We start from the raw sequence: 55,826 nt of genomic DNA on the forward strand, positions 1-55,826 counted from the left end.
CCACAGACCCGTCCGCCCCGGACTCGTCCCCTTCGATCTCGGCGTCGGCCTCGAACTCAGCGGCACCCTCCGGCTCGGGCTCCGGCTCGGGCTCCGGCTCGGCCGCGGTGTCCCGGTCGAAGCGGGCCAGGGCCGTCAGGGCCCGCCGGTACAGCCCGGCGCCCTCGGACGAGAACACCGGCTGCACCGCCGGCTCGGCCGGCGCGGAAGGCTCGGCGGATTCGGTGGCCTCGGGTGTCCGGGAAGGCGGAAGCTCGGCGCTCCGCCCGGGCGGCAGTGCGCGCGACGACGAGGGCGCGGGCTCCGGCTCGGGGGCCGCCGCCTCGATCTCCAGCAGCCGCCGCCCCTCCAGGGCGCTCGCGCGCTCGGTCTCCGCGGTGGCGTACCGGCGCAGCAGGGCCGCGTGCTCGTTGCGCAGGCCCGCCAGCTCCGCCCGCTTGGCGCGCAGCCGCTGCTCCAGCTTCGCGCGCAGCTCGCGGGACTCGTCCAGATCGGTCTCCAGTTCGGCGACCCGCTCCTCGTACCGCCATTCGTCGCCGACACGCGCGCGCGTGAGTTCGGCGACCTGCTTGCCCGCCTGCGCGTCCCAGCGGCGCATCACGACCGCGCCCACGACCGCCGTCGCCGCGGCGGCGGCGGCCAGCGCGCGCAGCACCGTGGCCTCGGAGAACGCCCAGGGACCCAGCGCGCAGACGACGGAGACGCCGGCGATCGCCGAAGGAGGCAACAGCCGGTGCAGAGGAGGGGAATGGCGGTGGCGTCCACGTGGCATGGCCAGAAACTTACCGCGCGTAGGCGAATCGCGGACCCCCGCCCCGTAAAAACACAGCCACACCGCGTGCTTCACGGGGCGTCAGGGGGTACGCCGGCTCAGCGGTCGGTGAGCCGCCCGCTGATCCACTGGAGCGTCGGCGGGATCTCGCGCCGCCAGGTGTTGAAGTTGTGCCCGCCGCTGTCGAGGATGATCGAGGAGATCCGGGTCAGGTTCGTGGCCTGCACACGCTCTATGAACCTCGTCGTGTCCTTGTAGTTGTGCTCGCCGACCTTGCTGCTGGTGACGAGCAGCGAGGTGTCCGGAGCGGCCTCGTGCTGGAGGAGCCAGAACAGGTCGGCGCGGTTCTGCAGCTTCTTGTCGCCCTGGAAGAGGTCACCGGTGGTGGGGTCGATGGGCGCCTTGTAGTACGGCGACAGGCCCGCGCCGGCGGTGTACACGTCGGGGTGGTGCATGGCGAGCTTGAGGGCGCAGTAGCCGCCCGTGGAGTCGCCGATGACACCCCAGCTGCCGGGCCGTTTGCCGGCCCGGTAGTGGCTGAGGACGGCGTCCGGCAGATCTTTGGCAAAAAACGTTTCCGCCTGCGGCCCGCCCGGCACGTCCACGCACTCGGTGTCCCGTGGCGGCGCCACCGTCGGCCGCATCATCACCAGGATCATCGGCTGCATCCGACCGTCCTTGGCCAGCTGCTGCGCGGTGCTCGGGTAGTTCAGCTTGTCCACCAGCGACTTCGCGGTGCCCGGGTAGCCGGTCAGAACGACCGCCGCCGGGAACGTGCGCGTGCGGTACTGCGGCTGGAAGTACTCCGGCGGCAGGTACACGTAGGCCGGCGTGGCGATGTGGGTCGTACGGCCGACGATGTCCACCTTCTGGACCTGCCCGCCCGTCTCCGGTCGCGTGGCGCGCACACCCGGCACCTCGGAGGTGGAGACCACCTGGAGCGGGCCGCCGGTGCTGCCGTTGACCGAGTGGTCGACGACGACTCCCTGGTCGGTCTCCGTGCCGAACAGGTCCGCCCAGCTCGCGTAGAAACCGAAGGCCTGGTTCGCTGCGAGGCCCACGGAGGCGAAGAGCGCCAACTGGGTGGACAGCAGCAGACCGACCCGCCCGCTGACGGCCCGCCAGCTCTGCCGGGCCAGGCGCGGCCACAGCCACACCGTGCCGATGAACAGCAGGGCGGCGATCAGAATCGCCAGCACCAGCATTTTGTTGCTCGTGAGACCCATGGGCTGTTTCCTGCCTGCGCTCTCCGCCCGTGCCGGGCCCACGCATCGTCGCGCAGGCTTGCCCGGGGCTTTCCTTGGCCTTTGACCCGACTTTCCGTAGGGGAGTGAACCTCTCTCCCCGAGACACCGTCCTAGAGGGCGCAATGTCGCCGGATGCCCGATCGGGCCCGGGTTCAAGGTCTCTCGCAGAACTACGGGATGCGATGTCTGTCAGGATAGATGGGGAAATGTCGGGCGGGGTTCCGAGCCGATCAAGCCGGGCGCGGCGCATACTGCGCGGCCCGCGTCCCGAGGCCGTTCCCGCTCTGGTCAGCAGGGCCGCCGCGCTCGTGGGCGTCCTTGACATCGCCGCGGGCGTGTTCCCGCGCTTCCGTCACAGCCGTATGCACGCCATCGCCGAGGTGCTGCCGGGCTCGTTCGGGCCGTTCGCGGCGGCGCTCTCGCTCAGCGCGGGCGTGCTGCTGCTGCTCCTCGCGCACGGGCTCAAGCGGCGCAAGCGCCGGGCGTGGCGCGCGGCGGTCGCGCTGCTTCCGGTGGGCGCGGCGGCGCAGTTCGCGTACCGGCACTCGCTCATCGGCGTGCTCATCGCGGTCGCTCTGCTGGTGCCGCTGCTGCGCCACCGGAACCAGTTCGCCGCCCTGCCCGATCCGCGCAGCAGGTGGCGCGCGCTCGCCAACTTCATCCTCATGAGCGCCGGTTCCCTCCTCCTCGGCCTCGTCATCGTCAACGTTCACCCGAACCGGACGATCGGCGACCCGAGCCTGGCCGACCGGCTCACGCACGTCATCTACGGCCTGTTCGGCTTCGAGGGCCCGGTCGACTACCAGGGCAACACCTCCTGGACCGTCGCCTTCTCCCTCGGCGCCCTCGGCTGGATCACCGCGGTCACCACCGTCTACCTCGCCTTCCGCCCCGAGCACCCGGCCGCCCGCCTCACCGAGGAGGACGAGGTCAAGCTGCGGGCCCTGCTGGAGAAGCACGGCAGGCGCGACTCGCTCGGCCACTTCGCGCTGCGCCGCGACAAGGCGGTCGTGTTCTCGCCGAGCGGCAAGGCCGCGGTCACCTACCGGGTCGTGTCCGGCGTGATGCTCGCCAGCGGCGACCCCATCGGGGACGTCGAGGCCTGGCCCGGCGCCATCGAGCGCTTCATGGACGAGGCCAGGGCCCACTCCTGGACGCCCGCGGTCATGGGCTGCTCGGAGACGGGCGGCGAGGTGTGGACCCGCGAGACCGGCCTGGACGCCCTGGAACTGGGCGACGAGGCGGTGGTCGACGTGGCGGATTTCTCGCTCGCCGGACGCGCGATGCGCAATGTGCGCCAGATGGTCAAGCGCATCGAGCGGGCCGGCTACGAAACCCGGGTACGGCGCATCCGTGACCTCGGCGAGGCCGAGCTGGAGCGGATCCGCATGGCGGCGGAGGACTGGCGGGGCACGGACACCGAGCGCGGCTTCTCCATGGCGCTCGGCCGCATCGGCGACACGGCCGACGGCGACTGCCTGATCGCCACCGCCCACAAGGCGGACGACGAGCCGGGCGAGTACGGCGACCTGAAGGCGATCCTCCACTTCGTGCCCTGGGGCAAGGACGGCGCGTCGCTGGACCTGATGCGCCGGGACCGCAGCGCCGACCCGGGCATGAACGAGCTGCTGATCGTCGCCGCCCTGCAGGCCGCCCCGAAGTTCGGCATCACCCGGGTCTCGCTGAACTTCGCGATGTTCCGCTCCGCCCTCGCGCGCGGGGAGAAGATCGGCGCCGGTCCGGTGCTGCGCGCCTGGCGCGGGCTGCTGGTGTTCCTCTCCCGCTGGTTCCAGATCGAGTCGCTGTACAAGTTCAACGCCAAGTTCCAGCCGCGCTGGGAGCCGCGGTTCGTCGTCTACCGCGCCTCCGCCGACCTGCCCCGTATCGGCTTCGCCGCCATGCAGGCGGAGGGCTTCGTCAACCTCGCCCTGCCGCTGCCGCGCTTCCTGCGCCGGCGCCGGACGGCCGCCCAGCGCCCGTGCGCGCACGCGGTGGCCGAACGGGACGTCCGAGCGGCATGAGCCGCCGCCTGAGGGGCTTGAGCCGCCGTCCGGGCGGCCCGAGCCCCGGACACGCCGAGTGGTACGGCCCGGGGACCGGCCCGGGCGGAAGCCCCGCCCCCTCCGGCCCGGGGGCCTCCGCCCGGGCCGCCGGGCGTTCCGGGCCCCGCCCTGGGCCTACGCTGAACGTATGAACAACCTCAGCGGGCGCGGCCGAGTGGCCGGCCTTCCGGCATGGGACCGGTGCGCGGTCATGGGGGTCGTCAACGTGACCCCCGACTCCTTCTCCGACGGCGGCCGCTGGTTCGACACGACCGTCGCCGTCAAGCACGGCCTGGCCCTGGTCGCCGAGGGCGCGGACCTGGTCGACGTCGGCGGCGAGTCCACCCGGCCCGGTGCCACGCGCGTGGACGAGGCCGAGGAGCTGCGCCGGGTCATCCCCGTGGTGCGCGGTCTCGCCTCCGAGGGTGTCGTCGTCTCCGTGGACACCATGCGCGCCTCCGTCGCCGAACAGTCCCTCGCGGCCGGCGCCGCCCTCGTCAACGACGTCAGCGGCGGCCTCGCCGATCCCGCGATGATCCCGGTGGTGGCCGACGCGGGCGCCCCCTTCGTCGTCATGCACTGGCGCGGCTTCCTCCAGGGCGGCAACGTCAAGGGTGTCTACGAGGACGTCGTCACCGAGGTCGTGGACGAGCTGCACGCGCGCGTGGAGGCCGTTCTGGCCGGCGGCATCGCCCCCGACCGCATCGTCGTCGACCCCGGCCTCGGCTTCTCCAAGGAGGCCGAGCACGACCTCGTCCTCCTCGCCCACCTCGACCGGCTGCGCGCCCTCGGCCACCCCCTGCTGGTCGCCGCGTCCCGCAAGCGGTTCCTCGGCCGGGTCCTCGCCGGGCCGGAGGGGGCGCCCCCGCCGGCCCGGGAGCGCGACGCGGCCACGGCCGCCGTCTCCGCACTCGCGGCGCACGCCGGCGCATGGGCGGTGCGCGTGCACGAGGTACGCGCCACGGCGGACGCGGTACGGGTGTCACGGGCCGTGGAGGGAGCGCGCGCGGCAGGCGTGGCGCCGGGCGCGGAAGGAGACCGGTGAGCGCCCCTCATACCGACGTCGAGCAGGTGGAAGCTGCCAACACCGCCTTCTACGAGGCACTCGAACGCGGCGACTTCGAGGAGGTCTCCTCCCTCTGGCTGACCCCCGCCGACCTGGGCGTGGACGAGGAGTACCACGACCCGGCGGACACCGGCGTGATCTCCTGCGTGCACCCCGGCTGGCCGGTGCTCACCGGCCGTGGCGAGGTCCTCAGGTCGTACGCGCTGATCATGGCCAACACGGACTACATCCAGTTCTTCCTCACCGATGTGCATGTCTCCGTGACCGGCGACACCGCGCTCGTGACCTGCACGGAGAACATCCTCAGCGGCGGTCCCGCCCCGGAGGAGGGCGCGGAACTGGGGCCGCTGGTCGGGCAGCTCGTCGTCGCCACGAACGTGTTCCGGCGCACACCCTCCGGCTGGAAGCTCTGGTCGCACCACGCCTCCCCCGTCCTGGCCGAGAGCGACGACGACAGCGACGACGACAACGGTGTGAACGGCGTGGACACGGACGGCGGTCCCCTCGCCTGAACCGGAGGAGTGGTTGGAATCACCTACCCCCGGGTAGGAGCGGCTACCAGTCCATGACAGTGCCGGGTTCCCCAGGGGAAACGCCCGGTGAACCCTCCAGGTACCGGCGCGGGCCCGCGCCCCCGCAGCCGGGCTTTGTCGGTGCCCGCAGGTAGATTCGTCTGAGGCCGGTGTGCCGCCCGCACGCGGCAGGGGCCGGTCGTTCCCGACGATTGCAGGAGTGATTCGCGTGGATCGTGTCGCGCTGCGCGGCCTCAAGGCCCGCGGGCACCACGGTGTGTTCCCCAAGGAGCGCGAGGAGGGCCAGACCTTCATCGTGGACCTCGTCCTCGGCCTGGACACCCGGCCGGCCGCGGCCGACGACGACCTGGCGAAGACGGTGCACTACGGCATCGTGGCCGAGGAGGTCGTCGCCGTGGTCGAAGGCGAGCCGGTCAATCTCATCGAGACCCTCGCCGGGCGCATCGCCGAGACCTGCCTGAAGCACGAAGGGGTCCAGGAGGTCGAGGTCTGCGTCCACAAGCCGGACGCGCCGATCACCGTCCCCTTCGACGACGTGACCGTCACCATCACCCGGAGCCGAGTATGACCCGACCTTTCCGCCAGGGTCACAGCGACCCGACCGTCCAGCCGGTGCCCGCCTCGGTCGTCGAACAGGTGGACGCCGCCGACACGACACTCAGCAACCCGAAATGGGCCGTGATCTCCATCGGCTCCAACCTAGGCAACCGCCTGGAGACCCTCCAGGGTGCCGTCGACGCCCTGGAGGACACCCCGGGCGTGCGCGTGAAGGCCGTCTCCCCGGTGTACGAGACCGAGCCGTGGGGCGTGGCGCCCGGCAGCCAGCCGTCGTACTTCAACGCGGTCGTGGTCCTCCGGACGACCCTGCCCCCGTCGTCCCTGCTGGAGCGGGCGCACGCCGTCGAGGAGGCCTTCCACCGCGTCCGGGACGAGCGCTGGGGCCCGCGCACGCTGGACGTCGACATCGTCGCCTACGCCGGCGTCACCTCGGACGACCCGCAGCTCACCCTGCCCCATCCGCGCGCCCACGAGCGTGCCTTCGTGCTCGCGCCCTGGCACGACGTGGACCCGCAGGCGCAGCTCCCCGGCCGGGGCGCGGTGGCCGAGCTGCTGTCGGCCGTCACCCGTGAGGGTGTGGCGCACCGCGGGGACCTGGAACTCCGGCTGCCCGAGTAGTCGTTAAGGTCGAGACGGGTCAAGACCAAGACGACCACCGTCCGGGACGGTCCGGGGGAACTGAAGGGACACCGTGAGAGAGCTGCGCATCAGGGTGCTGGCGGGCGTGTTCGTCGTGGCCGGCGTCCTGTCCTGGGCGGGCGCCCGCCTCTGGAACTCGATCGGGACCCTCCCCAGCGTCCCCCTGGCCGCCCCCATCGTCCTCGCGCTGATCGCGGTGGTCCTGCTCTCGACGGCGCTGTCGCTGCGTGCCCGCCTCAAGGCCCAGCGCGAGCGCGAGACCGGCGCCAAGGGCGTCGACCCGCTGATGGCCGCCCGGGCGGTCGTCTTCGGCCAGGCCAGCGCCCTGGTCGCGGCCCTCGTCGCCGGCATGTACGGCGGCACGGGCGTCTTCCTGCTGGAGCTGCTGGACTTCCCGGCCCGCCGGGACCAGGCGATCTACGCCGGTTTCTCGGTCCTGGCCGGCCTCGGCGTGATAGCGGCGGCCCTGTTCCTGGAGCGGGTCTGCAAGCTCCCGGAGGACGACGACCAGAACCACCCGGGAGCGGAGCCGGCGGCCTGACCGCCGGCCCCGCTCACCGGCGCGGTCAGCGCGCCATGATGAGGCTCATCGCCTCGTTCCGCGTCGCCGCGTCCCGCAGCTGACCGCGCACGGCGGACGTTATGGTCTTCGCGCCCGGCTTGCGGATACCCCGCATGGACATGCACATGTGCTCGCACTCGACGACCACGATGACGCCCCGCGGCTCCAGGATCTCCATCAGGGAGTCCGCGATCTGCGTGGTGAGGCGCTCCTGCACCTGCGGCCGGCGGGCGTAGACGTCCACCAGGCGGGCCAGCTTGGACAGGCCGGTGATCTTGCCGGTCACGGACGGGATGTAGCCGACGTGGGCGACGCCCCGGAACGGCACCAGATGGTGCTCACAGGTCGAGTACACCTCGATGTCCTTCACGAGGACCATCTCGTCGTGTCCCAGGTCGAACGTCGTCGTCAGGACGTCCTCGGGCCGCTGCCACAGGCCTGCGAAGATCTCCTTGTACGCCCGCGCGACCCGCGCCGGCGTCTCCCGCAGGCCCTCACGGTCCGGGTCCTCGCCGACCGCGATCAGCAGCTCCCGTACGGCGTTCTCGGCACGCTTCTCGTCGAACTCGCCGATGGAGCCCTCGCCGTCCAGCGTCACCGGGTCGGTCATCTGTCCCTCGTTCCTGTGCCGTGCACGCGCGTTTCGGCACGCGTTCTGTCCGCGGACATACGAAATTGCCGCGCCCCCCAGGCTAGAACCTGAGGGGCGCGGCAGTCATTCCGGCCTCGGTGGCCGAAACACGGTCAGCTCTCGGGCCGGTCCTCGGGGGCCGACTCCGTCACCGGGGCGGACTCCACCGCCGTCGACTTGGCCGTGCTGATCGCCGCCGTCGCGCCGTTCGCACCGTTGGTCAGTGCCAGCTCCTTCGGGGAGAGCACCGGCGGGCGGGTGGACGGGGTGCGGCGGGAGGAGCCGGTCCAGGCGGGCCGCGGCGGGCGCTTGACGATCGGGGCGAAGATCTCGGCGATCTCCTCCTTGCCCAGGGTCTCCTTCTCCAGCAGCTGGAGAACGAGCTGGTCGAGCACATCGCGGTTCTCGACCAGGATCTCCCAGGCCTCGTTGTGCGCGGTCTCGATGAGCTTCTTGACCTCTTCGTCGACCAGCGCGGCGACCTCTTCCGAGTAGTCGCGCTGGTGAGCCATCTCACGGCCGAGGAAGGGCTCGCTGTTGTCGCCGCCGAACTTGATCGCGCCGAGACGCTCGGTCATGCCGTACTGCGTGACCATCGCGCGGGCCAGGTTGGTGGCCTTCTCGATGTCGTTCGCGGCACCGGTGGTCGGGTCGTGGAAGACCAGTTCCTCGGCCGCCCGGCCGCCCAGCATGTAGGCGAGCTGGTCGAGCATCTCGTTGCGCGTGGTCGAGTACTTGTCCTCGTCCGGCAGGACCATCGTGTAGCCGAGGGCACGGCCACGGGACAGGATCGTGATCTTGTGGACCGGGTCGGAGTTCGGCGAAGCCGCCGCGACCAGGGCGTGACCGCCCTCGTGGTACGCGGTGATCTTCTTCTCCTTGTCCGACATGATCCGGGTCCGCTTCTGCGGGCCCGCGACCACGCGGTCGATCGCCTCGTCCAGCGCCTTGTTGTCGATCAGCTTCTGGTCGCCACGGGCGGTGAGCAGCGCGGCCTCGTTCAGCACGTTGGCGAGGTCGGCACCGGTCATGCCCGGGGTGCGGCGGGCCACGGCGGACAGGTCGACGTCGGGCGCGACCGGCTTGCCCTTCTGGTGGACCTTGAGGATCTCCATGCGGCCCTGCAGGTCCGGCGGGTCGACCGCGATCTGCCGGTCGAAGCGACCGGGGCGCAGCAGCGCCGGGTCGAGGATGTCCGGGCGGTTCGTGGCGGCGATCAGGATCACGCCACCCTTGACGTCGAAGCCGTCCATCTCCACGAGCAGCTGGTTCAGCGTCTGCTCGCGCTCGTCGTGACCACCGCCGAGGCCGGCGCCGCGGTGGCGGCCGACCGCGTCGATCTCGTCAACGAAGACGATCGCCGGGGCGTTCGCCTTGGCCTGCTCGAACAGGTCACGGACCCGGGAGGCACCGACACCGACGAACATCTCGACGAAGTCGGAACCGGAGATCGAGTAGAAGGGGACGCCCGCCTCGCCGGCGACGGCGCGCGCGAGCAGGGTCTTGCCGGTACCCGGGCGGCCGTAGAGCAGCACGCCCTTGGGGATCTTGGCGCCGACGGCCTGGAACTTGGCCGGCTCCTGGAGGAACTCCTTGATCTCCTGGAGTTCCTCGACGGCCTCGTCACAGCCGGCGACGTCGGAGAACGTCGTCTTCGGGGTGTCCTTGGTGATGAGCTTCGCCTTGGACTTGCCGAAGTTCATGACCCGGGAGCCGCCGCCCTGCATCTGATTCATCAGGAACAGGAAGACGACCACGATCAGGACGAAGGGCAGCAGGGAGAGCAGGACGCCGACGAACGGGTTCTGCTTGGACGGCGAGACCGTGTAGCCGTCCGTGATCTGCTTTTCCTGGTACTTGGTCTGCAGCGTGCCGGCGAGCTGCACACCCTGGTCGCCGATGTAGCTCGCCTGGATCTTGGAGCTGCCCTCGACCTTGTAGCCGTCCTTGAGCGTGACCTTGATGCTCTGCTCGTCACCGGTGGTGAGCTTGGCCGACTCGACCTTGTTGTCGTTGATCGCCGCCACGACCTGGCCGGTGTCCACCGTCTTGTAGCCGCCGGACGAGCCGACGACCTGCATCAACACGACCACGGCAAGGACGGCCAGCACGATCCACATGACCGGCCCACGGAAGTATCGCTTCACGTCCATCCATACGGAGCGGTGCCGCCCCGTCCCTCCTGCCATAGTGAGTTTGATAAGACAGTTCTTCTGACGGTACCCCAGCATTGTTGCGCGAAGCCGCACGGAGCCGATTCGACGGCTGGGAAACCCGTCTCTGCATGCTTCAACGGCGTGGAACCCGCTGGGGTTCCCGATCGTCCTACCGGGCTTGGGCCGACTGGCTCAGCCGCCGTAGACGTGAGGCGCGAGCGTACCGACGAACGGCAGGTTGCGGTACTTCTCCGCGTAGTCGAGGCCGTAGCCGACGACGAACTCGTTCGGGATGTCGAAGCCGACCCACTCCACGTCGATGGCGACCTTCGCGGCGTCCGGCTTGCGCAGCAGCGTGCACACCTTCAGGGAGGCGGGCTCCCGGGAGCCGAGGTTGTTGATCAGCCAGGACAGGGTCAGGCCGGAGTCGATGATGTCCTCGACGATCAGGACGTGCCTGCCCTTGATGTCGGTGTCGAGGTCCTTGAGGATCCGCACGACACCGGAGGACTGGGTGCCCGCGCCGTACGAGGACACGGCCATCCAGTCCATGGTGAGAGGGGTGGACAGCGCCCGGGCCAGGTCCGCCATGACCATCACCGCGCCCTTGAGGACGCCGACGATCAGCAGGTCCTTGCCCGCGTACTCCGCGTCGATCTTCGCGGCCAGCTCGGCCAGCTTCGCGTCGATCTCTTCCTTGGTGATGAGCACCTGCTGGAGGTCGGCACCCATGTCTTTCGCGTCCACCCGCATCACTTTCGGTCGTCCCGCACTTACGGCCGCGTGCGCGGCCTCCGACTGCCCGGCCCGCCGGAGGGTCACTCCGGGAGGGGTCGGAAATCAGCCTTGCCGAATCACCAGTCTGCCACCCTGCCGCCGGGCGACGACTCTGCCGGGGAGATTGATGGCTCCCTGGCCGCGCCAGGCGGTGATCAGGCGGTCGACTTCCTCGATGTGACGGGCGAACAGTGCACCGGCCGGGGCACCGGCCTCGATGGCCGCGCGGCGCAGGATCCGGCGGCGTACGGCGGGCGGGAGGGCGTACAGCTTGGCGCACTCCAGCAGGCCGGTGGCGTCCCGTACGGAGGCCTCGGCCTGGCTGGCCCAGGCGTCCAGGGCGTCGGCGTCGTCGCGGGAGAGCTGGGCGGTGCGGGCGAGCGCCTCGACGACGCCCTTGCCGAGGGCCTTCTCCAGGGCGGGCAGGCCCTCGTGGCGGAGCCGGGAGCGGGTGTAGGCCGGGTCCGCGTTGTGAGGATCGTCCCAGACCGGGAGCGACTGGACCATGCAGGCCTTGCGGGCGGTCTGCCGGTCCAGGTGCAGGAAGGGCCGCCGGTAACGGCCGCCGGCCCCCGAGACCGCGGCCATGCCCGACAGGGAGCGGATGCCGGAACCGCGGGCGAGCCCCAGCAGGACGGTTTCGGCCTGGTCGTCGCGGGTGTGGCCGAGCAGGACCGCGGCGGCGCCGTGGCGTTCGGCGAGGGCGTCCAGGGCGGCGTAGCGGGCGTCGCGGGCGGCGGCTTCGGGGCCGCCCTCGCGGCCGACGATCACGGCGACGGACTCGACCGGATCGAGGCCGAGTTCACGCAGCCGCAGGACGACCTCGTCGGCGCGGAGGTCGGAGCCGGTCTGGAGGCCGTGGTCGACGGTGACCCCGCCGGCGCGGATGCCGAGTTTGGGGGCCTCGAAGGCGAGGGCGGAGGCGAGCGCCATGGAGTCGGCACCGCCGGAACACGCGACGAGGACGAGCGGGGAGGGGGGCCGCTCGGCCGTCCGGCCCGCGTGCACGCGGATGGCCTGGTGGTCGTTCAGGATGTCGTGGAGGACGCGGCGGACCGCCAGGCGTATCGCCGCGACCGCAGGATGGGGACCCATGTCCGGTTCCCTTCATGAAGTTTTCGGGGGGTGAGCCCGAGACGGTCACTCAGAGTGTGTAGATGGTGACAGAAGCGGGCCGTTCCCCGAGCATTGCACGCCTACGCATGGCTCACGCTCCCTCGGACGGGTGATTGAAGGGGCGTTCGCCTGCCGTCGGCCGGATTCGTTTCACGACTCCCTCGTGCCGTTCACGACTCGGTCCTGCGATGCACCCGCGCGACCCAGTCCGCCGGTTTGGCGATCTCCGCCTTGGTGGGCAGGGTGTTGGGCGAGGTCCACACCCGGTTGAAACCGTCGACGCCGACCTGCTCGACGACCGACCGCACGAACCGCTCGCCGTCCCGGTACTGCCTCAGTTTGGCATCCAGACCCAGCAGCTTGCGCAGGGCGAGGTCCAGGCGGGAGGCGCCCTTCGCACGGCGCTGCTGGAACTTCTCGCGGATCTCCGCGACGGTCGGTACGACGCTCGGGCCGACGCCGTCCATCACGAAGTCGGCGTGGCCCTCCAGCAGGGACATCACGGCGGTGAGCCGGCCGAGGATCTCCCGCTGGGCGGGGGTCTGCACCAGCTCCACGAAGGAGCGTCCGCCGTCCTCCTCCTCGCCCTCGGGACGGCCGCCGGCCAGGGACTGGGCGGCCTCCCGGATGCGCTCCAGGAAGGTCATCGGGTCGACGTCGGTCTCCGCCAAGAACGACTGGATTTCGCCCTCCAGGTGGTCACGCAGCCAGGGCACGGCGGTGAACTGCGTGCGGTGCGTCTCCTCGTGCAGGCACACCCACAGGCGGAAGTCGTGCGGCTCGACGTCGAGTTCGCGCTCGACGTGGACGATGTTGGGCGCGACGAGCAGCAGCCGGCCGCCGCCACTCGGTGAACCAGGGGGGCCGCCTGCCGGGAGGTCGCGGGCGGCGGGGGCGAAGGTCTCGTACTGGCCGAGGACCCGGGAGGACAGGAACGACAGGAGCATGCCGAGTTCCACGCCGGTGACCTTGCCGCCGACGGCGCCTAGGACCGCGCTGCCCGGGTTGCTGCCGCGGCGTTCCTGCATCTTCTCCAGGAGCGGCCTGAGGATCTCCCGGAAGCCGGCGACGTTGGCGCGGACCCAGCCGGGGCGGTCGACGACGAGGACGGGGGTGTCGTGGGTCTCCTCGGTGCCCATACGAGTGAAGCCCCGGACGTGTCCCTCCGAGGCTTTCGCGTGCCGGCGCAGCTCCGCGACGACGGTCCTGGCCTCGTCGCGGCTGACATCGGGGCCGGGGCGTACGAGCCGTGTCGCGGTCGCCACCGCGAGGTTCCAGTCGACCATCCCGGGAGATGCGGTGCCACCGAAGCTCGTCATGTTGTCAACCGTACGTGACCGTTCCCACTTGGGGCAGGCCATGGGAGGTCGGCTCGGGGCGGGGGTGTCAGGTGGGCACCCACGGCGGCGGGCGGCTACCGGCAGCCGCATCCCGCCAGCGCCGTCGCCGCCGTGTCCAGGGCCGACTGGGCCTCCAGGGCGTTCGCCGTGTCCGAGGCCAGGAAGGCGAAGGCCAGGAGGTGGCCGTCCTTGTCCACGACCGTCCCGGCCAGGGTGTTCACCCCGGTCAGGGTGCCCGTCTTGGCGCGTACGACGCCGGACGCGCCGTCGGTGTAGCGGCTGCTGAGCGTGCCGGTGAAGCCCGCCACGGGGAGGCCGGTGAGGACGGGGCGCAGGCCGGGGCGGTCCGGGTCGCCCGCCTCGGCCAGGAGGGCGGTGAGCAGGTCGGCCGTCAGCCGGTCGGCGCGGTCGAGGCCGCTGCCGTCGTGGAAGGCGGCGCCGGACATCGGCAGGCCGAGCTTGCGCAGGTGCGTGGCGATCGCCTCGGCGCCGCCCGCGAAGCTCGCGGGCCGGCCGCTGGCCAGGGCCGTGTGGCGGGCCAGGGCCTCGGCGATGTCGTTGTCGCTGTTGGTCAGCATCCGCTCGACCAGGGCCGACAGCGGGGGCGAGGAGACGGTGGCGAGGGTCTGCGCGCGCGTGCTGGCCTTGGAGGGGCCGGGGGCCGTGGTGGTGATGCCGGCGTCCTTCAGGAAGCCCGCGAACCTGGCCGCCGCGTCCGCCGCCGGGTCGGCCACGCGGGGCGCCGGGCCGCTGGCGGAGTCGTCGGCGCGGCCCTCGTCGACGGTCAGGGCGCTGACCGGGGCGAGGTTGTCGTTGACGCCGATGGGGTGCAGGGCGGGGCCGGTGAAGAGGGTGGTGTCGTAGGACAGGGTGATCTTGTGGATGCCGCGCTTGCCCAGGGCTGTCGCGGTGTCCTGCGCCAGGGCCCGCAGGCCGGCCCAGCCGCCCGTCCTCGCGTGCGCGGTCAGGGTGGGGTCGCCGCCGCCGACCAGGACGAGTTCGCGGGTGTCGGGATCGAGGGCGGTGCGGGTGGTGAGCCGGTGGTCGGGGCCGAGGGCGGACAGGGCGGCGACGGCGGTGGCGATCTTGGTGGTGGACGCGGGGGTGAGGGCCTTGCCGGCGTCGGTGCCGTACAGCCGTTCGCCGGTCGCGACGTCGATGACGGCCGCCGCGTGGCTGCCGCCCAGCTCGGGGACGTCCAGAAGGGGCTCCAGGACGTCCGAGAGCGCCTTTCCGTCCGGGCCGGCCTTCTTGGTGCCCACGGCGCCCGTGACGCCGCCCAGGCCCGTCAGGACGGGCGGGGCGCTCGGCGCGGGCCGGGACGCCACCACGGCTGTGCCCGAGCCGCCGTGATCTGCGCCACCTGGCCGCTCCAGAGCGGCGGCCCGGTCCCGCTCGGCCGTACGCTGACCGTTGGCGTCCCAGGGGCCGGCCGCGGTCACCACGCCGGCGGCCAGCGCCAGGCCGGCGGTGGCGGCGCCCGCGGTGTACCGCCAGGTGCCGACGGTCCGCGTACGGGGGAGACGGGGGAGGTGCACAGGGCCGACTCGCACGGCCTTCGCCAGTCGCGCGATCCGCGGCCCCGCTGCCGTCACGGCGCTCGCCAGACGCGGTCGTACGGCGTTCGCGATCCGCACCACCTGCGGTCTCGCGGCTCGCCAAGGCCTCAGCTCTGGCACGACCACCAGCCCCTTTCGCGATCACACACCTGCGTGAGGGACACTTAACCACCAGAACTATGTGCTGATCATGGAGGAGCCACCGGTGGAGTTCGACGTCACGATCGAGATCCCGAAGGGTTCGCGGAACAAGTACGAGGTGGACCACGAGACCGGTCGGATCCGCCTGGACCGTCGCCTCTTCACCTCGACCGCCTACCCGACCGACTACGGCTTCGTCGAGAACACCCTCGGCGAGGACGGCGACCCGCTGGACGCGCTGGTCATCCTGGACGAGCCGACCTTCCCGGGCTGCCTCATCAAGTGCCGCGCGATCGGCATGTTCCGGATGACGGACGAGGCCGGCGGCGACGACAAGCTGCTGTGCGTCCCGGCCACCGACCCGCGTGTGGAGCACCTGCGCGACATCCACCACGTGTCGGAGTTCGACCGCCTGGAGATCCAGCACTTCTTCGAGGTGTACAAGGACCTGGAGCCCGGCAAGTCGGTCGAGGGTGCCAACTGGGTGGGCCGCACGGACGCCGAGGCGGAGATCGAGCGGTCGTACAAGCGCTTCGAGGAGCAGGGCGGCCACTGAGCCTCCCTTCCCGCGAACGGGCCGCACGCGCACGCGTGCGGCCCGTTTCGCTGTACCCGCACGCATGCGGACGGCCGCGGCACGTGTGCGCATACTGATGCCTACGGAAGGTGTCGTTCAGGGAGCGGTGCGAGGTGACGGAGGCGGAGGACCGCAAGCCCCGGTCGGACGAGGCGCGGTACGACCCGGAGATCACGTCCGAGTTCGCCGTTCCCGAGGGTCTCGACGTTCCCAAGGGCGGCGGCGAGCCGGAGACGACCTCCGAGTTCGCGGTGCCGGAGGGGCTCCACACGCCGCAGCCGCCGGCTGCCGAGCCGGAGGTGTCGGCGTTCAGCACGCCGAGAACCTACAGCGCGAAGGACGCCCCGGCCGCGTTCACGCCGGCCGCCGGGGTGCCGCTGGTCAGCCTGGTCAAGGACGCACCCTGGCAGGACCGGATGCGCGCGATGCTGCGCATGCCGGTGACCGAGCGGCCGGCGCCGGAGCCGGTGCAGCGCGAGGAGGAGGGCGGTCCGGCCGTCCCGCGCGTGCTGGACCTGACCCTGCGTATCGGCGAGCTGCTGCTGGCCGGCGGTGAGGGCGCGGAGGACGTGGAGGCCGCGATGTTCGCGGTGTGCCGGTCCTACGGCCTGGACCGGTGCGAGCCGAACGTCACCTTCACGCTGCTGTCGATCTCGCACCAGCCGTCCCTGGTGGAGGACCCGGTGACGGCCTCCCGGACGGTACGGCGGCGGGGCACCGACTACACCCGGCTGGCGGCCGTGTTCCGGCTCGTGGACGACCTCACCGACCCGGAGACCCATGTCTCCCTGGAGGAGGCCTACCGGCGCCTGGCGGAGATCCGCCGCAACCGGCACCCCTACCCCGGCTGGGCACTGACCCTGGCCAGCGGGCTGCTCGCGGGTGCGGCCTCGGTGCTGGTCGGCGGTGATCTGCTCGTGTTCGTGGCGGCGGCGCTGGGCGCGATGCTCGGCGACCGGCTGGCCTGGCTGTGCGCGGGGCGCGGGCTGCCCGAGTTCTACCAGTTCATGGTGGCCGCGATGCCGCCCGCGGCGATCGGGGTGGCGCTGACGCTGGCGCACGTGGACGTGAAGGGGTCCGCCGTGGTCACCGGTGGACTGTTCGCGCTGCTGCCCGGGCGGGCGCTGGTGGCGGGGGTGCAGGACGGGCTGACGGGCTTCTACATCACCGCCTCCGCCCGTCTGCTGGAGGTCATGTACTTCTTCGTCGGCATCGTCGCCGGGGTGCTGGTCGTCCTGTACTTCGGCGTGAAGGCGGGCGGCACTCTGAACCCGGACGTGGCGCTGGGCAACTCCGAGAGGCCGCTGATCCAGATCGCGGCCTCGATGCTGCTGTCGCTGACCTTCGCGGTCCTGCTCCAGCAGGAACGATCCACCGTGCTCTGGGTGACCCTCAACGGAGGTGTCGCCTGGTCGGTGTACGGCGCGATGCACTATGTGGGCGACATCTCGCCGGTGGCCTCCACGGCCGTGGCCGCGGGCCTCGTGGGCCTGTTCGGGCAGCTGCTGTCCCGCTACCGCTTCGCGTCCGCGCTGCCGTACACGACGGCGGCGATCGGGCCGCTGCTGCCCGGCTCGGCGACCTACTTCGGGCTGCTCGGCATGGCGCAGAACGAGGTGGACAAGGGGCTGGTGTCGCTGGCGAACGCGGCGTCGCTGGCCATGGCCATCGCCATCGGGGTCAACCTCGGGTCGGAGATCTCGCGGATGTTCCTGCGGGTCGGCTCCGCCGGGAAGCGCCGGGCGGCCAAGCGGACCAGGGGATTCTGAGCTACTGCTGGTTGCGGTAGTCGTACGGGTACTGGTTCTGGTCGTACTGCTGCTGCGGGTACTCCTGCTGGGGGTACTGCTCCTGCGGGTACTGCTCCTGCGGGTACTGCTCCTGCGGGTACTGCTGCTGGCCGTAGTACTGGTCGCCGTGGTTGTTGTCGTACCCCTGCTGTCCCTGCTGGCCCTGGTTCCAGTACTGCTGCTGCTCGTACTGGTGGCCGTACGGCTGCTCCGGCTCGATGCGGCGGAGCTGGGTCGTCGCGTCGTCCATGACGGGCTGCTGCTGGTACTGGGGCTGGGGCTGCTGCGGAGCCGCCGGCGGCGCGGCCTGCGCCGCCTTCTTGTTCTTGCCGCGGGCCCGCAGGAACTCGATCATGATCGGGATCACCGAGATGAGGACGATCAGGATGAGGATCGCCTCGATGTTCTTCTTGACGAAGGCGACGTTGCCGAGCCAGGAGCCGAGCAGGGTGACGCCCGCACCCCACAGGACGCCGCCGACGACGTTGAAGATCAGGAACGAGCGGTACCTCATGCCGCTGACGCCGGCGATGATCGGCGTGAACGTGCGCACGACGGGCACGAAGCGGGCCAGGACCAGGGACTTCGGGCCGTACTTCTCGAAGAACTCGTGCGCCTTGGTGACGTTCTCCTGTTTGAACAGGCGCGAGTCCGGGCGGTTGAAGAGCGAGGGGCCGACCTTCTTGCCGAACATGTAGCCCGCCTGGTCGCCCAGGACCGCGGCGAGGCAGATCAGGGGGACCGCGCCCCACAGCGGGAAGCCGAACTGGCCGGACGTGATCAGCAGACCGACGGTGAACAGCAGCGCGTCGCCCGGCAGGAAGAAGCCGATGAGCAGGCCGGACTCGGCGAAGACGATGAGGAGCAGGCCCCAGATGCCGTAGGTGTCGAGCAGGTAATTGGGATCCAGCCAGCTCGGGCCGAGGGCGAGTGTCATCACGGGTCCGGGCTCCTGAGGGGTGAAGGCGGCTACGGCGGCTGAACGTCGATGTGCTGCCGCACAAAGCTATCAACGTGATGTGACCGCCCCAGGTTCCACCGGTGGCTCCGGGATGCGCTGTGCGAGGACTGGGAGAAGGCTGTGACTCATGGGACTCGATGACTACGGCGGCGGCCAGGGCCCCCAGCCCGACGTGCTGGTCGTCACGACCAACGACGTGCCCGGCCACCGGGTGCAGCAGGTGATCGGCGAGGTCTTCGGGCTGACCGTCCGCTCGCGGCACCTGGGCAGCCAGATCGGCGCGGGACTGAAGTCGATGATCGGCGGCGAGCTGAAGGGCCTCACCAAGACGCTCGTGCAGACCCGCGGCCAGGCCATGGAGCGCCTGGTGGACCAGGCACGCGCCCGTGGGGCCAACGCGGTGCTGGCGTTCCGGTTCGACGTGACGGAGGCCGCGGACGTAGGTACCGAGGTGTGCGCGTACGGCACGGCGGTGGTCCTGGCCCGGGAGTGACCCCGGGCCGGGACGTCAGGACGCGGTGTGCCGGGCCGTGTTCGCCACGATGGCGTCCCGCATGTACACGGCCAGACCCGGCCGGATCGCCTCGTACGTCGCGGTGAAGCGCTCGTCGGCGACGTACATCTCACCGAGGCACTGGTGCAGCTCGTGCGCGCAGTCGTAGTACGCGCGCGTGATGAACAGCCGGTGCTCCTCGGCGACGTCCATGGCCGCCTCGGAGCCGGCGGGCACGCCCTCGGTGAGCAGGTCTGCCATGCGGAGATGGATGGCGCCCATCTCGTCGTTGATCCGCTTCCAGTCGTCCTTGGTGTACGAGGCGGTCCGCTGCTGCGACTGCCGGTAGGCCTCGGTGTCGGCCCAGCGCTCCCGCACCTCGTCGGCGTACTGGTCCGGGTCGTGGTCGCCGAAGACCTCGAACTTCTCCTCCGGCGTCAGATTGATCCCCATCTTTCGTGCCTCCATGGCGTGCTCCACGGCCGCCGCCATCTTCTGCAGCTTCTCGATCCGGGCGGTCAGCACGGCGTGCTGGCGGCGCAGGTGGGTGCGCGGGTCCGCGTCCGGGTCGTCGAGCAGGACGGCGACCTCGTCGAGCGGGAAGCCCAGCTCCCGGTAGAACAGGATCTGCTGGAGCCGGTCGAGGTCGGCGTCGCCGTAGCGCCGGTGTCCGGCGTGGGTGCGCTCGCTGGGCACGAGCAGGCCGATCTCGTCGTAGTGGTGCAGGGTGCGCACCGTGACGCCGGCGAACCCCGCGACCTGTCCCACGGAGTAGCTCACTTTCCGCTCCTTGTCGTCGGTACGCGTCCACGCTGAGGCCTCACGCCACGTGAGGTGCAAGCCGGATTTCCTTCGGGATGTTGTGCACCTTTTGTCCGCTTATGGTGAGCCCGTGGCCCAGGAGACGACGCAGCCGGCGCCCCCGAGCGCTCCGACCGCCCCGGCACGGGCTCTGCTGCCGTTCATCCTGCCCGCCGTCGTCGTGGGCGTGGTCGCGAGCCTGGTCTTCACGGGGGTGAGCACGGCCGCCGAGCAGCTCCAGCGCGTGCTGTGGGGGCCGCTGCCGGACGCGCTCGGCGTGGGCCGTTACTCCGTGCTGTGGATGTTCGTCATGCTCGTGGCGAGCGGGCTCGCCGTCGGGCTGGTGGTCTGGAAGGTCCCCGGGCACGCCGGCCCCGACCCGGCCACCCTCGGTCTCGACGCCCCGGTCCTGCCGCCGGCCGTGCTGCCGGGCCTGGTGCTGGCCACCGGGCTGATGCTGGCCGGCGGCCCGAGCCTCGGCCCGGAGAACCCGGTCATCGCCGTGAACGTGGGCCTCGCGGCCTGGCTCGGCGGGCGCTTCCTGCCCCGGACGCCGGGCACCCTGTGGCCGGTGCTGGCGGAGTCGGCGACGATCGGGGCGCTGTTCGGAACGCCGGTCGCGGCGGCGCTGGTCGTCTCGGAGGCGCTGGCCGGCCGGCCGATGCGGGGGCGGCTGTGGGACAACCTGTTCGCGCCGCTGACCGCGGGTGCGTGCGGGGCCATGACGACCGCCCTGGTGGACCGTCCGACCTTCGACCTGGGCCTGCCGCCCGTGGGCCATCCGCACGCGAGGGACCTGCCGGCGGCGCTCGTGATCGCCTCGGTGGCCGCGCTGCTCGGCATGTGCGCGGTCCGCGCCTTCCCGTACGTCCACGCGGGCTTCCGGCGGCTGCGGCACCCGATGCTGATGCTTCCGGCCGGCGGGGTCGTCCTGGGCGCCCTGGCGGCCCTGGGCGGCCATCTGACGCTGTTCAAGGGGCTGTCGGAGATCGGGGAGCTGGCCCGCGATCCCGAGGGCTGGTCGGCGGGGCGGTTCGCCACGATGACGGTGGTGAAACTGGCCGCGCTGCTGGTCGCCGCCTCCTGCGGCTTCCGTGGCGGCCGGATCTTCCCCGCGGTCTTCGTCGGCACCGCCCTGGGCCTGACCGCCCATGCCCTCGTGCCGGCCGTGCATCCCTCGCTGGGCGTGGCCACGGCCGTCCTGGGCATGCTCCTCGCGATCACCCGGCAGGGCTGGGTGAGCCTGTTCACCGCCGCCGTCCTCGTCGCCTCGCCCGGCATCCTCGCCCTGCTGTGCGTGGCCTCGCTGCCCGCCTGGCTGCTGGTCACGGGCCGCCCGCAGATGCAGCTGCGCGCGGACGGCACCCCGGTCCGCTGAATCCCTCTCCCTTGGAGGCACCCCCATGGCCCTGCACAAAGGCCCGAAGAAGCACGAGGAACGGACGGTGTCGGTCAACCCGTTCTTCGGGGAGGCCAACCCGGTCGGCGGCATGGCCGAGGCCCCGCCCACGCACCGGCTCCCGGACGCCCCGCTGGCCCCCTCCACGGCGTACCAGCTGGTGCACGACGAGCTGATGCTGGACGGCAACTCCCGGCTGAACCTGGCCACCTTCGTCACCACGTGGATGGAGCCGCAGGCCGGGGTGCTGATGGCGGAGTGCCGGGACAAGAACATGATCGACAAGGACGAGTACCCGCGCACGGCCGAGCTGGAGCGGCGCTGCGTGGCGATGCTCGCCGACCTGTGGAACGCGCCGGACCCGTCGGCTGTGGTGGGCTGCTCCACGACCGGCTCCAGCGAGGCCTGCATGCTCGCCGGGATGGCCCTCAAGCGGCGCTGGGCGAAGCGGAACGCGGACCGGTACCCGGGCGCGCGGCCCAATCTGGTCATGGGCATCAACGTCCAGGTGTGCTGGGAGAAGTTCTGCACCTTCTGGGAGGTGGAGGCCCGGCTGGTCCCGATGGAGGGCGACCGCTTCCACCTGGACCCGCGGGCCGCCGCCGAGCTGTGCGACGAGAACACCATCGGGGTGGTCGGCATCCTGGGCTCCACCTTCGACGGCTCCTACGAGCCGATCGCCGACCTGTGCGCGGCCCTGGACGCCCTCCAGGAGCGCACCGGGCTCGACGTCCCGGTGCACGTCGACGGCGCGTCCGGCGGGATGGTGGCGCCCTTCCTGGACGAGGACCTGGTGTGGGACTTCCGCCTCCCGCGCGTGGCGTCGATCAACACCTCGGGCCACAAGTACGGGCTGGTCTACCCGGGCGTCGGCTGGGCCCTGTGGCGGAACGCGGAGGCGCTGCCCGAGGAGCTGGTCTTCCGGGTCAACTACCTGGGCGGGGACATGCCGACCTTCGCCCTGAACTTCTCCCGGCCCGGCGCCCAGGTGGTGGCGCAGTACTACACGTTCCTGCGGCTGGGCCGGGAGGGCTACCGGGCGGTGCAGCAGTCCACCCGGGACGTGGCGACCTCGCTCGCCGAACGGATCGCGGCGCTCGGCGACTTCCGGCTGCTCACGCGCGGGGACGAGCTGCCCGTGATCGCGCTGACCACGGCCGAGGACGTCACGTCGTACGACGTCTTCGACGTCTCCCGGCGGCTGCGCGAGGGCGGCTGGCTGGTGCCCGCCTACACCTTCCCGGCGAACCGCGAGGACCTGTCCGTGCTGCGGATCGTGTGCCGCAACGGCTTCTCGCACGACCTGGCCGACCTGTTCGTGGCCGACCTGACCCGGCTGCTGCCAGAACTGCGCCGGCAGCCGCACCCGCTGACCCGCGACAAGGAGGCGGCCACCGGGTTCCACCACTAGGTCCTGTCGGACGCCGGGACGATCCGAACGACAGGACCTAGCCGCCCGCGTCCTCGGCGAGCAGGCCGGCGAACGGATCGCCCTCGCCGGCGAAGGTGTAGGCGCCCTTCTCGATGCGCTCGACCAGGCCCCGGGTCCACTCGGCCTCGGAGTCCGCCGTGTGGATCCACATGTTCATGATCTCGCCGATGTGGCCCAGCTGTTCAGGACCGTCCTCGGGGATGTAGTGCTCGGTCACCGAGGACCGCCACGCCCCGATCCTCCGGGTCCGCTCCTGCAGCAGGGCCACCGCCTCCGCCCTCGGCAGGTCCACCATGAAGCCGATGGCCGCCGTCTTCACGTCGCCCCGCTGGTCGTAGGTGACCAGCGCGTCCCGCAGCAGGGTGAAGTACTCCTCGGTGCCCTTCTCGGTGAGTTCGTACTCGGTGCGCGGCGGGCCGCCGGCCGTGGACGGCGCGATCTCGTGCGCGTGCAGCAGTCCCTGCCGGGCCATCTGCTTCAGGGCGTGGTAGATGGAGCCCGGCTTGGCGTGGGACCACTCGTGCGCGCCCCAGTACTCCAGGTCGCTCCGGACCTGGTAGCCGTGGGCCCGCCCGTGCTGGCGGACCGCGCCCAGCACGAGAAGACGGATCGCTGACATGCGGTCCAGGTTATTGCCGTGGGGCTAGACCCTGCCGTCAAACGCCCGCCTGCTCCAGTGCCACCAGGTCGTACGCGGTCTTCCCGTCCAGGGACTCGCGGAGGATGTCGGCGTGGCCGGCGTGCCGGGCCGTCTCGCGGATCAGGTGCAGACACAGCCAGCGCAGCGAGACGCGGCCCTCCGGCGGGAACCAGGGGTCGGGCGGCAGCGGGAAGGTGTCGTCCAGGCTGGGCGCGGAGAGGATGAACTTCTCCGTCTCGGCGGCCACCTCCTCCCAGTACGCCAGTTGCGCGGCGACCGTCTCGTCGCCGATCAGCTGGAAGGTCTCGTGCCAGTTCGACTCGTCACGGTATACGGCGGGCGGCTCCTGCTTGGCGCGGGCGATCCAGCCCTGCTCCCCCTCGCAGACGTGCTTGAGCAGGCCGCCGAGAGACAGTTCGCCGACGCCGGGCCGGGTACGGGCCTGCTCCTCGGTCAGCCCGAGCAGCGCCCGGCGGATCCCGCCGCGCTGCTCCTCGATGAACGCGAGCAGCGCTCCCCGCTCGTCGCCCTTCATCTCCGCCGGAACATGCATGACCATGACGTGCTGCCTTTCGTCCGTGCCCGTTCACCGGGGCCGCTTGCGCCCCGACACGGAAAACGCTACGGGCCATTGAGGACAGTTACTGTCCTCAATGGCCCGACACCACGAAGAACCAGCCGGACGAGGTGCCGGCTAGAACGGGAAGCCGCTGCGGCCGTGCTGCACGGAGATCCACTTGATCGTGGTGAACGCCTCCAGCGTCGTCTCGCCGTTGAGGCGGCCCAGGCCGGAGTGCTTCTCGCCGCCGAAGGGCACGATCGGCTCGTCGTGCACGGTGCCGTCGTTCACGTGGAACATGCCGGTGTCGATCCGCTTGGCGAACGCCACGCCCCGCTCGATGTCACCGGTGTGGACGGCGCCGCTGAGGCCGTAGGGGGTGTCGTTGACGATCCGGACCGCCTCCTCCTCGCCGTCGAACGGGACGAGGAAGACGACCGGGCCGAAGACCTCCTGCTGGAGCAGCGCCGAGTCGGCGGGGACGCCGGTCAGCACGGTGGGCTCGACCAGGTTGTCGGTCGTGCCGCCGTGCACCAGCGCGGTGGCGCCCTCGGCGAGCGCCTGCTCGACGGCGCCGGAGATCGCGTTCGCCTGAGCCGAGTTGATCACGGGGCCGATCACGGTCTCCGGGTCGCGCGGGTCGCCGACCTTCAGGGTCCGGACCTTGGCGACGAACTTCTCGGTGAACTCGTCGGCGACGGAGGCGTCCACGAGAACGCGGTTGGCGGCCATGCAGACCTGGCCCTGGTGCACGAACCGGCTGAAGACGGCCGCGTCCACCGCGTAGTCGATGTCGGCGTCGTCCAGGACCACCAGCGCGCTGTTGCCGCCGAGTTCGAGGACCGCGCGCTTGAAGTTCCTGGCGCAGACGGTGGCGACGTGCCGGCCGATCTTGTCGGAGCCGGTGAAGGAGATGACCTTCGGGACCGGGTGCTCGATGAACGCGTCGCCGATCTCGGCGATGTCGGTGACGACGACGTTGAGCAGGCCGCCGGGCAGCCCGGCCTCCTCGAAGATCTTCGCGATCAGGGTGCCGCCGGCGATCGGGGTGTTCTGGTGCGGCTTGAGGACCACTCCGTTGCCGAGCGCGAGGGCCGGGGCGACCGACTTCAGCGACAGCAGGAAGGGGAAGTTGAAGGGGCTGATCACGCCCACGACACCGACCGGTACCCGGTAGACGCGGTTCTCCTTGCCCTCGGCCGGGGAGGGCAGGATCTTGCCCTCGGGGCGCAGCGCGAGGTGGATCGACTCGCGCAGGAACTCCTTGGCGAGGTGCAGCTCGAAACCGGCCTTCACGCGCGTGCCGCCGAGTTCCGCGATGATCAGGTCCGCTATCTCCTGCTCGCGGTCCTCTATCAGCCTGAGCGCCCGCTCGAAGACCGCGCGCCGGGTGTAGGGGTTGGTCTCGGCCCACTTCTTCTGGGCGCGGGCGGCGGCCCGGTACGCCTGGTCCACCTCGTCGACCGTGGCCACCGTGATCGAGGCCAGCTTCTCGTCGTCGTAGGGGTTGAAGTCGATGACGTCCCAGGAGCCGGTGCCCGGGCGCCATTCGCCGTCGATGTACTGCTGGGCCAGGTCGGTGAAGTAGGACGACATGTGATCCCTCAATCGCTAGCGGACACCAGATCTACGCCACGTCTGATCGGACGTCATGGTACTTCCGATACAAGGGAGTTGGCCCAGGAGATCGGGTCAGGAGAGCTGCACGAGGCCGCGGAGCAGGTCCCGGCTCTCGTCCGGGCCCGGGCTGTCCTGCTGCAGTTCCTTCAGGGCCTGCTCGTACTGGGCGACGTCCTCGCGCTTGTCCAGGTAGAGGGCGCTGGTCAGCTGCTCCAGGTAGACCACGTCGGACAGGTCGGACTCGGGGAAGCTGAGGATGGTGAAGGCGCCGCTCTCGCCCGCGTGCCCGCCGAAGCTGAACGGCATGACCTGGAGCCGCACGTTGGGCAGCTCGGAGATGTCGATCAGGTGCTGGAGCTGGCCGCGCATCACCTCGCGGTCCCCGTAGGGGCGGCGCAGGGCGGCCTCGTCCAGGACGATGTGGAACTCGGGGGCGTTGTCGGAGAGCAGGTACTTCTGCCGCTCCAGGCGCAGGGCGACCCGGCGCTCGACGTCGGCGACGCTCGCACCCCTCATGCCGCGCCGGACCACCGCGCGGGCGTACTCCTCGGTCTGCAGCAGGCCGTGCACGAACTGCACCTCGTAGACGCGGATCAGCGAGGCGGCACCCTCCAGGCCCACGTAGGTGGGGAACCAGCTGGGCAGGACGTCGGTGTAGCTGTGCCACCAGCCCGCCACGTTGGCCTCCCGGGCGAGGGAGAGCAGCGACTCGCGCTCCGCCTCGTCGCTGATGCCGTAGAGGGTCAGCAGGTCTTCCACGTCTCTCGTCTTGAAGCTCACCCGGCCCAGCTCCATCCGGCTGATCTTCGACTCGGAGGCGCGGATCGAGTACCCCGCCGCCTCGCGCGTGATCCCCCGCGCTTCACGCAGTCGCCTGAGTTGCGAGCCGAGCAGCATCCGCCGCACCACCGATCCGGGCTCTCCCGCGCTCACGTTCGCCGCCTCCCCAACCGTCTTCAGGGCCCGAAGTCTGCCACTAAAACGCTTCGCGCAGTACTCGTCCGGTTACGGAAACGGAAAGAGCTCGGCCGTTTCTGCCGGGTCGGGACCGGGAAGAGGTCCGGACCTCTGACGGGACCGTGATGAAGATGGCAGAAAAAATGGCCAAGAAGCGGTACGGGCAGTGCCATTTCGGTCGCGTGCACGTGCATCTGCCCTTGCATCTGCTCTGCGCATCCGAAACCATGGTGCCGCGCCACCGCTGCATCGCAACGACCGCGAATTCCCGGGAGTGCCTCGCATGGGGACGAATGGATCGACCATGCTCAAGCCGTTACGGCAGGGCCTTCCGCCGTTGGATCCCGCGGCCGTGTCCGACGCCGCCTCCTGCGCCCTCCCCGCCCGTTACGAGGCGGTGCGCGAGGCCCGGCACTTCACCCGTCGCACGCTGGACCAGTGGGACGTCGGCGACCGCTTCGACGACATATGCCTCGTCGTCTCCGAACTCGTCACCAACGCCCTGCGCCACGCGGTGCCGGCCGACCAGGTCTGCGCCGACGAGCGCAACCCGTCCGTGCGGCTGCACCTGATGCGCTGGACCGGGCGGCTGGTGTGCGCGGTGCGCGACCCGAGCCACGAGACCCCGGTCCCACGGGACTCGGACGACTTCTCCGCCGAGTCGGGGCGCGGCCTGTTCCTGGTCGACTCGTTCGCCGACAGCTGGGGCTGGCACCCGCTCGCGGGCACGCTCGACGGCAAGGTGGTCTGGGCGCTGTTCCGGCTCCACACGGCCGGCTGATCGGGTACGGCGCCGACGGACGCCCGGCGTCTACGCGCGTACACACGACGCACACCTCCGGGCCCCCGCCGGACATCGTTGCCACCGCCCGTGGCGGCCGTACCCCGGCGGTCAGCTCGCGATCAGGTGGTCGAACTCGCCGTCCTTGACGCCGAGGAGCATCGCCTCGATCTCCGCACGCGTGTAGACGAGCGCCGGCCCGTCCGGGAAGCGGGAGTTGCGGACGGCGACCTCGCCGCCCGGCAACCGCGCGAACTCCACGCAGGAACCCTGCGAGTTGCTGTGCCTGCTCTTCTGCCAGGCCACTCCGTCCAGCTGCGTGGCAGCCATGCCGTTGTACACGTCGTACCCCCCGTACACGCTGTCAGCGTCGCGGTCCACAGGTCGCTCCCCGGTGGTGCACTGGCTGGTGTGGCCATGGATGCTGTGGTCAACTGACCCGGATCATAACTCTTTCACGTGCAACTGCATGCGCAGATGCACGTGCACGAGGGGTGGTTCCGCGGTTACAGCTTTGACGACTGCTTTACCCGAGCTGTTACCCGATCAGCTCCAGCACCTGCCCCAGAGCAGGCAGGACATGCCCCCGCCAGCCCCCGCCCATGATCTTGCGCGCCATCATCTGAGCCGGGTCGTCCGGATCGAATCCCTCGTGCACTAGGAAGAGACGCGTACCGCGCCCTTCCTGTTCCAGGGTCCAGGTGATGGTCCAGTCCGCGGGGTTGGCCGGATCGGCGTCCGTCCACCGGAGGGACAGCATCCGCTCGGTGTCGTAGGCGAGCACGCGCACCTCTACGACACCGGAGAAGCCCGTGCCCGGACGCGGGACGGAGGTCATCCGGTACCGGTGGCCGACCTGGAGCCGAAAGTTCTCGGCGCCCGGCATCTGCCAGCGGGCGAGCAGCTCGGGGTCGGTCAGGGCGCGCCAGACCTTGGCGGGCGGGTGCGGGAAGAACTGGTCGACGTGGATCGTGGTGAGGTCGTCCGCGTCACTCTCGGGCGCTGGGTTCATGACTGGTCATCGTCGGGCATCCGGTCGAGCAGATCGCCGAGGCCCTTCAGCCGCTCGCGCCAGAACCGCTCGTACGGATGGAGCCAGTCCTGGACCTCGGCGAGGGGGGCCGCCTCCAGGCGGTAGATGCGCTGACGTCCGGAGCGCTGCTCGGAGACGAGGCCGGCCTCCCGGAGCACCTTGAGGTGTTCCGAGAGGCTCGGGCGGCGCATGTCGAAGTGGTCGGCCAGGGCCTGGACCGCCTGCGGCCCGCGCTCGCGCAGCAGCCGCAGCACCTCGCGGCGCGTGGCGTTGGCGAGCGCGGCGAAGACACGGTCCTCGGCGGCGGTACCCGTCCCGTTCATGGAGCGGTCGGATTCATGGGGCGGTCAGAAGCCTTCCTTCTCCGTCAGCAGCATCAGACCGTTGCCGTCGGGGTCCGTGAAGGAGGCCATCCGCCCCCAGGGGAGGTCGTCCGGTCCCTGCACCGCCGCACCGGCCGCGGCGAGCCGGGCGCAGTCCGCGTCGACGTCGGTCGTCACCAACATGATCCCCCGGGCCGAACCGGGCTCGAAACCGCCCATGCCGGGCCCGGAGAGGGTGAAGACGGTCTGGGCGCCTTCGGGGGCCACCTGGAGCCAGCGCCCCTGGGGCATGTCCCGGTCGGCGGTCACCTTCAGTCCGAGGACGTCCGTGTAGAAGCGCAGGGCGCGGTCCTGGTCGGAGACGGGAAGCGTGACGAACGAGGCGTGTGTGATGGTCATGCCCCGGAGAATAGGTAGGCGATCCCCTACGCGTCAACCGTAGGAGATCGCCTACCTATACGTGTTCACCTGCTGGAGTACGGCAGCAGGGCCATCTCCCGGGCGTTCTTGATGGCCCTGGCCAGCAGTCGCTGCTGCTGCGCGGTGACCCGGGTGACCCGGCGACTGCGGATCTTGCCGCGGTCCGAGACGAACTTCCTCAGCAGGTCGGTGTCCTTGTAGTCGACGTAGGTGATGCCGGCCTGGTCCAGGGGGTTGGGCCGGCTCCTGGCGGGCTTGCGGTCGCTCGTGCGGGGCATGGTGGGGTCAGACCTCCAGCAGGGTGTCGAAGGCGGGCGGGAGCTTTTGCCAGGAGTCCCGCCCGGCGGCGTACTCGGCGTCGGTGAGCAGGCAGGACTCCAGCAGGTGCACGAGTCCGTCGCGGTCGAGGCCGGGCGAGGTGAAGACGAGGTGGCTGCAGCGGTCGCCGTGCTCCGGATGCCAGTCCAGCGCGGCGGCGGCGCGGCGCACCGGCGGGACCAGCTCCCAGGCCGCGTCCGGCAGCGCGGCGAGCCAGGGGCCCGCGCTCTCCACGCACAGCGCCCCGCCGGCCGCGTCCCAGTGCAGCAGCGTGTCCGTCTTGTCGGCGAGCCAGAACCGGCCCCGGCTGCGCGCGGCGGCGCAGGTCAGGTCCTCCAGCGCGGCGTAGAGCCGCTCGGGGTGGAAGGGCCGGCGGCGGTGCCAGACCAGGGTGGAGACGCCGTGGTCGTCGGCCTCCTGGGGCAGGAGGGCGCAGGCCGGGTGCTGGGCGGCCGCCGCGGCCTCCACGTCGAAGCCGGCGAACGCGGCCTCGGCCAGCGGCCCGCGGGCGCCGGAGGTGGGGGCGCCCGCCGGGTCACCGTGGCCGATCGGGACCCGGCGGGCCGTCGGGTGGAGCTGCGCGAGCAGCTCGCGGTCCTCGTCGTCGGCATCCGGGGAGTCGGCGACGGCGAGCACGGGGGCGTACTCCAGCTGCCGGGCGAAGGTGTCGGCGACCGTGCGCTGGTCGGTGGCCGCCGCGGCGAGCCCGGCCTCGGCGAGGTCGTCGCCGTTGCCGAGGTACGGCAGCACCAGTGCCGGGTCGACGGCGGTGATCACGGACGTGACGGTGAGCCCGCCCGCCGCGATCACCTCGGCCATCGCCTTGGGCTCGACCGAGTCCCACAGCTCGACGATCGCGAGCCGGGTCGTGCCGTCGTCGGCGAGCCGGCGCAGCTCGGGCACCAGGTCCTCGCGCAGGGCGCAGCAGGCGCAGTCGCCGACCAGGGGCGTCTCGCCCGTGGACACGAGTCCGTCGCGGTCGCGGACGGTCCGTACGACCGTGCCGGCGGCGGCCGTCGCGAGGTCGTGGTGGAGTACGACACTCCTGGGTACGTCGGCGAGCAGCCGGGCCACCGTCGCCCTGCGGGCGTCGGCGTGCAGCCCGCCGACGATCACGACGGAGAGCATCAGCCCCTCTTCCCGTACCGGCGCTCGAAGCGCTCCACACGGCCGGCGGTGTCCAGCACGCGCGCGGTGCCGGTGTAGAAGGGGTGGCTGACGTTCGAGATCTCGACGTCCACGACCGGGTAGGTGTTGCCGTCCTCCCACTCGATCGTCTTCTCGCTCGTCATGGTCGAGCGGGTGAGGAAGGCGTGGTTCGCGGCGCGGTCCCGGAAGACGACGGGGCCGTAGGCGGGGTGGATTCCGTTGCGCATGGCGGCGGTCAGCGCTCCTCTCGGAAGTCGACATGGCGGCCGGCGACCGGGTCGTACTTGCGCAGCGTCATACGGTCCGGGTCGTTGCGGCGGTTCTTGCGGGTCACGTAGGTGAAGCCGGTCCCGGCGGTGGACCGGAGCCTGATGACCGGGCGGAGTTCGTTGCGTGCCATGCTGCTACCTTACTGAAAATGAATTCCATTTGCTTCGATGTCTGAGGAGAGCTACGTCACCATGTCCGCGCACTGCATGCTCACCGGGGCCCGGCCGGGCTTCGGCAACCGCATCTCCCACTCCCACCGGCGCACCTCCCGCCGCTTCGACCCGAACATCCAGACCAAGCGCTACTGGCTGCCGAGCGAGGGCCGGCACGTCCGGCTGCGGCTGAGCGCGAAGGCGGTCAGGACGGTGGACGTGATCGGCGTGGAGGCGGCCGTGTCGCGCATCCGCGCCCGTGGAGTGAAGGTCTGAGGATCCGATGGCGAAGAAGAGCAAGATCGCGAAGAACGAGCGGCGCAAGGAGATCGTCGCCCGGTACGCCGAGCGCCGCGCGGAGCTGAAGGAGATCATCCGGCGGCCCGCCACCACCGAGGCCGAACGGCTCGCCGCGCAGCGGGAACTGCGCCGGCAGCCACGGGACGCCAGCGCCACGCGCGTCCGCAACCGCGACCAGGTCGACGGCCGCCCGCGCGGCTATCTGCGCACTTTCGGCCTGTCCCGGGTGAGCCTGCGGGAACAGGCCCACCGCGGATTCCTGCCCGGCGTCCGGAAGTCTTCCTGGTAACTGCTGTTGACTTGCTCTCCCTCCTGGAGGAGGGAGACTGCGGCCTGCCCGTCTGATGCTGTGCCATTACGCGGCACGGGCATCGGGCGGGCTTCCGTGGCTTCCTGCTTCGTCGCGCTGTGCCAGAACGGGTTCTGGTCCTACCGGCGCTCCACAGGCTGTCACCGCCAGTCCGGCGGCCGATTTCACGTTCTTCGCGGCGTTGTGGTCCCGGTCGTGGACGGTGCCGCAGGCCGTGCAGGTCCATTCACGCACGTGCAGGGGTTTGGGGCCGCTGCGATGACCGCAGGCGGAGCAGACCTGGCTGGTGGGCTCAAACCTGCCGACCTTCACAAAAGTCCGTCCGTACCGCTTCGCCTTGTACTCCAGCATGCCTACGAACTGTGACCAGCCCGCGTCGTGGACGCTCTTGGCCAGTCGGGTGCGCGCCAGGCCCTTGACCGCGAGGTCCTCCACGGCGACCGCTTGGTTCTCACGGATCAGCCTGGTGGACAACTGGTGGTGGAACTCCCGGCGCGCGTCGGCCACCTTCGCGTGAGCGCGGGCAACCTTCAGGCGGGCCCTTTCACGGTTATTCGATCCCTTCTGCTTACGGGACAGCTCCCGCTGTGCCTTCTTCAGCTTCTTCTCCGCGCGGCGCAGAAACCGCGGGGAGTCGATCTTCGTGCCGTCGGACAGCGCTGCGAAGTGGGCCAGTCCGAGGTCGATACCCGTACTCGCTTCCGTATGCGGCATCCGCTGCAGATCCGCTGCCGGGTCGGTGTCGATGACAAAGCTGGCGAAGTACCGGCCCGCCGCGTCCTTGATAACCGTGACCGAGGATGGGACAGCGGGCAGGACTCGGGACCACTTCACCCGCACCTCACCGATCTTCGGCAGGTGCAACCGACCGCCGGGCGTGACGGACCAGCGGGCATTCGCGGTGAACCGGATCGACTGTCTGCGGTCCTTGCGGGACTTGAAACGCGGGGCGCCCAGCTTGGGGCCCTTGCGCTGCCCTTCGAGCGAGGCGAAGAAGTTGCGATACGCCGTCTCGGCGTCACGCAGGGACTGCTGCAGCACCACCGCGGAGACCTCGCCCAGCCAGGACCGCTCGGCGGTCTGCTTGGCCTGGGTGATCAGCACGCGGGACAGCTCGGCAATCTTCGGGAACGGCCTGCCCGCCGCGCGGGCGTCCTCACGGGCGCGCACCGCGTCGTTGAACACAACGCGGGCACACCCGAACGCCCGAGCCAGCGCTACGCGTTGCCCCGGCGTCGGGTACAGGCGGAAGCCGTACCGAAGCTGCATGCCGATCAAGCTACGAACTTGGTTGTGGCCGAGATGTAGAACGTCAGAACTGATCGAGATGCGTTTTCGTGATGCTCATCCACCCGGTCTTGTGACCAAGTTCCGGCGCAGGGTGTCCACGGACTGACCGAGTTCAACGGTGAGGGCAACCACGACGCCCCGCGTCGCAACCGCCGGATTGGCTTCACCACCGGCCCGAAGGCCGATGCACTGCGAATGAATCCCGGTAGTTTGTGCTGCGGGCCAGCCGGCGAGGGCGGTCGGCCGCTACCGCGGAGGGAGCTTTTTCGGTGACTACTGCGAGGGTGCGGGGCGCGGTCTTGGCCGCAGGACTGGCGGGCGCGCTGGCGCTGACGGCGTGCAGTGAGGGCTCCGGGAACGGCGGTTCCAGGGACAAGGAAGGATCGTCGGCCTCGTCGTCTTCGTCGTCCGGTACGGCCTCCCCGGGCGTGACCGGCGTGTCCGCCAAGCTCCAGGGCAGCTGGATCACCACCGCCGACGGCACGATCGTGGCGCTGGTGATCAACGGGAAGCAGGCCGGGATCTTCGCGACCGGCGGGAGCATGTGCAGCGGGACCGCGGGCACCGAGGGCGGCATGCAGATGATCCATCTGACCTGCGCCGACGGCGGCAAGGACCGGGCCACCGGCATGGTCGACTCGGTCGACGGCACGACGCTGAAGGTGACCTGGTCGGGCAGGACCGGCCAGGAGACGTACACCAAGGCGGAGGGCGGGAAGCTGCCGACGGGGCTGCCGACGGTCCCCGTGAAGCAGTGAGGACACCCCTGAAGTGGTGAAGGACCTCTGACGTGGTGAAAGCACCTCTGACCTGGTGAAGGCCCACTTGAAGCGGTGAATCGGGCCGGGGCGCGTGATCCCGTCCCGGGCTCAGGGGCCATGATGCGGGGAGACCGTCACGACCTCGATGGGAACCTGCTCATGCGCGCCATTCCGCTCACCGTCACCGCCCTCGCCGCCGCCCTCCTGCTGACCGCCTGCAACGACAGCGGCGGGGGCAAGAACGGGAAGAGCAGCTCCGCCTGTGCGATCGGCGGGGTCTCGGTGCAGATCGGCTCGGCGAGCGTGGCCCCGGCCGCCGGGGACACCGGCGAGATCCCGGTCAGCATCACCAACCAGAGCGCCCCCTGCACCCTGGACCGCTTCCCGGGCGTCTCGCTGAACGCCGACGGCACCGAGGCCACCGTGCCCGTGCTCAAGGGCGCGAAGGCGCAGCAGCTGAAGCTGGCCAAGGGCGACTCCGCGAGCTTCTCCCTCAGCTATGTGCGCGGCAGGGACGGCGACAAGAACGCCCTGGCGGCGAAGACCGTGAAGATCACCCTGCCCGGCTCGGACACCAGCCGGAGCTTCCCGTGGTCGTACGGCCCGGTCGCCGGCAAGGCCGACGGGAGCGGACCGGACGCGTCCGTGAGCGCCTTCCAGCAGGTCGGCGACTGACTCCCGGTCAGGCCGCGGCCGGCGACGCTCACTCCAGCCGGGGGCGGGCCCTGACCTGCGCCCGGTCCGCCGCGCGTGCGCCCTCGGTCCAGCCCGCCGCGTCGCTCACACCGCGCAGCCGGGTCGTGGTGGTCTCCGGGAACATGCGTTCCAGCCGGCCGGTGACGGCTATCGCGCGCGTGGCCAGCACCGGCAGCAGGTCCTGGGTCACCTGGGTCTCGGCGGCAGCGGCGAGCCGGTCGCCCACGCGGTGCGCGTATGCCGCGAGGAACGACTGCCGGAAGGTCTTGGTGCGTTTGCGTCCGCCGGCTCTCTGGGCGGCCTCGGCCTTGGTCATCGCGTGCGTGGCCTGCACCAGCAGCGAGGTGTAGAGCAGCTCGACCGCCTCCAGGTCCGCCTCGAAGCCGACGACCGTGGAGAAGGCGAGCGGTTCGTTCCACACCGCGCGGCAGTGGTTCGCCGTGGCCACCGCGTCCAGCAGGACCGCCTTGGCCTGTTCGTACGGCGGCTCGACCCCGATGCGGCAGGCGCCGGGCGCGTCCGGCGCGGGTGCCTCGGCGGCGAGCAGCGCCTCGTCGACGCTGTGCCGGGCCATCAGCTCCTGCGCCTTGGCGCTGAGTGCCTCGGCCTCCTCCGGATACCCGGTCGCCTCGGCCTTGGCGAGCAGCGCGCGGATGCGGGTGAGCATGCGGGAGGCGGCCGGGCCGGGGGTGCGGCGGTGCTCCTCCTCCAGGGGCTCCAGGGCGGGCAGGCGCAGCAGCAGGCGGTACAGCTCCAGGACGGTCGTGGCGTGCGAGAAGCGGTCGGTGGTGCGGTCGGGGTCGGCGGGCAGGTCCGCCAGCTGGTCGGCCCAGCGGCGCCCGCGCGGACGGTCCCGCCCGGCCTGCGCCCGGATCAGCGCGGCGGCGAGGCGGACGTGCGCGTCCTCCAGCTCGCTCCGGACCAGCCGTACGACATCGGCGGGCTGCCAGCCGCGCTGCCAGGCCGTCGCCACGAAGTCCTCGCCGCGTCGCGCGAGTTCGGCGTCGGCCATGGGCTCGGCGGCGAGCAGGGACGCGCCCGTGTCGAGGCCGGTGTCGGTGTCGCCGTAGAGAGCGGCCCCGAAGGCCCGCTCGACGGTACTGGCAGTGCTGGTCACACAAACGATCGTGCCACGCGCCACCGACAACGGGCGGAGACTGTCCACAGGCTGTGGACAGTGAGGGCGGTATGCCGGGCGCCGTTCGCGAGCCGGGGCGTCTCGGTCTCACTCCCCGGAATTGCGCTCCGCGCGCGTGGGTGGGCGCCAAGCATGGCGGCATGATGGACATGTCTCTCTACGCGGCGTTCCTCGTCGCCGCGTTCGCGCTCTGCATCACCCCCGGTCCCGACATGATGTTCATCGTGGCGGTGGGCGGCCGGGGCGGCCCGCTGACCGGGGTGACGGCCGCCGCCGGGGTGGCCTGCGCGATGTTCGTGCACGCCGTCGCCGCGGCGCTCGGGCTGTCCGCGCTGTTCCTGACCCTGCCCGTGCTCTACCACGTGCTGCGCTGGGCCGGCGCGGCCTATCTGCTGTTCCTCGCGGTCAGGGCGTTCCGCGGCGACGGCGAGCCGGCCGGGACCGGGCCGGCGCCGGCGAAGGGGCGCCGGCGGGCCTTCTGGCGCGGAGCCGTCACCAACCTCCTCAACCCGAAGGTGATCCTCTTCAACGTCTCCTTCCTGCCCCAGTTCGTGAACCCCGACCTCGGGCACGTCCGGGAGCAGTTCCTGGTGCTGGGCTGCACGATCACGGCGATGGGTCTCCTGGTGGACGGCTCGGTCGGGCTGCTGTCCGGCAAGCTCGCCTCGCTGCTGCGGCGCAGCCGGCGCGTGGCGCGGGGCCTGGACTACTTCAGCGGGACGGTGTTCGCCGGGCTCGCGGTACGGCTCGCGGCCACGCCCGAGTAGGGCGGAGCATCAAGAGGAAGGTGGCGTCAACTATCGGTTGACACCCTCTGGGGTGCAACCTACGGTTGACATCATGGCGACCAACCCGAACATCACGGCATCCGTACGCCTCGACGACCTCATCGAGGCCATCAAGAAGGGCCACCCCGAGCCCCTCGACCAGCTCCAGGACGCGGTGATCGCCGCCGATCACCTCGGTGACGTGGCCGACCACCTGATCGGCCACTTCGTCGACCAGGCCCGTCGCTCGGGCGCGTCCTGGACCGACATCGGCCGGAGCATGGGCGTGACCCGGCAGGCGGCGCAGAAGCGGTTCGTGCCCAAGGAGTCCGCCGACCTCGACCCCAGCCAGGGCTTCAGCCGCTACACCCCGCGCGCCCGGAACGTGGTCATGGCGGCGCACAACGAGGCGGTGGCCGCCCGCAACGCCGAGGGCCGCCCCGAGCACCTGGTCCTCGGCCTGCTGGCCGAGCCCGACGGTCTGGCCGCGAAGGCGATCACCGCGCAGAACGTCCTCCTGGACGCCGTACGCCAGGCCGCGACCGCCGCGCTGCCGCCCGCCGCGGACGACGTCCCCGACCTCGTCCCCTACGGCCCCGAGGCCAAGAAGGTCCTGGAGCTCACCTTCCGCGAGGCCCTCCGGCTCGGCCACAACTACATCGGCACCGAGCACCTGCTGCTGGCCCTGCTGGAGCACGAGAACGGCCAGGGCGTGCTCAGCGGCCTCGGCCTCACCAAGGCGGCCACCGAGGAGCACCTCGGCAAGATGCTGGCGCTGCTGCTGGAGCGGACGGCCGAAGCGGGCGGCGAGCAGGGGTAACGCCGCAGGCCAGGGCGATTGTCAGTGGCCCCTGCCACACTCGCAGTCATGACCGACCGGTGGGCGCTCGCACCGGCCGAGGACGGTGGCGTGGACGTCGCCCCCCTCGGCCCGGACGGGCTGCCCGCCGGGCCGGTGCGGCGGGAGAGCGATCTCGCCGAGGCGGTGCGGAGCCGCCCGGAGGTGACACGCTGGGTGTGGCGGTCGACCCCCGAGGTCTACCCGAGTCTGCTCGCCGCGGGGGTGCGAGTGGAGCGGTGCTACGACATCGAGGACGCCGAGACACTCCTGCTGGGCCACGAGGGCCGGTACGGCGAGCCACGCTCGGCCGCCGCCGCCCTGGCCCGCCTCCGCGGCGGCCCCGTCCCGCCCGACCCGCCGCAGCGCGCGGCCGAACGGGGCGCCCAGTCACCGCTGTTCGAGCCCGCCGGCGTCCGCCTGGCCCTGCCGGACCTGCTCGCGGTCTACGCCGACCAGCTGCGGCGGCACGAGAAGACCGCCCACCCCGACCGGATGCGGCTGCTGACCGCCGCCGAGTCGGCCGGGATGCTGGTGGCCGCCGAGATGAACCAGGCGGGTCTGCCGTGGAGCGCCGACGTCCACCGCGAGCTGCTGCACGACCTGCTCGGCGAGCGGTACGCGGGCGGTGGCGAGCCGCGCCGCCTCGCCGAGCTGGCCGACGAGGTGTCCGCGGCCTTCGGGCGCCGGGTGCGGCCGGATCTGCCCGCCGATGTGGTCAAGGCCTTCGCGCAGGCCGGGATCAAGGTGAAGTCCACCCGCCGCTGGGAGATCCAGTCCGTGGACCACCCGGCGATCGAGCCCCTGCTGGAGTACAAGAAGCTGTACCGCATCTGGGTGGCGCACGGCTGGTCCTGGCTGCAGGACTGGGTCCGCGACGGCCGGTTCCGCCCCGAGTTCCTCGCCGGCGGCACGGTCACCGGGCGCTGGGTGACCAACGGCGGGGGCGGCCTGCAGATCCCCAAGGTGATCCGGCGGGCCGTGGTCGCCGACCCCGGCTGGCGGCTGGTGGTCGCCGACGCCGACCAGATGGAGCCGCGCGTGCTGGCCGCGATCTCCCGCGACCCCGGCCTGATGGAGGTGGCCGGCCGCACGAGCGACCTCTACCAGGCCGTCTCCGACCGCGCCTTCTCCGGCGACCGGGACCAGGCCAAGATCGCCGTGCTCGGCGCGGTCTACGGCCAGACCTCCGGCGACGGCCTGAAGAACCTCGCCGCGCTCCGCCGCCGCTTCCCGAAGGCCGTCGCCTACGTCGACGACGCGGCCCGCGCGGGCGAGGAGGGCCGGCTGGTGCGCACCTGGCTGGGCCGCACCTGCCCGCCGGCCGCAGGAGCGGGCGAGGGCGCGGAGGAGGCGGGCATCCCGGTGGCCGGCGAGGAGGAGCCGGAGCCCCAGACCGGCTGGGTCCCCGGGTACGCCTCGACCAACTCCCGCGCGCGGGGCCGCTTCACACGGAACTTCGTCGTCCAGGGCAGCGCCGCCGACTGGGCCCTGCTGCTGCTCGCCGCGCTGCGCCGGGCCTGCGCGGACCTCAAGGCCGAGCTGGTGTTCTTCCAGCACGACGAGGTGATCGTGCACTGCCCCGCCGAGGAGGCCGACGCCGTCGTCCGGGCCGTCCACGAGTCCGCCGCCCTCGCCGGCCGGCTGACCTTCGGGGAGACACCGGTGCGGTTCCCGTTCACGACGGCGGTGGTGGAGTGCTATGCCGACGCCAAGTGAGCTGTTCCGCGGGGCCTGGTCAGCCCTCAAGAAGCTCCCGCAGCTCCGCCAGCACCGCCTGCGCGTCGGTGCCGTCCAGGGCCGCGCGGGCCGCGCGCCACGCGTCGTACGCCTCCGCCCGCCGCCCCTGCTCGCGCAGCAGGAGGCCCTGCTGGTGCAGGGCCAGTCCGCCCATGTAGCGGTCGGCGCGGGCGTCGGCCCGGCGCAGCAGCTCGGCGCACTCGCCGGCCGCCCGCTCGGTCCGCCCCAGCTGCCGCAGCGCGCGGACCAGGCCCAGCCGGGTCTGGGACTCGCCGTGCCAGTCGCTGTGGCCGCCGAGGATGCGCAGGCTCTCCTCGAAGTGCCGGGCGGCGGCGGCCGGTTCGCCGAGGGTGAGCTGGGCGTAGCCGATGTTGCAGTGCGCCGAGTGCTGCACGATGACCGCGCCGATGGAGTCCCCGATCGCCAGCGAGCGCCGGTGCTGCTCGATGGCGGCGCGCGGGTCGGTGTGCTCGTAGAGGTTGCCCAGGTGGCTGCGGGTGACGGCCTCGCCGTAGGGGTCGTTCAGCAGCCGCGAGTAGGCGAGGCTCTGCCGCAGCGCCTCCCCCGACTCCTCGAACCGCCCGAGCCCCTCCAGCAGCAGCCCGCGGTTGTTCAGGCAGCGCCGGATCCGGGAGGCCGTGCCCAGCTGCTCCCAGATCTCCAGGGCCTGGTCGGTCAGGGTGAGGGCGTCGTTGTGCCGGCCGGTCAGGAAGTGCAGGCCCGCGAGGTCGCCGAGCGCGTACGCCTCGGCCGCCGGGTCCCGCAGCCGCCGCGCCGCACCGAGCCCGGCCCGCCCCAGCACCTCCATCTCGGCGACCTGGCCACCGCGCTGCACATACGGGAAGAGCAGCCGTACGAGCGTCGAGAGATGGGCCGCCGTGCACGGATCGTCGGTGTCCGTGTTCCGCGCCACCAGGGAGACGACGTTCTCCAGCTCCACCTCGCCCCAGGCGAATGCCTCCTCGGCCGATTCGAAGGGCGCCAGCGCGGCCACGTCCGCCGCGTGCCCCGGCGGCTGCGCGGCGGTCGGCCGCCGCCGGTCGTCCTGATCGAGCCCGGGCCCCACCACAGCCGTCAACACCCGCTCGGCCACGGCGGCGTACCAGCGGAGGGCGGTGAGGTCGGGGGCGGTACGGGGGTTGGTGCTCGCGGTACCTGCGGGGCTGTGGGTCTCGCCGGCGGCGGTGGGTGCGGTGGGCTGCGGGTCGGCGTCCGCCAGTTCGCGGGCGAAGTCACGGACCAGGTCGTGGGGGGCGTAGCGGCCGTACGCCGTCTCCTCCAGGAGGGCGACGTCGACCAGACGGTCCAGCGCGGCCTCGGCGCGGCGCTCGTCGGTGCCGGTGAGGCGGGCGATCAGCGGGGCGCCGTACGTCGGCAGGTCGAGCGCGCCGATGTGGCGCAGGGCGAGGGCCGCGTCCCGGTCGGCCTCGCGCTCGGCGGCGGCGAGCGCGTCGTGGGCGACGGCCAGGGAGCGGCGGACGCTCAGATCGTCGTACTCCAGGTGGTGCAGGCGTCCGCCGGTGGCGGCCAGTTGTCCGGCCAGGACGTCTGGGGTGAGGGCCCGGCGGGCGGCGAGCCGGGCGGCGACCACGCGCAGCGCCAGCGGGAGCCGGCCGGTCAGCTCGACCAGCGCGTGGCCGGCGTCCAGGCCCGCGCGTCCGCTCACCGCGCGCAGCAGGGCCGCGCTGTCCTCGCCGGTCAGCGGGGAGAGCGGGAAGCGCCGGGCGCCGTCGAGCGCGGTGAGCGGCGAGCGGCTGGTGACGATCACCGCGCAGCCGGGCCCGGCCGGCAGCAGGGGCCGTACCTGGGCCGCGTTCGCCGCGTCGTCCAGCACCAGCAGGATGCGCGCGGGCGCGAGCAGCGAGCGGAGCAACGCGGCGGCGGCATCCGGGTGTTCGGGGATGTTCCGGGGCTCGGCACCGAGGTCGCGCAGCAGCGCGGCGAGCGCCTGTGCGGCGGTGAGCGGGGTCATGCCCGGGGTGGCGCCATGCAGGTTGACGTAGAGCTGACCGTCGGTGAAACGTTCCCTCAGCTCATGGGCGACATGCAGGGCCAGCGCGCTCTTGCCGACGCCTGCCATGCCACTGATCACCGCGACGGCGGGGGCCGGGGCGGGCGGCTCGGTCAGGGCTTGGCGCAGCTCGCGACGGGCGTCGGAACGGCCGGTGAAGTGGGCGGGCGGGGCGGGTAGCTGGGCTGGGCGGGGGGTCTGGCGGGCGGGGGGAGCGTCGGCGTCTCGTGGGGAGGTGGGGGGCGTAGGGGGCTCGACGGGCTCAGGGGGCGTGGGGGACGCGGAGGATGCGGCGGCCGTGGGGTGCGCCGGGGTCGTGGTGGCATCCGTGGTGTCCCTGGCGTCCGGGACCTCGTCGGTGGGCGAGTCGGTGTTCCGCTGCGGCCGTCCGGCCGGGCCGGTCGGCTGCGGAGCCCCGTGCGACTCGTCCCGCCGTCGCCCCTCGCCGCTCTCCCGCAGCACCTCGACATGCGCGTCGCGGACCGCCGCGCCGGGTTCGATGCCGAGTTCCTCCACCAGGCGGGCGCGCAGATCGCGGTGGACGGCGAGGGCCTCCGCCTGGCGGCCGGTGCGGTGCAGGGCGAGCATCAGCTGACGGTGGAACGCCTCGCGCAGCGGATGCTCGGCGACCAGGGCCGCCAGCTCGGGGACGAGTGCGGCCAAGCGGGCGCCACCGAGGGCGAGTTCGGCGTCGTAGCGCCATTCCAGCAGGAGCAGCCGGGCCTCTCCCAGCCGCTGCACGAGGGCGTAGCCGCCGATGTCGGCGGGGAGCCCGCTCAGCGGGGTGCCGCGCCACAGCGCGAGCGCGGCGGCGCAGGCCCGCACGACGCCGGACCAGTCCCGCCGGGCGTGCGCGGCCCGCGCCTCGGCGACCCGGGCGTCGTAGACGTGCACGTCCAGCTCGCCGTGGTCGACCCGCAGCACATAGCCCGGGGGTACGGCCCTGAGTCGTTCGGGGTCGTCCAGGAGCCGGCGCAGCCGGGTGACGTGGTTGTGCAGGGATGCCTGCGCGGAGACGGGCGGCGCGCCGCCCCACAGCGCGTCCTTGAGCGACTCGACCGAGACGACCCGGCCGGACTCCAGCAGCAACGCGGCGAGCAGGGCGCGGACTTTGGGGCTGCCGATGGCCCGGACGCCGTTGTCGAGGGTGTCGTCGCCGGCGTTCTCGTCCTGGCGGCCGGGAGAGGGCTCGACGGAGGTTCCGGGAGGGAGATCGCCGGAGGTTCCGGGAGAGGTGTCGTACGAGATCTCGTACGACGATCGGTCGTAGAGGACCGGCGGTCCCAGCAGTCCGAAGCGCAGCTCGCACCGCCGCATCACGCCGTTCCACTGCCTTCCCGCGCGGTCGGGGCCGACCGTGCTCCGCGACGGGCGTGTGCCCGCCGTTGCCTGGCGGATTCCCACCCTGTCCACAACGGTTTCCCGCCACCTTCTGCCCATCGGCCCGGCACCGGATTCCGCCCGGTCCAGGGGTTGTTACCGCCACCGACGGATGACTTCCGGCCAACCCGTCCGCGGCCCGCCGACGAACCGTTGGCCACATGTTAGCGATCCGTTGGCGAATCCTGATGTGATCATTCCATCGGATCTGGCCCGACGGCGCGCGCGTATGTCGCGTTACTCGGGGGAGTGTCGCCGCAGGCTGGATCCGGGGACGACAAGGGCCCCGGCCGGCGGAGGTGAACGACCGGGGCCCCGTCCCGCTTTTTTCCTTCCGGCCGCCCGCTCCGGCTGTCCCGCCCGAGCCCGGCCCCCTTTCAGATCACCGGCGGACGCCCCAGCCGAGTGAGCCGCCACACCGTACGCCAGCGCATCGGCCGTCGCTCGCCGGCCGGCTCCCGCAGCCCCTCCGCGAACCCGCCGAACCACGCCCTGAGCCCCGCCAGGGAGCGGATGCGGGCGAGGGTGAGGAGCGTCCAGGCCCCGAGGTGCACGGGGACCAGCGGCAGCGGCAGCCGGCGCCGGACGAGCCAGACGCGGTTGCGGGCGTTGACCCGGTAGTAGATGGCGTGCCGGGCCGGTGAGGTCCTGGGGTGCTGGAGGAGCAGCTCGGGGGCGTACAGGATCTTCCAGCCCGCGTCGGCGGCCCGCCAGGCGAGGTCGGTCTCCTCGTGCGCGAAGAAGAACTCGGCGGGCCAGTCCCCGGTCTCGGCCAGCATCGCCATGCGGAAGGCGTGCCCGCCGCCGAGGAAGCCGGTGACGTAGCCCCCGCGCAGCGGATCGGACTTGCCCACCCGGGGCACATGCCGCCGCTGGGTCTCGCCGTGCTCGTCGGCGATGCGGAAGCCGACGATGCCGAGGCGGGGGTCGGCGGCGTACAGGTCGCGTACCCGGCGCAGCACGTCGGGGTCGACGAGGAGCCCGTCGTCGTCCAGTTCCACGACGACGTCGACGTCCCCGAACTCCCGCAGCCGGGCGAGGGCGACGTTCCGGCCGCCCGGGCAGCCGAGGTTCTCCTCGACGTCGACGGTGGTGACCTCGCCGGGCAGGGCGAGCCGGCGGGCGAACTCGGGCAGCCGGCAGCCGTTGCCGACGATCACGATGCGGGCGGGGGCGGGGTCCTGCTTGGCCACGGACTCCAGCAGGGCGTCGACCTCGGCGGGCCGGTTGCCCATGGTCACCACGGCCACGGCGATCCTCGGCTCCAGCACGTCCCTCACCCCATCCGGCCACCGGCGACAGCGCGCCCCTGCCGCGCGCTGCCCGCCGTTCACCAAGATGTTGCCTCGGGTCGGTGGGTTCACCGGACGCCGATTCACTTTGCGGCGTCTTTGATCCGGTTTTGTCACCGCATTCCACTGCGCCTGCCTGCCGGCCGAGATGCGTCGGATCTGCCCTCCCCACACGATGGGAAAGGGGCCGACCTGCCCGGACAGCTGGAGAAGACGGTGAATCGGACAGCTGGAGAAGACGGTGAACGCTGAACGACTCCCGCCGTCGTGGCTCTTCCCCGAGGCTCTGGCCCGGGCGCCGAGACCCATCGGAACCGAAACCTTCATAGCGGCGGCCGACGGGGCCCGGAATCCGCACTGTGAGTGCGGGCTGCTGCGCGCGATGATCGAAGGCACCTCCACCCCCGTGCTCATCCTGGACCGCCATCTGCGCCATCTCTACGTCAATCCGGCCTGGTCCCAGGTCACCGGGGTCCCCTCCGCCGCGTTCCTCGGCAGGACGTTCGCAGAGGTGCTGCCGGACGTGCAGACACCGGACGACACGCTGATCGAGGTACTCGCCGACGGGCAGCCCCGGGAAGTCACCCTGACCGGAACCACACGCGTCCCCTCACCCGTGGGGCGGCGGCTCTGGCGGGCCGTCTTCCACCGGCTGGAGGTGCAGGGGCAGGTCGTCGGGGTGTGTGGGATCGCCGTCGAGGTCAGCAATCTGCGCCAGTACCTGGACGACCTGGAGAACGCCCACCAGCGGCTCGCCCTCCTGGACGCCGCGGCCACCCGGGTCGGCACCACCCTCGATGTGGAGTCCACCTGCGCCGAGCTGACCGACTTCCTCGCGCCCTCGCTCGCCGACATCGTCGCGGTCGGGATCGTCGAGGACGAGTTCTTCGGCGCGCCCCCGCCTCCTCCCGGCATGCTCCGGCTGCGCAAGATGAAGATGTCGGCGCCCGCCGAACTGCACCGGCACCTGAGCGAACTCGGCGGGACGAAGCCGTACGTCGATCTCCCCCGCGGCTTCGCGCCCCGCCGCTGCATCGACAGCGGACGGCCGTGGCTGGGCAACCTGGCCTCCGACGAGCTGTTCGAAAAGGTCATCGCGGATCCCGCCCGCCTGCGCGTCTACCGAGCGGCCGGGGTCCACTCGGTGCTCATCGTCCCGCTGCCCACGTCCGGCCGCAGTGTCGGCGTCGTCATCCTCATGCGGATGGGAGAGTCCCCTCCCTTCAGCAACGACGACATCCTGACCGCGCAGGGCGTCGCCGCGCGGGCGGCCGTCTCCATCGACAGCGCCCACCGCTACAGCCGCGAGCACACGATGACGCTGGAGCTCCAGCGCGCCCTGCTGTCCGAGCCCGACCGCCCGCACCCCACGGTCGAGGTGGCCACCCGCTATCTGCCGTCCGGCCGCAGCGCCCTCGTGGGCGGCGACTGGTACGACTCCATCGCGCTCCCGGACTGTCGCACCCTGCTGGTCATGGGGGACGTGATGGGGCACGGCTTCCAGGCGGCGGTGGCCATGAGCCAGTACCGCTCCGTGCTGCGCACCGTCGCCGCCGCCGGGCTGCCCGTGGACGCCATGCTCACCGAAGCCGACCGCAGGGCCGCCCGTATCGGCCTCGACCGCGTCGCGACCTGCCTGCTCGTCCTCCTGGACCCCGGGGCCGGCACCTGCACCGCCGCCACGGCCGGGCACCTGCCGCCCCTCGTGATCCGCCCGAACGGCGGCCGTGACCTCATGCACCTGCCGGCCGGCCCTCCCATCGGCACGGAACTCGGCGCCTACGAGATGACAACGTTCGCATTCGAGCCGGGCTCCGTGCTGCTGCTCTACACGGACGGGCTCGTGGAACAGCGAGGCGTGGACATCGACGACTCCCTGCACGCCCTCACCGAGATGGACCTGTCGGCCGACGACTCGCTGGAGCACCTGCTCGACGCCCTCCTGACCCGCCTGACCAGCGGCATGTGCGAGGACGACATCGCCCTCCTCGCCGCCCGCCTACGCCCCCCGCACGGCACTCCGGGCTCCCCCGGCTAGCCCCGACCGACGACAAGAAGGCCAGGTCACGAACCACGTGACCTGGCCTCCAGTGGAGCCGCTTTCGGGATTCGAACCCGAGACCTACGCATTACGAGTGCGTTGCTCTGGCCATCTGAGCTAAAGCGGCGCGCTGCCCGCACTATGGTGCGATCGGCAACGTCGGTAAGTCTACACAGTTTCCGGGGGTGCTTCGTACCTGCCCCGGAGCGGGCGGCTCCGGGGCGGGTACCAGGGGTTATGAGCAGCGTTTTCCGGTGGTCGGCGGAGTGCCCCGGAGGAGGTACGTGTCGATCGCACGGTCGATGCAGGCGCTGCCGCGGCCGTACGCCGTGTGGCCGTCGCCGTCGTAGGTCAGGAGGCGGGCCGAGGAGAGCTGGCCGGCCAGGGACCTCGCCCAGCGGTACGGCGTCGCCGGGTCGCGGACCGTGCCGACCACCACGATCGGCGCCGCCCCCTTCGCCTCGATGCGGTGCGGCTCACCTGTCGCCCGCACCGGCCAGTACGCGCAGTTCAGCGAGGCCCAGGCCAGGCCCTGGCCGAAGACCGGGGACGCCTTCTCGAACGCGGGCAGCGCCTTCTCGACCTCCTCGGGGCCGTTGAAGGCCGGCGGGAGGTCCAGGCAGTTCACGGCGGCGTTGGCCATCATCAGATTGCTGTAGTGACCGGCCGCGTCCCGCTCGTAGTAGCTGTCGGACAGGGCCAGCAGTTCGGCGCCGTCGTCCTTCTTCATCGCCGAGGTCAGCGCGTCGCGCAGCTGCCCCCAGGCCCCCTCGTCGTACATCGCCGCGATCACCCCGGTGGTGGCCAGCGCCTCCCCCAGCTTGCGGCCGTGCCCCTCGCCCGCCGGGACCGGATGGGCGTCCAGCTCGCGGAAGAACGCCTGCAGGTGGTCGCCGACCTGCGCGGGCGTCGTGCCCTTCCCGCCGAGCGGGCAGTCGGAGTGCCGTACGCAGTCCTTCGCGAACGCCTGGAACGCGGTCTCGAAGCCCGCCGTCTGGTCCAGGTTCATCCTGCGGGCGTCCAGGGACGGGTCCATCGCGCCGTCGAGCACCATCCGGCCGACCCTCCCGGGGAACAGTCCCGCGTACGTCGCCCCGAGGAACGTGCCGTACGACGCCCCGACGTAGTTCAGCTTCCGGTCCCCGAGCGCCTCCCGCAGGAGGTCCATGTCCCGGGCCGCCTCGACGGTGGAGACGTGCCGCAGCAGCCGCGCCGAGTGCGCCCCGCAGCTCTCCGCGAACTTCCGGTCCGCCGCGACCAGCGTGTTCCGCTCCTGCTGGTCGTCGGGTGTCAGGTCCGTCTGCGCGAACGTGTCCATCTGCCGGCCGTTGAGGCATTGGACGGGCTCGCTGCGGGCGACGCCCCGCGGGTCCACCGCGACCATGTCGTAGCGGGCGCGGACCTCCGCGGGGTAGCCGACGCCCGCGTACTGCTGGAGGTACACGACCGCCGAACCGCCCGGGCCACCCGGGTTGACCAGCAGCGAGCCGAGCGGCTTCCCCTTGCCGGTGGCCTTCTTGCGGGCTACGGCGAGCCGGACCGTGCCGGCTTCGGGCCGGTCGTAGTCCAGCGGGGCCTTCATCGTCGCGCACTGGAATCCGGGGGCACCGCAGTCGCGCCACCGCAGCCGCTGGTCGTAGTACGGCGTCAGCGCCGACGGCGTCGAACGCGGCAGCGCGGCGAGCGCCGCCTGCACCGTCCCGCCCGCCGGTGTGGTCGGGGTCCCGGAGGAGCAGGCGGACACGAGCAGTGCGGCGGCCGTGAGCAGCGTGGCCGTGAGGCGGGCCGACGTCCGGGTGCGGGCGCCCCGGGGCCGGCGGGAGCGGGGGGATGGCCTGGTGTGCATCTGGCGAGCGTAACGCTGCGCGACGGGTTGGTTGCGTTCCGTGGGCATTGTGCCTCCTACGGGGGACACCTCCGGTTTCACACGTCTACGGCGTCAGCGTCCGCTCGCGCGGTCTCACCCCGCCCGCAGCGCCATCGTCATGGCCTCCACCGCGAGCAGTGGAGCCACGTTGCGGTCCAGGGCCTCGCGGCACGCCGAGATCGCCTCGATGCGGCGGAGTGTGGACTCCGGGGTGCTGCCGCGGGCCAGCCGCTCCAGGGCGTCCTCGGCGTCGGAGTTGGCGATCGCCACGCGCGTGCCGAGCTGCAGGGCGAGGACGTCACGGTAGAAGGCGGTGAGGTCGCCGAGGGCGACGTCCAGGCTGTCGCGCTGCGTACGGGTTCTGCGGCGCTTCTGCATGTCCTCCAGGTCCTTCATCACCCCCGCCGTGCCGCGCGGCAGCCGGCCGCCCTGGGCCGCGCCGAGGGCCGCCTTCAGCTCCTCGGTCTCCTTGGCGTCCATCTCCTCGGCGAGCTGCTTGGCGTCCTCGGCAGCCGCGTCGACCAGTTCCTGGGCGGCTCTGAGGCAGGCGCCGACCTCGTCCAGCCGCAGTGGCAGCTTCAGCACGGCGGCACGGCGCTCACGGGCCGCCGGGTCGGTGGCCAGCCGGCGGGCCCGGTCGACATGCCCCTGGGTGGCGCGCGCGGCGGACGCGGCGACCTCGGGTTCGATGCCGTCGCGCCGTACGAGCATGTCGGCGACGGCCTCGACGGACGGCGTGCGCAGGTTCAGGTGGCGGCAGCGGGAGCGGATGGTCGGCAGGACGTCCTCGATGGAGGGGGCACACAGCAGCCAGACCGTACGCGGGGCGGGCTCCTCTACGGCCTTGAGGACGGCGTTGGCCGACTTCTCGTTCAGCCGCTCGGCGTCCTCGACCAGGATGATCTGCCAGCGGCCGTTCGCCGGGGCGGTGAAGGACTTGCGGACCGTGTCCCGCATGTCCCTGACCAGGATCTCGGAGCCGACCGCGGCGACCGTCGTGACGTCCGCGTGAGTGCCGAGCAGCGCGGTGTGGCAGCCGTCGCAGAAGCCGCAGCCGGGGGAGCCGCCGAGGGCGCGGTCCGGGCTCACGCACTGCAGCGCTGCGGCGAAGGCGCGCGCCGTCTGGTTCCGGCCCGCGCCGGGCGGGCCCGTGAACAGCCAGGCGTGGGTCATCTTCGACGTCTCGGGCAGCGGCTCGTCCGCCGCGGCGGCCGTGACGAGGGCGTCGGCGTCCCGCGCGGCGGCGTCGAGCACCGCGCTCACCTTCTCCTGCCCGACGAGGTCGTCCCACACGGTCATGGGTCACGCCGCCCTTCCGTCACACTGCCCGTTCCGCAGTCCATTGTGCGGGTGGCCACTGACAACCAGGTGCCATGGGAACGCCGGTGCGAGTGGGCACCGACACCGGGACGCCACGAGAACGCCCGCACGGACGGGCACCGACATCCGGGACACCACCGAAACGCCCCCGCCGAAGGGCACCGACGACGAAGGCGCCCCGGAAACGCCGGCCCTCGCCGACGCCCGGGACGCCCGTCCCCGCACGAGTCCGCTCCGGTCAGCCCCGCCGGCCCCGGCCGCGTCCCCTGCGCCCCTGCTCCTCGCGGCCGGGCTCCTCACGGCTCTGCTCGCCGCCGTCGCCCTGGTCGTCGTACCCCTGCTCGCCGTACGACCCCAGCAGCTCGTCGGCCAGCGACGGCAGGTCGTCCAGCGGGGTCTCCTCGGCCCAGTCGGAGCGCGGCCGGCGGCGGGGTGTGCCGTCGGCGTCGAGCTGGGGCATCTCACGGGTGCGCGGCTCGGTGCCGTCGGGTCCGGCGGCGGGCCGCTCGTCCCGGAAGTAGCCGGGCGGCACCCGGTCCGCCGGGTCGTCCCCGCGTACCGGCGGCAGTACGGCGGTCTCGTCGGCCGCGCCCGGAGGCACCGGCGGCAGCTGGGCCGTCTCGTCGGCGGGCACCGGCGGCAGCACGGCCGTCTCGTCCGCCGCGCCCGGGGTCCGCGGCAGTACCGCCGTCTCCTCGGCCGGGCCGGAGGCGGCCGGCGGCTGCGGCAGCTCGGCGGTCACCTCGGAGTCCGGGTGAGGTCCCTGGGCGTCGCGGGCGTCGCCGGCAAAACCGCCGCGCTCCTCGCGCACCGGCCTCAGCACCGTCGTCTCGTCCATGGGCCGCGGGTCCGTGCCCTGCGCGTCCGTACGACGCCCGTCCGCGCCCGGGGCCTTCGCGTCCGGCGCCACCACCGGTGTGGGGACGGTCTCCTCGGTGCCTCGGGGGGTGTCGGGAGACACCACCGGTGTGGGGACGGTCACCGCGTCGGGGACCACGCCCGGTGCCGTCGGCCGGGGCGCGCTGGGCCTGCGGGCCGCCGCGTCGGCCGCCGCCGCGGCCTCGGCCGCCTGCCGGCGGGCTTCCTCGGCCCGCAACAGCGCTTCCTCGGCCTTGCGCTGCGCCTCCAGGCGCCGGGCCTCCTCCTCGGCGCGCAGCCGGGCCTGCCGGGCCTCTTCCTCGGCGCGCAGCCGGGCCTCCTCCTCGGCCTGCTTGCGGCGCCGCTCCTCCTCGGCCTTGCGGCGGGCCTCCTCCTCGGCGCGCGCCTTCTCCTCGGCGAGCAGCCGCTGCCGCTCCTCCTCCGCGCGCCGGGCCGCTTCCTCGGCCCGCTGCCGGGCCTCCTCCGCCTGCCGTTCGGCCTCGCGCCGCTGCGCCTCCTCCAGCTCGCGGCGCTTGCGCTCCTCCTCCTCGGCGCGCAGCTTGGCGAGCTGCTCCTGGCGCTCGCGCTCCAGGCGCTCCTCCTCGGCCTTGCGAGCGGCCTCTTCCTCGGCCTTGCGGCGGGCTTCCTCCTCGGCCTTCTTCCGCGCCTCCTCCTGAGCCTTGATCTCGGCCTCGGACAGCGGCAGCACGGTGTCCAGCCGGTGCCGGATCACCGTGGTGACGGCCTCGGGTTCCTGCCCGGCGTCCACCACCAGGTAGCGGCCGGGGTCGGAGGCGGCCAGCGTGAGGAAACCGGCCCGCACGCGCGCGTGGAACTCCGCCGGCTCGGACTCCAGCCGGTCCGGTGCCTCGGTGAACCGCTCGCGGGCGGCCTCCGGGGAGACGTCCAGCAGGACGGTGAGGTGCGGGACGAGCCCGTTGGTGGCCCAGCGGTTGATGCGGGCGATCTCGGTCGGGGACAGGTCGCGGCCGGCGCCCTGGTAGGCGACGGAGGAGTCGATGTAGCGGTCCGAGATCACCACCGCGCCGCGCTCCAGGGCGGGGCGTACGACCGTGTCGACGTGCTCCGCGCGGTCGGCCGCGTACAGCAGCGCCTCCGCGCGGTGCGACAGGCCCGCCGAGGACACGTCCAGCAGGATCGAGCGGAGCCGCTTGCCGACCGGGGTGGCGCCGGGCTCACGGGTGAGCACGACCTCGTGGCCCTTGGCGCGGATCCACTCGGCGAGAGCCTCGGCCTGGGTGGACTTGCCGGCGCCGTCGCCGCCCTCCAGGGCGATGAAGAAGCCGCTCGCCGTCGGTGCCTGCACCGGGTCGTCGCCGCCGAGCAGCGCGTCCTTGAGGTCCTGGCGCAGCGGCACGCCGGACCGGTCGTCGACCTTGGCGAGGACCAGCGCGGCCACCGGGAGCAGCAGCGCGCCGACCAGCATCAGGGTGAAGGCCGCGCCGCCGTGCGCGAAGACGAACCTGCCGTTCTCCAGCCGGTGCGGGCCGATCAGCGCCGCGACCAGAGGCGCGATCAGGGCGCCGAGCGCTATGAAGACGCGGACCACGGCGTGCAGGTGCTCGGTGGTGCGCGCCCGGCGGTAGTCCTCGGTCTCCTGGTCGAGCAGGGTGTGCCCGGTGTTGGCGGCCACGCCCGCGCCGGCGCCGGCCAGCGTGACGATCAGCAGGACCGTGGTGACGTCCGGGACGAGCCCGGCGGCCAGCAGCGCGATGCCGGTGACGGCGATCGCCAGGGCCAGCAGGCGGCGGCGGGAGAGCGAGGGCAGCAGCGCGGGGGCGGTGCGGATGCCGACGGCGACACCGCCGGTGAGGCCCAGCACCAGCAGGCCGTACAGGACCGGGCCGCCGCCCAGGTCCTTGGCGTGCAGCACGCACACCGCGACGGCCGCGGCGATCGCCCCGGCGACGCCGGCGCAGGCCGGGAAGAGCAGCGGGACGGCGCCCGTGCGGCCCTTGTCGACACCGGTGCCGGTGCGCGGGCGGCGCAGCCCCTCCAGCGGGGACCGCGCGCGCGGGGTGCGCGTGTCGGGCAGCTCCAGGTACGTCAGCACGGACAGGGAGCCGGCGAACAGGCCCGCCGCCACATACGACCCGAGGGCCGCCTGGTGCTGGTCGAACCAGGCCACGCCCGTGCCCAGCAGGTTGTTCAGCAGGGCGGCGACGACCAGGGCGGCGGCGGCCAGCGGGACCGCCAGGAACGTCGTACGCAGCGACAGGCGGCGCAGGGCGTCCAGGTGGTCCGGCAGCGGCCGTACGGTCGCGCCCTCGGGGGGCGGGGCCGGCAGCAGAGCGGGGGCGGCGCTCTCCCGGCACACGGTCCACAGCCGCTCGGCGACGCCGGTGACGAAGGCGGTGACCAGCAGGACGGCGAGCGCGTCGTCCGGGGTCCAGTCGATCCACAGGGGCGCGACGATCAGCAGCGCGGCGCGCAGGCCGTCGGCACCGACCATGGTCCAGCGGCGGTCGAGCGGGCCCTCCGGGGAGGTGAGCGAGGTCAGCGGGCCGAGGAGGACGGCGCCGAAGAGCAGCGCGGCGAGGATGCGCACACCGAAGACCGTCGCCACTGCGAACGCCACGCCCCGGTAACCACCGCCGAAGGCCCCCTCGGCGATGGCCGCCTGGAGGACCAGGACGACCAGCACGAGGAGGGACAGGGCGTCGCCGACTCCGCTCACCAGCTGCGCGCTCCACAGGCGCCTCAGCTGCGGCCGGCGCAGCAGGGAGCGGACGGCACGCTCGCGGGAGTCCGCGACCAGGGCGTCGTCCGGGGCTGTGGTGGGGGCCGTTGGCTGCTCGGCTCGCGTCATGCGTTCAGCCTATCCGCAGCCACCGACAGCACACCTCGCGTGTCCGTGCGTACGCGTGCGCCCCGGCACCGAAAGGGTGCCGGGGCGTTCGTTTCGCGAACCCGATGCGCTGGTCACCGGAGAGGAGGTCGCGGCGCGGGCGTCAGTCCTCCGTGCCCGAAGCGGCCGTCTTCGAAGCCGTCGCCTTCTTGGCGGTGGTCTTCTTGGCGGTCGTCTTCTTCGCGGCGGCCGTCGTCTTCTTCGCGGCCGTCTTCTTGGCGGCGGTCTTCTTCGCCGGGGCGGTCTTCTTGGCCGCCGCCTTCTTCGCGGTCTTCTTGGCGGGGCCCTTCGCCCGCTTCTCGGCGAGCAGCTCGAAACCACGCTCAGGAGTGATCGTTTCGACACTGTCGCCCGAGCGGAGGGTCGCGTTCGTCTCGCCGTCGGTGACGTACGGGCCGAAGCGGCCGTCCTTGACCACGACCGGCTTGCCGGAGACCGGGTCCTCGCCCAGCTCCTTCAGCGGCGGCTTGGCGGCGGCGCGGCCACGCTGCTTCGGCTGGGCGTAGATCGCCTGGGCCTCCTCCAGCGTGATCGTGAAGAGCTGGTCCTCGGACTGCAGCGAGCGCGAGTCCGTGCCCTTCTTCAGGTACGGGCCGTACCGGCCGTTCTGCGCGGTGATCTCCACGCCGTCGGCGTCCGTGCCGACGACCCGCGGCAGCGACATCAGCTTCAGCGCGTCGTCGAGCGTCACCGTGTCGAGCGACATGGACTTGAAGAGCGACGCCGTCCGCGGCTTGACCGCGTTCTTGCCGGTCTTCGGGGTGCCCTCGGGGAGGATCTCCGTGACGTACGGGCCGTAGCGGCCGTCCTTGGCGACGATCTGGTGGCCCGTGGCCGGGTCGGTGCCCAGCTCGAAGTCACCGCTGGGCTTGGCCAGCAGCTCCTCGGCCAGCTCGACGGACAGCTCGTCCGGCGCCAGGTCGTCGGGGATGTCGGCGCGCTGGTGCTGCTCGGTGTCCTTCTCGCCGCGCTCGATGTACGGGCCGTAGCGGCCGACGCGGAGCACGATGTCGTTGCCCACCGGGAACGACGACACCTCGCGCGCGTCGATCGCGCCCAGGTCGGTCACCAGCTCCTTGAGGCCGCCGAGGTGGTCCCCGTCGCCGTTGCCGGCCTCGGCGGCGCTGCCGACGCCGTCGTGGCCCTCGCCGAAGTAGAAGCGCTTCAGCCACGGCACGGCCTTGGCCTCGCCCGCGGCGATGCGGTCGAGGTCGTCCTCCATCTTGGCGGTGAAGTCGTAGTCGACGAGCCGCCCGAAGTGCTTCTCCAGGAGGTTCACCACGGCGAAGGACAGGAAGGACGGCACGAGGGCCGTGCCCTTCTTGAAGACGTAGCCGCGGTCCAGGATCGTGCCGATGATCGACGCGTACGTCGACGGGCGGCCGATCTCGCGCTCTTCCAGCTCCTTGACCAGGGAGGCCTCGGTGTAGCGGGCCGGGGGCTTGGTGGCGTGGCCGTCGACCGTGATCTCCTCGGCGGACAGCGCGTCGCCCTCGGCCACCTGCGGCAGCCGGCGCTCGCGGTCGTCCAGCTCGGCGTTCGGGTCGTCGGCACCCTCGACGTAGGCCTTCAGGAAGCCGTGGAAGGTGATCGTCTTGCCGGAGGCGCTGAACTCGACGTCCCGGCCGTCGGCGGCGGCGCCACCGATCTTCACGGTGACGGAGTTACCGGTCGCGTCCTTCATCTGGGAGGCGACGGTCCGCTTCCAGATCAGCTCGTAGAGCTTGAACTGGTCGCCGGTCAGGCCGGTCTCCGCCGGGGTGCGGAAACGATCACCCGAGGGACGGATCGCCTCGTGCGCCTCCTGGGCGTTCTTGACCTTGGCGGCGTAGGTGCGCGGCTGCGGCGGCAGGTAGTCGGCGCCGTACAGCTGCGTGACCTGGGCGCGGGCGGCGGCGACCGCCGTGTCGCTCAGCGTCGTGGAGTCCGTACGCATGTACGTGATGTAGCCGTTCTCGTACAGCTTCTGCGCGACCTGCATGGTCGCCTTCGCGCCGAAGCCGAGCTTGCGGCTGGCCTCCTGCTGCAGCGTCGTCGTACGGAACGGGGCGTACGGCGAGCGGCGGTACGGCTTGGACTCGACGGAGCGCACGGAGAAGCGGGTGTTCTCCAGGGCGGCGGCGAGGGCACGGGCCGTCGCCTCGTCGAGGTGGAGGGTGTTCGCGCTCTTGAGCTGTCCCAGGGAGTCGAAGTCGCGGCCCTGCGCGACCCGCCTGCCGTCGACGGTCTGCAGGCGGGCGACCAGCGACGACGGGTCCGAGGGGTCCCCCGCGCGGCCGGTGGCGAAGGTGCCCGTCAGGTCCCAGTACTCGGCAGAACGAAAGGCGATGCGCTCGCGTTCCCGCTCCACGACGAGTCGGGTGGCGACGGACTGCACGCGGCCGGCCGACAGCCGGGGCATGACCTTCTTCCACAGCACCGGGGAGACCTCGTAGCCGTAGAGGCGGTCGAGGATGCGGCGGGTCTCCTGGGCGTCGACCAGCTTCTGGTTGAGCTGGCGCGGGTTGGCGACGGCCTCGCGGATGGCGTCCTTGGTGATCTCGTGGAACACCATGCGCTTGACCGGGATCTTCGGCTTGAGGACCTCCTGGAGGTGCCAGGCGATCGCCTCGCCCTCCCGGTCCTCATCGGTGGCGAGGAACAGCTCGTCGGAGTCCTTCAGCAGGTCCTTGAGCTTCTTGACCTGTGCCTTCTTGTCGGCGTTGATCACATAGATCGGCTGGAAGTCGTGTTCGACGTCCACACCGAGGCGGCGGACCTCGCCGGTGTACTTCTCCGGCACCTCCGCGGCGCCGTTGGGAAGGTCGCGGATGTGCCCGACGCTCGCCTCGACGGTGTAGCCGGGGCCGAGGTAGCCCTTGATCGTCTTCGCCTTGGCAGGCGACTCGACGATGACGAGTCGGCGACCGCCGTGTGCGGTCTCGCTGGTCGGGGACAACTTCGCTCTTCTCTCCGGTCGACGCTGGGGCCTCCCCAGGCCTTCGTCCCGGGGTCGCGGCGTACTGCTGGCTCGTGTGACGCTGCGGAGTGTGACGCTACATCCCGCCCCCGTGTCAAACGGGAAAAGCCCACAACGGCCACTCGAACGGTAACCCGACTACCGCCATTCCTGCCGCCCGGACTGCCCGGCCGCACCCGTACCCCTGTCCGGAGCGTGACGCTCCCCTTACTCGGTGGACACGGCACCCGCCGGTCTCAGAGCCGGGTCAGGCAGTATGCACCGAGGCTCAGCGCGACCGTCCCGGCCACGCTCGCGACCGTGGCCGATGCGATCCGACTCACACCGAGGGCCACCGGTTCCCGGCGCCGCAGACGCGTCCCGGTCCAGGCCAGCAGACCGGCCCCGAACAGGGCGAACACCGCTCCCGCGAAGATCGCCGGCCCACTCTCCATCGCCCGCCCACCCTTCCCTGCCGTCGGCTCTGCCCAGCGCCCGGAGGGTGGCACGCGCGGGAGACGGGCGGGCGACATCAGGGTGAACGGAAGGCCGCCATGTAATCGAACTCACGCGCGAAAGGGGATAGACCTCGATCC

The 55,826-nt window shown here is 71.9% G+C and carries 51 protein-coding genes and 1 tRNA gene (1 of these 52 cut by a window edge); 20 read left to right on the forward strand and 32 right to left on the reverse strand.

Annotated elements, in window-relative coordinates; genetic code table 11:
* A protein-coding gene (locus ABZ937_RS21960; protein ID WP_361694305.1) for a hypothetical protein crosses the window boundary here: on the reverse strand, positions 1–772 show its 5' portion. 578 nt of this gene lie to the left of the window's left edge; 772 of the gene's 1,350 nt are visible here — the first part of the coding sequence; it begins with the start codon at positions 770–772; the stop codon falls past the left edge of the window.
* A gap of 98 nt (positions 773–870) precedes the next feature.
* Positions 871–1,998, reverse strand: coding sequence for an alpha/beta hydrolase-fold protein (locus tag ABZ937_RS21965; protein ID WP_361694307.1), 1,128 nt, complete (start codon positions 1,996–1,998; stop codon positions 871–873).
* Positions 1,999–2,225: 227 nt separating this feature from the next.
* Between ABZ937_RS21965 and ABZ937_RS21970 the strand changes: the two genes are divergently transcribed.
* From ABZ937_RS21970 to ABZ937_RS21995, 6 genes are all read left to right on the forward strand, one after another.
* Positions 2,226–4,040, forward strand: a complete 1,815-nt coding sequence (locus ABZ937_RS21970; protein ID WP_361694309.1) for a phosphatidylglycerol lysyltransferase domain-containing protein — start codon at positions 2,226–2,228, stop codon at positions 4,038–4,040.
* 169 nt (positions 4,041–4,209) lie between these two features.
* Positions 4,210–5,106: a dihydropteroate synthase gene (gene folP / locus ABZ937_RS21975; RefSeq protein WP_361694311.1), complete on the forward strand. Its 897-nt coding sequence runs from the start codon at positions 4,210–4,212 to the stop codon at positions 5,104–5,106.
* On the forward strand, positions 5,103–5,639 hold the full coding sequence (locus ABZ937_RS21980; protein WP_361694313.1) for a nuclear transport factor 2 family protein: 537 nt from the start codon (positions 5,103–5,105) through the stop codon (positions 5,637–5,639). Before folP ends, ABZ937_RS21980 begins: the two co-directional genes overlap by 4 nt.
* 229 nt (positions 5,640–5,868) lie before the next feature.
* Positions 5,869–6,228 carry a dihydroneopterin aldolase gene (folB, locus tag ABZ937_RS21985; RefSeq protein WP_361694315.1) on the forward strand — a complete coding sequence of 120 codons (360 nt, stop codon included), beginning with the start codon at positions 5,869–5,871 and terminating at the stop codon, positions 6,226–6,228.
* Positions 6,225–6,836, forward strand: a complete 612-nt coding sequence (gene folK / locus ABZ937_RS21990) for a 2-amino-4-hydroxy-6-hydroxymethyldihydropteridine diphosphokinase (protein ID WP_361694317.1) — start codon at positions 6,225–6,227, stop codon at positions 6,834–6,836. The genes folB and folK overlap by 4 nt, the downstream gene beginning before the upstream one ends.
* A gap of 73 nt (positions 6,837–6,909) precedes the next feature.
* Entirely contained in the window at positions 6,910–7,398 is a 489-nt protein-coding gene (locus tag ABZ937_RS21995; protein ID WP_361694319.1) for a DUF3180 domain-containing protein, read from the forward strand.
* Between the two features lie 25 nt (positions 7,399–7,423).
* On the opposite strand, the gene folE is transcribed toward ABZ937_RS21995, so the two are convergent.
* From folE to dacB, 6 genes are all read right to left on the reverse strand, one after another.
* Positions 7,424–8,029: a GTP cyclohydrolase I FolE gene (gene folE, locus ABZ937_RS22000; protein ID WP_361694321.1), complete on the reverse strand. Its 606-nt coding sequence runs from the start codon at positions 8,027–8,029 to the stop codon at positions 7,424–7,426.
* Between the two features lie 134 nt (positions 8,030–8,163).
* Entirely contained in the window at positions 8,164–10,203 is a 2,040-nt protein-coding gene (ftsH, locus tag ABZ937_RS22005; RefSeq protein ID WP_361694323.1) for an ATP-dependent zinc metalloprotease FtsH, read from the reverse strand.
* A gap of 195 nt (positions 10,204–10,398) precedes the next feature.
* Positions 10,399–10,959 carry a hypoxanthine phosphoribosyltransferase gene (gene hpt / locus ABZ937_RS22010; protein WP_184975300.1) on the reverse strand — a complete coding sequence of 187 codons (561 nt, stop codon included), beginning with the start codon at positions 10,957–10,959 and terminating at the stop codon, positions 10,399–10,401.
* Positions 10,960–11,046: 87 nt separating this feature from the next.
* Positions 11,047–12,078, reverse strand: coding sequence for a tRNA lysidine(34) synthetase TilS (gene tilS / locus ABZ937_RS22015; protein WP_361694326.1), 1,032 nt, complete (start codon positions 12,076–12,078; stop codon positions 11,047–11,049).
* 191 nt (positions 12,079–12,269) lie between these two features.
* Positions 12,270–13,418 (reverse strand): zinc-dependent metalloprotease, encoded by a 1,149-nt coding sequence (locus tag ABZ937_RS22020; RefSeq protein ID WP_361694329.1) that lies wholly within the window; start codon positions 13,416–13,418, stop codon positions 12,270–12,272.
* Between the two features lie 95 nt (positions 13,419–13,513).
* Positions 13,514–15,079 carry a D-alanyl-D-alanine carboxypeptidase/D-alanyl-D-alanine-endopeptidase gene (dacB, locus tag ABZ937_RS22025; protein WP_361694490.1) on the reverse strand — a complete coding sequence of 522 codons (1,566 nt, stop codon included), beginning with the start codon at positions 15,077–15,079 and terminating at the stop codon, positions 13,514–13,516.
* Positions 15,080–15,203: 124 nt separating this feature from the next.
* Here dacB and ABZ937_RS22030 point away from each other — a divergent pair, with 124 nt between their 5' ends.
* Positions 15,204–15,695 carry an inorganic diphosphatase gene (locus tag ABZ937_RS22030; RefSeq protein ID WP_055708033.1) on the forward strand — a complete coding sequence of 164 codons (492 nt, stop codon included), beginning with the start codon at positions 15,204–15,206 and terminating at the stop codon, positions 15,693–15,695.
* A gap of 134 nt (positions 15,696–15,829) precedes the next feature.
* On the forward strand, positions 15,830–17,485 hold the full coding sequence (locus ABZ937_RS22035; protein WP_361694331.1) for a threonine/serine exporter family protein: 1,656 nt from the start codon (positions 15,830–15,832) through the stop codon (positions 17,483–17,485).
* Position 17,486: 1 nt separating this feature from the next.
* On the opposite strand, the gene ABZ937_RS22040 is transcribed toward ABZ937_RS22035, so the two are convergent.
* On the reverse strand, positions 17,487–18,446 hold the full coding sequence (locus ABZ937_RS22040; protein ID WP_361694333.1) for a VTT domain-containing protein: 960 nt from the start codon (positions 18,444–18,446) through the stop codon (positions 17,487–17,489).
* A gap of 148 nt (positions 18,447–18,594) precedes the next feature.
* Between ABZ937_RS22040 and ABZ937_RS22045 the strand changes: the two genes are divergently transcribed.
* A complete protein-coding gene (locus ABZ937_RS22045) occupies positions 18,595–18,960 on the forward strand; it encodes a YbjQ family protein (protein ID WP_361694335.1) in 366 nt (121 codons plus the stop codon).
* Positions 18,961–18,975: 15 nt separating this feature from the next.
* Here ABZ937_RS22045 and ABZ937_RS22050 read toward each other — a convergent pair whose 3' ends face one another.
* Positions 18,976–19,740, reverse strand: a complete 765-nt coding sequence (locus ABZ937_RS22050; protein WP_361694337.1) for a MerR family transcriptional regulator — start codon at positions 19,738–19,740, stop codon at positions 18,976–18,978.
* 112 nt (positions 19,741–19,852) lie between these two features.
* Between ABZ937_RS22050 and ABZ937_RS22055 the strand changes: the two genes are divergently transcribed.
* Positions 19,853–21,139 (forward strand): ion channel protein, encoded by a 1,287-nt coding sequence (locus ABZ937_RS22055; protein ID WP_361694339.1) that lies wholly within the window; start codon positions 19,853–19,855, stop codon positions 21,137–21,139.
* A 25-nt stretch (positions 21,140–21,164) separates the two neighbouring features.
* Positions 21,165–22,571, forward strand: a complete 1,407-nt coding sequence (locus ABZ937_RS22060; RefSeq protein ID WP_361694341.1) for a glutamate decarboxylase — start codon at positions 21,165–21,167, stop codon at positions 22,569–22,571.
* A gap of 37 nt (positions 22,572–22,608) precedes the next feature.
* On the opposite strand, the gene ABZ937_RS22065 is transcribed toward ABZ937_RS22060, so the two are convergent.
* The 4 genes from ABZ937_RS22065 to ABZ937_RS22080 all read right to left on the reverse strand — a co-directional run bounded on the left by ABZ937_RS22065 (position 22,609) and on the right by ABZ937_RS22080 (position 26,308).
* Positions 22,609–23,211, reverse strand: coding sequence for a PadR family transcriptional regulator (locus tag ABZ937_RS22065; RefSeq protein ID WP_361694343.1), 603 nt, complete (start codon positions 23,209–23,211; stop codon positions 22,609–22,611).
* A 37-nt stretch (positions 23,212–23,248) separates the two neighbouring features.
* Positions 23,249–23,791, reverse strand: coding sequence for a DinB family protein (locus ABZ937_RS22070; RefSeq protein WP_361694345.1), 543 nt, complete (start codon positions 23,789–23,791; stop codon positions 23,249–23,251).
* A gap of 135 nt (positions 23,792–23,926) precedes the next feature.
* A complete protein-coding gene (locus ABZ937_RS22075) occupies positions 23,927–25,387 on the reverse strand; it encodes an aldehyde dehydrogenase family protein (protein WP_361694347.1) in 1,461 nt (486 codons plus the stop codon).
* A 96-nt stretch (positions 25,388–25,483) separates the two neighbouring features.
* A complete protein-coding gene (locus tag ABZ937_RS22080) occupies positions 25,484–26,308 on the reverse strand; it encodes a helix-turn-helix transcriptional regulator (protein ID WP_361694492.1) in 825 nt (274 codons plus the stop codon).
* 364 nt (positions 26,309–26,672) lie between these two features.
* On the opposite strand from ABZ937_RS22080, the gene ABZ937_RS22085 reads away from it, so the two are divergent.
* On the forward strand, positions 26,673–27,149 hold the full coding sequence (locus ABZ937_RS22085) for an ATP-binding protein (protein WP_361694349.1): 477 nt from the start codon (positions 26,673–26,675) through the stop codon (positions 27,147–27,149).
* A 111-nt stretch (positions 27,150–27,260) separates the two neighbouring features.
* Here ABZ937_RS22085 and ABZ937_RS22090 read toward each other — a convergent pair whose 3' ends face one another.
* From ABZ937_RS22090 to rpmG, 8 genes are all read right to left on the reverse strand, one after another.
* Positions 27,261–27,479 carry a DUF397 domain-containing protein gene (locus tag ABZ937_RS22090; protein ID WP_048910258.1) on the reverse strand — a complete coding sequence of 73 codons (219 nt, stop codon included), beginning with the start codon at positions 27,477–27,479 and terminating at the stop codon, positions 27,261–27,263.
* Positions 27,480–27,687: 208 nt separating this feature from the next.
* Positions 27,688–28,161 (reverse strand): SRPBCC domain-containing protein, encoded by a 474-nt coding sequence (locus ABZ937_RS22095; RefSeq protein ID WP_361694351.1) that lies wholly within the window; start codon positions 28,159–28,161, stop codon positions 27,688–27,690.
* Positions 28,158–28,505, reverse strand: coding sequence for a metalloregulator ArsR/SmtB family transcription factor (locus ABZ937_RS22100; protein WP_361694353.1), 348 nt, complete (start codon positions 28,503–28,505; stop codon positions 28,158–28,160). The genes ABZ937_RS22095 and ABZ937_RS22100 overlap by 4 nt, the downstream gene beginning before the upstream one ends.
* A gap of 24 nt (positions 28,506–28,529) precedes the next feature.
* Positions 28,530–28,904, reverse strand: a complete 375-nt coding sequence (locus tag ABZ937_RS22105) for a VOC family protein (RefSeq protein ID WP_361694355.1) — start codon at positions 28,902–28,904, stop codon at positions 28,530–28,532.
* 65 nt (positions 28,905–28,969) lie between these two features.
* Positions 28,970–29,203: a 30S ribosomal protein S18 gene (rpsR, locus tag ABZ937_RS22110; RefSeq protein ID WP_361694357.1), complete on the reverse strand. Its 234-nt coding sequence runs from the start codon at positions 29,201–29,203 to the stop codon at positions 28,970–28,972.
* 7 nt (positions 29,204–29,210) lie between these two features.
* Positions 29,211–30,371 (reverse strand): GTP-binding protein, encoded by a 1,161-nt coding sequence (locus ABZ937_RS22115; RefSeq protein WP_361694359.1) that lies wholly within the window; start codon positions 30,369–30,371, stop codon positions 29,211–29,213.
* Positions 30,371–30,619: a type B 50S ribosomal protein L31 gene (locus ABZ937_RS22120; protein ID WP_361694361.1), complete on the reverse strand. Its 249-nt coding sequence runs from the start codon at positions 30,617–30,619 to the stop codon at positions 30,371–30,373. The genes ABZ937_RS22115 and ABZ937_RS22120 overlap by 1 nt, the downstream gene beginning before the upstream one ends.
* An 8-nt stretch (positions 30,620–30,627) precedes the next feature.
* Complete coding sequence (gene rpmG / locus ABZ937_RS22125; protein WP_020141033.1) at positions 30,628–30,792, reverse strand: 50S ribosomal protein L33; 165 nt, start codon at positions 30,790–30,792, stop codon at positions 30,628–30,630.
* A 61-nt stretch (positions 30,793–30,853) separates the two neighbouring features.
* Here rpmG and rpmB point away from each other — a divergent pair, with 61 nt between their 5' ends.
* Both rpmB and rpsN read left to right on the forward strand, forming a co-directional pair.
* Complete coding sequence (gene rpmB, locus ABZ937_RS22130) at positions 30,854–31,090, forward strand: 50S ribosomal protein L28 (RefSeq protein WP_361694494.1); 237 nt, start codon at positions 30,854–30,856, stop codon at positions 31,088–31,090.
* A 7-nt stretch (positions 31,091–31,097) separates the two neighbouring features.
* On the forward strand, positions 31,098–31,403 hold the full coding sequence (rpsN, locus tag ABZ937_RS22135) for a 30S ribosomal protein S14 (protein ID WP_361694363.1): 306 nt from the start codon (positions 31,098–31,100) through the stop codon (positions 31,401–31,403).
* Between the two features lie 66 nt (positions 31,404–31,469).
* Here rpsN and ABZ937_RS22140 read toward each other — a convergent pair whose 3' ends face one another.
* The gene (locus ABZ937_RS22140) at positions 31,470–32,693 is read right to left on the reverse strand and encodes an RNA-guided endonuclease TnpB family protein (RefSeq protein WP_361694496.1); all 1,224 of its coding nucleotides are present in this window, start codon (positions 32,691–32,693) and stop codon (positions 31,470–31,472) included.
* Positions 32,694–32,983: 290 nt separating this feature from the next.
* On the opposite strand from ABZ937_RS22140, the gene ABZ937_RS22145 reads away from it, so the two are divergent.
* Both ABZ937_RS22145 and ABZ937_RS22150 read left to right on the forward strand, forming a co-directional pair.
* Positions 32,984–33,472 (forward strand): hypothetical protein, encoded by a 489-nt coding sequence (locus ABZ937_RS22145; RefSeq protein ID WP_361694365.1) that lies wholly within the window; start codon positions 32,984–32,986, stop codon positions 33,470–33,472.
* Positions 33,473–33,634: 162 nt separating this feature from the next.
* The gene (locus tag ABZ937_RS22150; RefSeq protein ID WP_361694367.1) at positions 33,635–34,150 is read left to right on the forward strand and encodes a DUF4232 domain-containing protein; all 516 of its coding nucleotides are present in this window, start codon (positions 33,635–33,637) and stop codon (positions 34,148–34,150) included.
* Positions 34,151–34,178: 28 nt separating this feature from the next.
* On the opposite strand, the gene ABZ937_RS22155 is transcribed toward ABZ937_RS22150, so the two are convergent.
* The gene (locus ABZ937_RS22155) at positions 34,179–35,288 is read right to left on the reverse strand and encodes a DUF2786 domain-containing protein (RefSeq protein WP_361694369.1); all 1,110 of its coding nucleotides are present in this window, start codon (positions 35,286–35,288) and stop codon (positions 34,179–34,181) included.
* 161 nt (positions 35,289–35,449) lie between these two features.
* Here ABZ937_RS22155 and ABZ937_RS22160 point away from each other — a divergent pair, with 161 nt between their 5' ends.
* The 3 genes from ABZ937_RS22160 to ABZ937_RS22170 all read left to right on the forward strand — a co-directional run bounded on the left by ABZ937_RS22160 (position 35,450) and on the right by ABZ937_RS22170 (position 38,633).
* Positions 35,450–36,076: a LysE family translocator gene (locus ABZ937_RS22160; protein WP_361694371.1), complete on the forward strand. Its 627-nt coding sequence runs from the start codon at positions 35,450–35,452 to the stop codon at positions 36,074–36,076.
* A gap of 73 nt (positions 36,077–36,149) precedes the next feature.
* The gene (locus tag ABZ937_RS22165; protein WP_361694373.1) at positions 36,150–36,896 is read left to right on the forward strand and encodes a Clp protease N-terminal domain-containing protein; all 747 of its coding nucleotides are present in this window, start codon (positions 36,150–36,152) and stop codon (positions 36,894–36,896) included.
* A 48-nt stretch (positions 36,897–36,944) separates the two neighbouring features.
* Positions 36,945–38,633 carry a bifunctional 3'-5' exonuclease/DNA polymerase gene (locus ABZ937_RS22170; RefSeq protein WP_361694375.1) on the forward strand — a complete coding sequence of 563 codons (1,689 nt, stop codon included), beginning with the start codon at positions 36,945–36,947 and terminating at the stop codon, positions 38,631–38,633.
* 19 nt (positions 38,634–38,652) lie between these two features.
* On the opposite strand, the gene ABZ937_RS22175 is transcribed toward ABZ937_RS22170, so the two are convergent.
* Complete coding sequence (locus ABZ937_RS22175; protein WP_361694377.1) at positions 38,653–41,982, reverse strand: BTAD domain-containing putative transcriptional regulator; 3,330 nt, start codon at positions 41,980–41,982, stop codon at positions 38,653–38,655.
* 440 nt (positions 41,983–42,422) lie between these two features.
* Positions 42,423–43,316 carry a glycosyltransferase gene (locus tag ABZ937_RS22180; RefSeq protein ID WP_361694379.1) on the reverse strand — a complete coding sequence of 298 codons (894 nt, stop codon included), beginning with the start codon at positions 43,314–43,316 and terminating at the stop codon, positions 42,423–42,425.
* A gap of 262 nt (positions 43,317–43,578) precedes the next feature.
* Here ABZ937_RS22180 and ABZ937_RS22185 point away from each other — a divergent pair, with 262 nt between their 5' ends.
* Complete coding sequence (locus ABZ937_RS22185) at positions 43,579–45,375, forward strand: SpoIIE family protein phosphatase (RefSeq protein WP_361694381.1); 1,797 nt, start codon at positions 43,579–43,581, stop codon at positions 45,373–45,375.
* A 53-nt stretch (positions 45,376–45,428) separates the two neighbouring features.
* On the opposite strand, the gene ABZ937_RS22190 is transcribed toward ABZ937_RS22185, so the two are convergent.
* The 6 genes from ABZ937_RS22190 to ABZ937_RS22215 form a co-directional block, all read right to left on the reverse strand.
* A tRNA-Thr gene (locus ABZ937_RS22190) sits at positions 45,429–45,505 on the reverse strand.
* Between the two features lie 108 nt (positions 45,506–45,613).
* A complete protein-coding gene (locus ABZ937_RS22195; RefSeq protein ID WP_361694383.1) occupies positions 45,614–47,224 on the reverse strand; it encodes an alpha/beta hydrolase in 1,611 nt (536 codons plus the stop codon).
* Between the two features lie 114 nt (positions 47,225–47,338).
* The gene (locus ABZ937_RS22200) at positions 47,339–48,544 is read right to left on the reverse strand and encodes a DNA polymerase III subunit delta' (RefSeq protein WP_361694385.1); all 1,206 of its coding nucleotides are present in this window, start codon (positions 48,542–48,544) and stop codon (positions 47,339–47,341) included.
* A gap of 259 nt (positions 48,545–48,803) precedes the next feature.
* The gene (gene tmk, locus ABZ937_RS22205; protein ID WP_361694387.1) at positions 48,804–52,253 is read right to left on the reverse strand and encodes a dTMP kinase; all 3,450 of its coding nucleotides are present in this window, start codon (positions 52,251–52,253) and stop codon (positions 48,804–48,806) included.
* A gap of 142 nt (positions 52,254–52,395) precedes the next feature.
* Positions 52,396–55,230 (reverse strand): type I DNA topoisomerase, encoded by a 2,835-nt coding sequence (gene topA / locus ABZ937_RS22210; RefSeq protein WP_361694389.1) that lies wholly within the window; start codon positions 55,228–55,230, stop codon positions 52,396–52,398.
* 257 nt (positions 55,231–55,487) lie between these two features.
* A complete protein-coding gene (locus ABZ937_RS22215; RefSeq protein ID WP_361694391.1) occupies positions 55,488–55,685 on the reverse strand; it encodes a hypothetical protein in 198 nt (65 codons plus the stop codon).
* Positions 55,686–55,826: the final 141 nt, after the last annotated feature.

Source organism: Streptomyces sp. NPDC046727, from assembly GCF_040645635.1.
Taxonomy (GTDB): Bacteria; Actinomycetota; Actinomycetes; order Streptomycetales; family Streptomycetaceae; genus Streptomyces.

Excerpts from the sequence above, each read along its gene's own strand:
- ABZ937_RS22085 (WP_361694349.1), top strand. The coding sequence starts at position 26,673 with ATGCTCAAGCCGTTACGGCAGGGCCTTCCGCCGTTGGATCCCGCGGCC.
- ABZ937_RS22100 (WP_361694353.1), bottom strand. The coding sequence starts at position 28,505 with ATGAACGGGACGGGTACCGCCGCCGAGGACCGTGTCTTCGCCGCGCTC.
- ABZ937_RS22150 (WP_361694367.1), top strand. The coding sequence starts at position 33,635 with ATGCGCGCCATTCCGCTCACCGTCACCGCCCTCGCCGCCGCCCTCCTG.
- ABZ937_RS22080 (WP_361694492.1), bottom strand. The coding sequence starts at position 26,308 with ATGCTGCTCGGCTCGCAACTCAGGCGACTGCGTGAAGCGCGGGGGATC.
- folP (WP_361694311.1), top strand. The coding sequence starts at position 4,210 with ATGAACAACCTCAGCGGGCGCGGCCGAGTGGCCGGCCTTCCGGCATGG.
- folK (WP_361694317.1), top strand. The coding sequence starts at position 6,225 with ATGACCCGACCTTTCCGCCAGGGTCACAGCGACCCGACCGTCCAGCCG.
- ABZ937_RS22215 (WP_361694391.1), bottom strand. The coding sequence starts at position 55,685 with ATGGAGAGTGGGCCGGCGATCTTCGCGGGAGCGGTGTTCGCCCTGTTC.
- ABZ937_RS22045 (WP_361694335.1), top strand. The coding sequence starts at position 18,595 with ATGGGACTCGATGACTACGGCGGCGGCCAGGGCCCCCAGCCCGACGTG.
- rpsN (WP_361694363.1), top strand. The coding sequence starts at position 31,098 with ATGGCGAAGAAGAGCAAGATCGCGAAGAACGAGCGGCGCAAGGAGATC.
- hpt (WP_184975300.1), bottom strand. The coding sequence starts at position 10,959 with ATGCGGGTGGACGCGAAAGACATGGGTGCCGACCTCCAGCAGGTGCTC.
- ftsH (WP_361694323.1), bottom strand. The coding sequence starts at position 10,203 with ATGGACGTGAAGCGATACTTCCGTGGGCCGGTCATGTGGATCGTGCTG.
- folE (WP_361694321.1), bottom strand. The coding sequence starts at position 8,029 with ATGACCGACCCGGTGACGCTGGACGGCGAGGGCTCCATCGGCGAGTTC.
- ABZ937_RS22175 (WP_361694377.1), bottom strand. The coding sequence starts at position 41,982 with ATGCGGCGGTGCGAGCTGCGCTTCGGACTGCTGGGACCGCCGGTCCTC.
- rpsR (WP_361694357.1), bottom strand. The coding sequence starts at position 29,203 with ATGCCCCGCACGAGCGACCGCAAGCCCGCCAGGAGCCGGCCCAACCCC.
- ABZ937_RS22020 (WP_361694329.1), bottom strand. The coding sequence starts at position 13,418 with ATGACGAGCTTCGGTGGCACCGCATCTCCCGGGATGGTCGACTGGAAC.
- ABZ937_RS21970 (WP_361694309.1), top strand. The coding sequence starts at position 2,226 with ATGTCGGGCGGGGTTCCGAGCCGATCAAGCCGGGCGCGGCGCATACTG.
- ABZ937_RS22195 (WP_361694383.1), bottom strand. The coding sequence starts at position 47,224 with ATGCACACCAGGCCATCCCCCCGCTCCCGCCGGCCCCGGGGCGCCCGC.
- ABZ937_RS22165 (WP_361694373.1), top strand. The coding sequence starts at position 36,150 with ATGGCGACCAACCCGAACATCACGGCATCCGTACGCCTCGACGACCTC.
- ABZ937_RS22170 (WP_361694375.1), top strand. The coding sequence starts at position 36,945 with ATGACCGACCGGTGGGCGCTCGCACCGGCCGAGGACGGTGGCGTGGAC.
- ABZ937_RS22140 (WP_361694496.1), bottom strand. The coding sequence starts at position 32,693 with ATGCAGCTTCGGTACGGCTTCCGCCTGTACCCGACGCCGGGGCAACGC.
- ABZ937_RS22060 (WP_361694341.1), top strand. The coding sequence starts at position 21,165 with ATGGCCCTGCACAAAGGCCCGAAGAAGCACGAGGAACGGACGGTGTCG.
- ABZ937_RS22070 (WP_361694345.1), bottom strand. The coding sequence starts at position 23,791 with ATGGTCATGCATGTTCCGGCGGAGATGAAGGGCGACGAGCGGGGAGCG.
- ABZ937_RS22115 (WP_361694359.1), bottom strand. The coding sequence starts at position 30,371 with ATGCTCTCCGTCGTGATCGTCGGCGGGCTGCACGCCGACGCCCGCAGG.
- tmk (WP_361694387.1), bottom strand. The coding sequence starts at position 52,253 with ATGACGCGAGCCGAGCAGCCAACGGCCCCCACCACAGCCCCGGACGAC.
- ABZ937_RS22120 (WP_361694361.1), bottom strand. The coding sequence starts at position 30,619 with ATGCGCAACGGAATCCACCCCGCCTACGGCCCCGTCGTCTTCCGGGAC.
- rpmG (WP_020141033.1), bottom strand. The coding sequence starts at position 30,792 with ATGGCACGCAACGAACTCCGCCCGGTCATCAGGCTCCGGTCCACCGCC.
- ABZ937_RS22095 (WP_361694351.1), bottom strand. The coding sequence starts at position 28,161 with ATGAACCCAGCGCCCGAGAGTGACGCGGACGACCTCACCACGATCCAC.
- tilS (WP_361694326.1), bottom strand. The coding sequence starts at position 12,078 with ATGGGTCCCCATCCTGCGGTCGCGGCGATACGCCTGGCGGTCCGCCGC.
- ABZ937_RS22200 (WP_361694385.1), bottom strand. The coding sequence starts at position 48,544 with ATGACCGTGTGGGACGACCTCGTCGGGCAGGAGAAGGTGAGCGCGGTG.
- ABZ937_RS22160 (WP_361694371.1), top strand. The coding sequence starts at position 35,450 with ATGATGGACATGTCTCTCTACGCGGCGTTCCTCGTCGCCGCGTTCGCG.
- ABZ937_RS21965 (WP_361694307.1), bottom strand. The coding sequence starts at position 1,998 with ATGGGTCTCACGAGCAACAAAATGCTGGTGCTGGCGATTCTGATCGCC.
- ABZ937_RS22065 (WP_361694343.1), bottom strand. The coding sequence starts at position 23,211 with ATGTCAGCGATCCGTCTTCTCGTGCTGGGCGCGGTCCGCCAGCACGGG.
- ABZ937_RS22090 (WP_048910258.1), bottom strand. The coding sequence starts at position 27,479 with ATGGCTGCCACGCAGCTGGACGGAGTGGCCTGGCAGAAGAGCAGGCAC.
- ABZ937_RS22105 (WP_361694355.1), bottom strand. The coding sequence starts at position 28,904 with ATGACCATCACACACGCCTCGTTCGTCACGCTTCCCGTCTCCGACCAG.
- ABZ937_RS22075 (WP_361694347.1), bottom strand. The coding sequence starts at position 25,387 with ATGTCGTCCTACTTCACCGACCTGGCCCAGCAGTACATCGACGGCGAA.
- rpmB (WP_361694494.1), top strand. The coding sequence starts at position 30,854 with ATGTCCGCGCACTGCATGCTCACCGGGGCCCGGCCGGGCTTCGGCAAC.